39 protein-coding genes and 5 pseudogenes are annotated in these 49,039 nt (G+C 67.5%); 22 read left to right on the forward strand and 22 right to left on the reverse strand.

Annotation, left to right across the window (positions count from 1 at the left end):
- Both IF88_RS0135685 and ltrA read left to right on the forward strand, forming a co-directional pair.
- Nucleotides 1-169: pseudogene (locus tag IF88_RS0135685) on the forward strand (alpha/beta hydrolase); the annotation flags it as partial.
- A 787-nt stretch (nucleotides 170-956) separates the two neighbouring features.
- On the forward strand, nucleotides 957-2,717 hold the full coding sequence (gene ltrA, locus IF88_RS0135690; protein WP_030722421.1) for a group II intron reverse transcriptase/maturase: 1,761 nt from the start codon (nucleotides 957-959) through the stop codon (nucleotides 2,715-2,717).
- Between the two features lie 305 nt (nucleotides 2,718-3,022).
- Here ltrA and IF88_RS0135695 read toward each other — a convergent pair whose 3' ends face one another.
- The 5 genes from IF88_RS0135695 to IF88_RS0135715 form a co-directional block, all read right to left on the reverse strand.
- Nucleotides 3,023-4,417 (reverse strand): hypothetical protein, encoded by a 1,395-nt coding sequence (locus IF88_RS0135695; protein ID WP_158754781.1) that lies wholly within the window; start codon nucleotides 4,415-4,417, stop codon nucleotides 3,023-3,025.
- Nucleotides 4,417-4,761, reverse strand: a complete 345-nt coding sequence (locus IF88_RS0135700; protein ID WP_030722428.1) for a hypothetical protein — start codon at nucleotides 4,759-4,761, stop codon at nucleotides 4,417-4,419. The genes IF88_RS0135695 and IF88_RS0135700 overlap by 1 nt, the downstream gene beginning before the upstream one ends.
- 11 nt (nucleotides 4,762-4,772) lie before the next feature.
- Nucleotides 4,773-5,588 (reverse strand): hypothetical protein, encoded by an 816-nt coding sequence (locus IF88_RS0135705; RefSeq protein WP_030722431.1) that lies wholly within the window; start codon nucleotides 5,586-5,588, stop codon nucleotides 4,773-4,775.
- A gap of 122 nt (nucleotides 5,589-5,710) precedes the next feature.
- Nucleotides 5,711-8,062 carry a site-specific integrase gene (locus IF88_RS48680; protein ID WP_051838141.1) on the reverse strand — a complete coding sequence of 784 codons (2,352 nt, stop codon included), beginning with the start codon at nucleotides 8,060-8,062 and terminating at the stop codon, nucleotides 5,711-5,713.
- On the reverse strand, nucleotides 8,059-9,315 hold the full coding sequence (locus IF88_RS0135715) for a tyrosine-type recombinase/integrase (protein WP_030722436.1): 1,257 nt from the start codon (nucleotides 9,313-9,315) through the stop codon (nucleotides 8,059-8,061). Before IF88_RS0135715 ends, IF88_RS48680 begins: the two co-directional genes overlap by 4 nt.
- A 40-nt stretch (nucleotides 9,316-9,355) precedes the next feature.
- On the opposite strand from IF88_RS0135715, the gene IF88_RS0135720 reads away from it, so the two are divergent.
- Nucleotides 9,356-10,261, forward strand: coding sequence for a Ku protein (locus IF88_RS0135720; protein WP_030722439.1), 906 nt, complete (start codon nucleotides 9,356-9,358; stop codon nucleotides 10,259-10,261).
- Nucleotides 10,262-11,216: 955 nt separating this feature from the next.
- Here IF88_RS0135720 and IF88_RS0135730 read toward each other — a convergent pair.
- A pseudogene (locus IF88_RS0135730) lies at nucleotides 11,217-11,705 on the reverse strand (SDR family oxidoreductase); the annotation flags it as partial.
- On the opposite strand from IF88_RS0135730, the gene IF88_RS0135735 reads away from it, so the two are divergent.
- From IF88_RS0135735 to IF88_RS0135745, 3 genes and pseudogenes are all read left to right on the forward strand, one after another.
- Complete coding sequence (locus IF88_RS0135735) at nucleotides 11,686-11,982, forward strand: hypothetical protein (RefSeq protein ID WP_030722445.1); 297 nt, start codon at nucleotides 11,686-11,688, stop codon at nucleotides 11,980-11,982. The pseudogene IF88_RS0135730 and the gene IF88_RS0135735 overlap by 20 nt on opposite strands.
- Before the next feature lie 3 nt (nucleotides 11,983-11,985).
- Nucleotides 11,986-12,519 (forward strand): annotated as a pseudogene (tpg, locus tag IF88_RS0135740) (telomere-protecting terminal protein Tpg); the annotation flags it as partial.
- A gap of 1,173 nt (nucleotides 12,520-13,692) precedes the next feature.
- Nucleotides 13,693-16,767 (forward strand): ATP-binding protein, encoded by a 3,075-nt coding sequence (locus IF88_RS0135745; protein ID WP_030722451.1) that lies wholly within the window; start codon nucleotides 13,693-13,695, stop codon nucleotides 16,765-16,767.
- A 159-nt stretch (nucleotides 16,768-16,926) separates the two neighbouring features.
- On the opposite strand, the gene IF88_RS46950 is transcribed toward IF88_RS0135745, so the two are convergent.
- The gene (locus tag IF88_RS46950) at nucleotides 16,927-17,154 is read right to left on the reverse strand and encodes a hypothetical protein (protein ID WP_158754783.1); all 228 of its coding nucleotides are present in this window, start codon (nucleotides 17,152-17,154) and stop codon (nucleotides 16,927-16,929) included.
- A gap of 725 nt (nucleotides 17,155-17,879) precedes the next feature.
- Between IF88_RS46950 and IF88_RS0135750 the strand changes: the two genes are divergently transcribed.
- Nucleotides 17,880-18,173: a hypothetical protein gene (locus IF88_RS0135750; RefSeq protein ID WP_234323817.1), complete on the forward strand. Its 294-nt coding sequence runs from the start codon at nucleotides 17,880-17,882 to the stop codon at nucleotides 18,171-18,173.
- Here IF88_RS0135750 and IF88_RS41405 read toward each other — a convergent pair.
- Nucleotides 18,168-19,009: pseudogene (locus IF88_RS41405) on the reverse strand (IS5 family transposase). The gene IF88_RS0135750 and the pseudogene IF88_RS41405 sit on opposite strands and share 6 nt — an antisense overlap.
- Nucleotides 19,010-19,305: 296 nt before the next feature.
- Here IF88_RS41405 and IF88_RS44705 point away from each other — a divergent pair.
- Together IF88_RS44705 and IF88_RS0135765 are read left to right on the forward strand one after the other, a co-directional pair.
- Complete coding sequence (locus tag IF88_RS44705; RefSeq protein ID WP_158754785.1) at nucleotides 19,306-19,860, forward strand: LOG family protein; 555 nt, start codon at nucleotides 19,306-19,308, stop codon at nucleotides 19,858-19,860.
- 387 nt (nucleotides 19,861-20,247) lie between these two features.
- Nucleotides 20,248-21,246, forward strand: a complete 999-nt coding sequence (locus IF88_RS0135765; protein ID WP_030722460.1) for an endonuclease/exonuclease/phosphatase family protein — start codon at nucleotides 20,248-20,250, stop codon at nucleotides 21,244-21,246.
- 179 nt (nucleotides 21,247-21,425) lie between these two features.
- On the opposite strand, the gene IF88_RS0135770 is transcribed toward IF88_RS0135765, so the two are convergent.
- From IF88_RS0135770 to IF88_RS0135780, 3 genes are all read right to left on the reverse strand, one after another.
- The gene (locus tag IF88_RS0135770) at nucleotides 21,426-21,779 is read right to left on the reverse strand and encodes an ASCH domain-containing protein (protein ID WP_030722463.1); all 354 of its coding nucleotides are present in this window, start codon (nucleotides 21,777-21,779) and stop codon (nucleotides 21,426-21,428) included.
- Entirely contained in the window at nucleotides 21,776-22,879 is a 1,104-nt protein-coding gene (locus IF88_RS0135775; protein ID WP_030722466.1) for a hypothetical protein, read from the reverse strand. The genes IF88_RS0135770 and IF88_RS0135775 overlap by 4 nt, the downstream gene beginning before the upstream one ends.
- A 186-nt stretch (nucleotides 22,880-23,065) precedes the next feature.
- Nucleotides 23,066-23,287, reverse strand: a complete 222-nt coding sequence (locus tag IF88_RS0135780) for a hypothetical protein (protein WP_030722469.1) — start codon at nucleotides 23,285-23,287, stop codon at nucleotides 23,066-23,068.
- Nucleotides 23,288-23,680: 393 nt separating this feature from the next.
- On the opposite strand from IF88_RS0135780, the gene IF88_RS41410 reads away from it, so the two are divergent.
- From IF88_RS41410 to IF88_RS48685, 3 genes are all read left to right on the forward strand, one after another.
- Nucleotides 23,681-24,157, forward strand: coding sequence for a helix-turn-helix domain-containing protein (locus IF88_RS41410; protein WP_051838147.1), 477 nt, complete (start codon nucleotides 23,681-23,683; stop codon nucleotides 24,155-24,157).
- 146 nt (nucleotides 24,158-24,303) lie between these two features.
- Nucleotides 24,304-24,876, forward strand: coding sequence for a dihydrofolate reductase family protein (locus tag IF88_RS0135790; RefSeq protein ID WP_030722472.1), 573 nt, complete (start codon nucleotides 24,304-24,306; stop codon nucleotides 24,874-24,876).
- An 82-nt stretch (nucleotides 24,877-24,958) separates the two neighbouring features.
- Nucleotides 24,959-25,207, forward strand: a complete 249-nt coding sequence (locus IF88_RS48685) for a hypothetical protein (RefSeq protein WP_030722474.1) — start codon at nucleotides 24,959-24,961, stop codon at nucleotides 25,205-25,207.
- Nucleotides 25,208-25,450: 243 nt separating this feature from the next.
- Here IF88_RS48685 and IF88_RS0135800 read toward each other — a convergent pair whose 3' ends face one another.
- Both IF88_RS0135800 and IF88_RS0135805 read right to left on the reverse strand, forming a co-directional pair.
- Nucleotides 25,451-25,708 (reverse strand): hypothetical protein, encoded by a 258-nt coding sequence (locus IF88_RS0135800; protein WP_037808291.1) that lies wholly within the window; start codon nucleotides 25,706-25,708, stop codon nucleotides 25,451-25,453.
- A gap of 182 nt (nucleotides 25,709-25,890) precedes the next feature.
- Nucleotides 25,891-26,304, reverse strand: coding sequence for a DUF3052 domain-containing protein (locus IF88_RS0135805; protein WP_030722480.1), 414 nt, complete (start codon nucleotides 26,302-26,304; stop codon nucleotides 25,891-25,893).
- 848 nt (nucleotides 26,305-27,152) lie between these two features.
- On the opposite strand from IF88_RS0135805, the gene IF88_RS41415 reads away from it, so the two are divergent.
- A complete protein-coding gene (locus IF88_RS41415; RefSeq protein ID WP_324617229.1) occupies nucleotides 27,153-28,328 on the forward strand; it encodes an ATP-dependent DNA ligase in 1,176 nt (391 codons plus the stop codon).
- Between the two features lie 147 nt (nucleotides 28,329-28,475).
- On the opposite strand, the gene IF88_RS0135815 is transcribed toward IF88_RS41415, so the two are convergent.
- Nucleotides 28,476-28,706, reverse strand: a complete 231-nt coding sequence (locus IF88_RS0135815; RefSeq protein ID WP_030722483.1) for a hypothetical protein — start codon at nucleotides 28,704-28,706, stop codon at nucleotides 28,476-28,478.
- Between the two features lie 201 nt (nucleotides 28,707-28,907).
- Between IF88_RS0135815 and IF88_RS42600 the strand changes: the two genes are divergently transcribed.
- Nucleotides 28,908-31,103, forward strand: a complete 2,196-nt coding sequence (locus IF88_RS42600; RefSeq protein WP_051838149.1) for an ABC transporter substrate-binding protein — start codon at nucleotides 28,908-28,910, stop codon at nucleotides 31,101-31,103.
- Between the two features lie 624 nt (nucleotides 31,104-31,727).
- Here IF88_RS42600 and sigJ read toward each other — a convergent pair.
- Nucleotides 31,728-32,660 (reverse strand): RNA polymerase sigma factor SigJ, encoded by a 933-nt coding sequence (sigJ, locus tag IF88_RS0135825; RefSeq protein WP_030722490.1) that lies wholly within the window; start codon nucleotides 32,658-32,660, stop codon nucleotides 31,728-31,730.
- A gap of 230 nt (nucleotides 32,661-32,890) precedes the next feature.
- Here sigJ and IF88_RS0135830 point away from each other — a divergent pair, with 230 nt between their 5' ends.
- Together IF88_RS0135830 and IF88_RS0135835 are read left to right on the forward strand one after the other, a co-directional pair.
- Entirely contained in the window at nucleotides 32,891-33,364 is a 474-nt protein-coding gene (locus tag IF88_RS0135830) for a carboxymuconolactone decarboxylase family protein (RefSeq protein ID WP_030722493.1), read from the forward strand.
- Between the two features lie 68 nt (nucleotides 33,365-33,432).
- A complete protein-coding gene (locus tag IF88_RS0135835; RefSeq protein ID WP_030722496.1) occupies nucleotides 33,433-33,819 on the forward strand; it encodes a DoxX family protein in 387 nt (128 codons plus the stop codon).
- A gap of 431 nt (nucleotides 33,820-34,250) precedes the next feature.
- Here IF88_RS0135835 and IF88_RS49735 read toward each other — a convergent pair whose 3' ends face one another.
- Together IF88_RS49735 and IF88_RS49740 are read right to left on the reverse strand one after the other, a co-directional pair.
- Complete coding sequence (locus tag IF88_RS49735) at nucleotides 34,251-35,528, reverse strand: DUF4157 domain-containing protein (RefSeq protein WP_420711027.1); 1,278 nt, start codon at nucleotides 35,526-35,528, stop codon at nucleotides 34,251-34,253.
- A gap of 786 nt (nucleotides 35,529-36,314) precedes the next feature.
- Nucleotides 36,315-36,605 (reverse strand): annotated as a pseudogene (locus tag IF88_RS49740) (LuxR C-terminal-related transcriptional regulator); the annotation flags it as partial.
- A gap of 635 nt (nucleotides 36,606-37,240) precedes the next feature.
- Between IF88_RS49740 and IF88_RS0135850 the strand changes: the two are divergent.
- From IF88_RS0135850 to IF88_RS0135870, 5 genes are all read left to right on the forward strand, one after another.
- Entirely contained in the window at nucleotides 37,241-37,612 is a 372-nt protein-coding gene (locus IF88_RS0135850) for a hypothetical protein (protein ID WP_030722500.1), read from the forward strand.
- A 209-nt stretch (nucleotides 37,613-37,821) separates the two neighbouring features.
- Nucleotides 37,822-38,193 carry a hypothetical protein gene (locus IF88_RS0135855; protein WP_158754788.1) on the forward strand — a complete coding sequence of 124 codons (372 nt, stop codon included), beginning with the start codon at nucleotides 37,822-37,824 and terminating at the stop codon, nucleotides 38,191-38,193.
- Between the two features lie 387 nt (nucleotides 38,194-38,580).
- Complete coding sequence (locus IF88_RS48695) at nucleotides 38,581-39,042, forward strand: hypothetical protein (protein WP_037808296.1); 462 nt, start codon at nucleotides 38,581-38,583, stop codon at nucleotides 39,040-39,042.
- A 161-nt stretch (nucleotides 39,043-39,203) separates the two neighbouring features.
- Entirely contained in the window at nucleotides 39,204-39,983 is a 780-nt protein-coding gene (locus tag IF88_RS0135865) for a hypothetical protein (RefSeq protein ID WP_234323818.1), read from the forward strand.
- A 318-nt stretch (nucleotides 39,984-40,301) separates the two neighbouring features.
- Complete coding sequence (locus IF88_RS0135870) at nucleotides 40,302-41,381, forward strand: ATP-dependent DNA ligase (protein WP_234323819.1); 1,080 nt, start codon at nucleotides 40,302-40,304, stop codon at nucleotides 41,379-41,381.
- A gap of 535 nt (nucleotides 41,382-41,916) precedes the next feature.
- On the opposite strand, the gene IF88_RS0135875 is transcribed toward IF88_RS0135870, so the two are convergent.
- Entirely contained in the window at nucleotides 41,917-43,713 is a 1,797-nt protein-coding gene (locus tag IF88_RS0135875) for a hemopexin repeat-containing protein (RefSeq protein ID WP_158754790.1), read from the reverse strand.
- A 306-nt stretch (nucleotides 43,714-44,019) separates the two neighbouring features.
- Between IF88_RS0135875 and IF88_RS44730 the strand changes: the two genes are divergently transcribed.
- A protein-coding gene (locus IF88_RS44730) for an IS5 family transposase (protein WP_420711028.1) occupies nucleotides 44,020-44,864 on the forward strand; the annotation gives its coding sequence in 2 pieces (ribosomal slippage) (nucleotides 44,020-44,350 and nucleotides 44,350-44,864; 846 coding nt in all).
- A gap of 22 nt (nucleotides 44,865-44,886) precedes the next feature.
- On the opposite strand, the gene IF88_RS0135890 is transcribed toward IF88_RS44730, so the two are convergent.
- From IF88_RS0135890 to IF88_RS0135905, 4 genes are all read right to left on the reverse strand, one after another.
- On the reverse strand, nucleotides 44,887-46,647 hold the full coding sequence (locus IF88_RS0135890; protein WP_030722526.1) for an ABC-three component system protein: 1,761 nt from the start codon (nucleotides 46,645-46,647) through the stop codon (nucleotides 44,887-44,889).
- A complete protein-coding gene (locus tag IF88_RS0135895; protein ID WP_030722529.1) occupies nucleotides 46,625-46,891 on the reverse strand; it encodes an ABC-three component system middle component 6 in 267 nt (88 codons plus the stop codon). Before IF88_RS0135895 ends, IF88_RS0135890 begins: the two co-directional genes overlap by 23 nt.
- Complete coding sequence (locus tag IF88_RS0135900) at nucleotides 46,888-47,823, reverse strand: ABC-three component system protein (RefSeq protein ID WP_051838151.1); 936 nt, start codon at nucleotides 47,821-47,823, stop codon at nucleotides 46,888-46,890. The genes IF88_RS0135895 and IF88_RS0135900 overlap by 4 nt, the downstream gene beginning before the upstream one ends.
- A gap of 272 nt (nucleotides 47,824-48,095) precedes the next feature.
- A partial coding sequence (locus IF88_RS0135905; protein ID WP_234323820.1) for a YaaC family protein occupies nucleotides 48,096-49,039 on the reverse strand: 944 nt, incomplete at its 5' end.

The raw sequence follows: 49,039 nt of genomic DNA on the forward strand, positions 1-49,039 counted from the left end.
CCTGTGGTCGCTACGAGACGACCTGGAGGACCTGTACGGCGACCCGCGCACCATCTGGCGCGACTGGGCCGACGACGTCCGGGGCCACGGCATCGACGCTGGCCACCATGTGGCCGAGGAAGCCCCCGGCCCGCTCTCCGCCACCCTGGGTGACTTCTTCAACGGCTGACGCTGCCTCGCTCCGCCGCCGGAGAGGCGTGCGTCCCCCATGGCCGAGGAACTGTCCGAGAACGACGGTGGATTTGCGCACCACAGTTGGCGAAAGCCGCCAACTGTGGTGCTCAGTGTGCGACACGAAGTCGCTCCAGGTAAGTAAGGACAGCCACGTGAAGGAGGTATCGATCGGCTGAACTTCGGGCCAGTGTCCAAGGCCCGTCCCCGCGCTCCCATGCGTCGCTGGTAACGGCGGGGTGTGAAGCGGAGCGTTCAAGCCCAAGGGCACCTCGGCCATCGAGGAGCAACAGGCGAGGGGAAGGCTGGACGGGCGAACGTAAGTGAACCCTCGATGATGCCCCGTGATCATAAGACCGCGTCGATAGCGTGTTGGCGGCGGTCACAGGACCCGGTGCTGAAAGGCACCAAGCGACCTTCGGGTAACTGAGCCCGGAGGGAGGACACCGCTGGTCTCGGGGTAGAGGGGGCGCCCACCCCAGCCGCGTCTTACTGGTGCGGAACGTGGAAACCCCGACGGGGTCCAAGCCTCGGCTTGGTAGGCCGACCGCAAGGAAGGCTGAAGTCCCCGGCGGGAGAAGGAAGATCCAAAAAGCGAAGGCCGGCAGGCCGAAAGGCCAGAGGAAACCGGGAGATTGGGGCCTTCACCCGCTCTCGCATAACTCGCCGGATACGGGCCCTGGCGGCCCGGCCCGAAAGGGCGCCCACGTGGATCAGGTGAGCCTTTGAAGTCACCACTGCAAGGAAGCCGGAACCGAGGGACAAGTTAGACACCGGAGGCGAACATGCAGGTCACGGCACCTGTCGTGACGTCCCCGCCTGCGGTGAACGGACCCGAGGACGACTTACTCGACTGGCACGGCATCGACTGGGCCACCTGCGAGGAGAACGTACGGCGGCTGAGGCAGAGGATCTTCAAGGCGACGCAGGACGGGGACCTCAAGAAGGTCCGCAACTTGCAGAAGCTCATGCTGCGGAGCCGCAGCAACACGCTGGTCAGCGTGAAGCGGGTGACGCAGCAGAGCAGTGGTCGCATGACTGCTGGCATCGACGGGGAACGGGCCCTCATGCCGAAGGCGAGAGGGCTGTTGGCGGCTGAGATCCATCGGTCGTCGAAGCCGTGGAAGGCCAGGCCGGTCAAGCGAGTGTTCATCCCGAAGAGCAACGGGAAGCAGCGACCGCTCGGCATCCCGGTCATCCGTGACCGGGTCCTCCAGGCCCGCGTGAAGAACGCGCTGGAACCCGAGTGGGAAGCGCGGTTCGAGCCGAGGTCTTACGGATTCCGGCCCGGCCGCAGCTGCCAGGACGCAATATCCGCGATCTTCTGGACGGTGAAGGGCAAGAACCCGAAACGTCTGTGGGTCCTGGACGCGGACCTGTCGGCGGCGTTCGACCGCATCGACCACGACCACCTCATGACCATGCTCGGCCAGTTCCCCGCCAGGGATCTGGTCCGCGGCTGGCTGAAGGCGGGCGTGATCGACCGCGGCCGGTTCGCACCGACCGAGGAGGGAACTCCTCAAGGCGGTGTGATCAGCCCGCTGCTGCTGAACGTCGCTCTGCACGGACTGGAACAGGCCGCAGGGTGCCAATACACGGTGCGGGCCGGGCGCGAGCCCGGTGCGATGCCGGGCACTCCGGTGCTGGTGAGGTATGCCGATGACTTCGTCGTGCTCTGTCACGACGAAGCCCAGGTGAATCAGGTCAGGGCCCGGCTGGAGGACTGGCTGGAGCCGAGAGGTCTTCGCTTCAACGAGGAGAAGACCAAGGTCGTCCACCTCGATGAGGGGTTCGATTTCCTCGGCTTCACCGTTCGCCGCACGGGCGGCAAGCTGATCATCAAACCAAGCACGGCGGCATGCGCGAGGCTCCGGGCGCGACTGCGGACCGAGGTGAAGGCCCTGCACGGGTCGAATGCTGAGGCTGTGTTGCGCAGGCTGATCCCGATCGTTCGCGGTTGGGCGGCCTACTACCGGGCGTGGGCGTCCACGACGACGTTCTCATCGTTAGACAACTACATGTGGCGGCTGACCTTCAAATGGGCCAGACGTCGGCACCGCAACAAGTCTGGGAACTGGATCATGAACCGGTATTTCGGCCAGTTCCACCCGGCCCGGCGTGACCGATGGGTGTTCGGCGACCGCGACAGCGGCGCCTTCCTCATCAAATTCGCCTGGACCGGCATCGTCCGTCACCAGCTCATCAAGGGCGGAGCGTCCCCGGACGACCCCGACCTGACCGAGTACTGGCGGGACCGCCGCCGAAGGAAAGCGCCGCCGCCGATGGACAAGACGAGTCTTCTCCTGGCGGTCCGGCAGCAGGGGCTCTGTCCTCTCTGCAAACAGGCGCTGATCGTCGGAGCCGAGTACGAACCGGACAGCCCACGCGAGTGGATCAACTGGTTCGCGGCCTCGAAGAAGATGCTCCACAAGCATCACTTCACCTACCGGCGAGACGGCGGCACGGACGAGCGGACCAACCTTCGCCTCGTGCACTCCGAATGCCACCGCCAGCACCACGCTGGCGACGGCAAACGGACCACCTAACCCTGCTGACCTGCGAAGCCCTCGTGGCTTGCTTGAGCCGGATGCGGTGAAAGTCGCACGTCCGGTTCTGAGGGGGCCGGGTCACGGCAACGTGATCCGGCTACCCGACCACAGGAACTGAGACTGAGCACGAGGAGGCTGGCGCCCCGGGAGGCCCCGCCCGTACGGACCCGCACTTCACGCGGCCGGACCGGCGCGGTGCAACGCTGGAGGAGGGGGCCTGTACGTGGAGGTGCGTGTGCGTCCCATCTGGTCTGGTGCGATCTCCTTCGGCCTGGTCACTTCTCTGAACCAGTGATTACCTGTCAGCGGATAACACGGACCGCGCGCAGCCCCAGTTGCTGAGCGATCTCGACGCGGCCGTGGGAGCGCAGGGACTTTTCGCCCGGGAGGAAGACGGCATCAGCGAGGGAGGCCATGGCCTCCAGGTGCCACCCCGCGTCGAAGCTCACGGCAGGTGACGGCCACTCCTTTGGTGTGACGTCGGTCAGGTAGCCTCCCGTGTTCTCAGAGGCGTATTCGAGACCCACGCATGGCAACGGATAGTCCGCTTCTCGGGCTAGGTACTCGACCGGGTCGACGTAGCTGTCGGGGTCCGAGAGGAACGTCATGAGCATCCGCTCGCGTGCCGTGGCGAGGGAAGTGAATAGCTCCGCTGGCAGGTACTTCCACCCTCGTGCTTCCCGGCAGAAGGCGCTGAAGCGCGTGGTGGCGGCGCGCAGCGCTTCGAAGCTGTCTGTGTCGGTGAGAGCATCCCACTGCTTAACGAGGTCCTCGAAGGAGGAGTCCGGCGACCACCGTCCGCCAGCCGCGGCGGCTTCGATCAGTGTCCCGAGCCGCGACGCGGGGGAGGAGGCGCCATACCCTTTCTGGTACGCGCCCATCTGCGCCCATGTGATGACGGCGAGGTGGTTTCGCATGGTCGGCGGCCATTGCAGCTGCTCTAGAACCCAGTTGAGTACGTACATCCCGTGCCGGTAGACCTTCGGTCCGCTGCGGTTGGTCCAGCCGATGAACCGTTGCATGAGCGGCTCGCCCGCGTACCCTTCGATCGCGGCGAGTTGGCAAATCAACGCGGCCGCTTCCCACGCGGCGACCGCTGGGAAGACAGCTTCCTCACCATCGGTGTGCGGGCTGCGCCACAGCCGCTCGATGCGCGCATAGTCGGCCAGCGCCAGCCGGCAGGCGGTGAGCAGCACATCCTCCTCTGCCTCCAGCTCGTGGCGGCCGGGAGCGAGGTCGGTCACATCGTCCCCGGGGATCAGCGGCAGGGGCGGTGGGCGGAGTTCCTCGTTGGCGAAGGCGGACTCTGAAGCAAGGAACACCTTTCGCTCGTCCTCCGGCATCCGCAGCCACTGCTGCAGCGGTACCGGCAGGATGTTCGCGTCGCCTCGTAGCCACTTCACTGACGCCGCCGCCAGGAAACCATTGTACGAGCCGTGGATCCGCGCGCGGGTGGTGGCCGCGCCGAAAGGGAACAGCAGCGAGTCCCGGAAGTGCCGCAGCTCGTGGTCGAGCACGGTCTGTCGAGACACATCGGAGACGATCGCATCATCCCCGAGGTGCTCGAGTACGTCGGCCGGTGCACGCACAGAACGGTCGTGGTGGCTGAAGCTGTGGACATCCGACACGCTTCGGGCACGTATGAGGATGCCCGGGAAGCGCGGGTCGAACCGGCCCACATAGATCCTCGGCGTCATCAGGGCCTCGTGAGCTCCCACAGAGCCCTTCGCAGCGACTCCTCGGAGAAGTCCCCGCTCGCCGTGATCGACACCGAGCCCGTCGGAGTCTCGACCGAGATGCGGGTACCGCGGTGGCGGCGCAGGATTCCGTACAACTTCGGGATAATGGGGCCGTCGAAGAACAGCGAGCTCGCGATCCCGATGATGGTGGCCACGGTATCCAGTTCGAAGTCGGCGCCGATCCCACCGGAATCGTCCTCCTCCGTGCGCAGGTACTGCGCGTCGTCGCTTTCCCGCATCAGCGCCTCGATCTCCTTGATCACATCGGGGTCGCCCTGGATCCGGATCGGTCTTCCGTCCATGTGATGACTCCTCAGGCGTAGAAGATGCCCCGCGCCGCGGTGACCTGTTCTCCGGGGCGAAGGGGGCGACCGACGAGACGCGTTGCTGCGAGCGCCGCGGTCGCGAACGCGGCGTCCCCCTGGGAGGCGGTGAACGCGTCGGCCGACAGATCCACGAGAAGGCCGAGCGGAGGGCCAGTCTCCCGTTTGACGAGGCTCATGGAGTCGACGAGGTGCAGGCGGCCGTCGGCGGCCGGGCCCGCCGCGTCCATCTCCCGCTGGATGTCGCCGGTGAGCTCGTATCTCACGGCGACCACCCAGCCTGTGTCAAGGGAGTTGGTGCTGCGGGCGGCGATCGAGCGGTAGGTGGCCTTTCCCTCGCCGACAGGCAGCGTGATGGCGAACCCCATCAGGCGCGGGGCCATCTTCTGGAGGTGCGGCAGTCGCTCGGGCGTGGTGGAGGCGATCACTGCGGCGATTTCACCCTGGCCGACTGAGACGATTAGGCCGTCCAGGAACCCGCGTCCGACTTCGGATTCAACCAACGTGTCCACGTTGGGCAGGAACGCCCAATGGTCGGTGGTCGCGAGCTCGGTCAGCAGAGAGGTGGCACGGTCCGCACCCCCGGCGACCAGGGAAGCCAGGTCCAGCTGCAGCAGCCCGTCGATCCGCGCTGGCCGCTCGTCCCACGAGGTACCTCCGTCATGGAGGCGCAACGCGACGAGCGCGGCTGTAGCAGCCTCGCGGACGACGAGAACAAGAGGTGACGGGCTCCGGCGCAGGCCATCAAGCAGGAACAGCTGGTACTGCTCCGAGGCCGCCTCAGGGGAGAGAACGTCCAGTTCCACAAGATCAGCGTACCGCCGTGGCTGGGCCGCCGCCTTCCCACTGATCGGCCTGTCAGGCAGCGGCGAAACGTCCTGTCAGCGCTTGCTGCGAGACTTCGGCGGCGGGGTTACTGGTGAAGCGATCACGGTGAGCCCAGCCGTGGCGTTGGCATTCCCAAAGAAACTGGCTTGCTGGAAGCTGAGGAGTCGATTTGGACGATCTTGGATTCGGCGCCGGCGAGGCTGACGCGCAGCCCTTCGATCTCACCGAGCCAGTTCTCGCGCTCGGCCTCGGCGATGCGGTCGAGGAGGTTGTCGCGGATCTCGACAAGTCGGTCGCGTTGCGCCGGGTCAGGCCGCAGGAGGGAGCAGCGTACGCAGGCGTGTTCGTGGATGCAGGCGGTGCCGTAGGCGCGGGCGCAGGTGCCGACGGAGAGTTTGCGGCGTTCGAAGTGGCCGAGGAAGTCCTCCCACTCGGCGTCGGTGGGGGTGTGGTACTCCTCGGCTGGGCGCAGGGCGCGGCGGCGGGTGATGAAGGCGCGGTGGGCCTCGATGGTCTCGGTGGGGTAGACGGCGTTGTAGCCCATGGTTGTGTTGATGTTGGCGTGGCCGGCGATGACCTGGGCGATGTGGGGTGGCAGGCCGGTGCGGATGGCGTCTGTGATGAACATGCGGCGGAAGTCCTGGGGGGTGAAGTCCAGCGGATGTCCGGTGACGTTGGTCAGGCCGATGAAGGTGACGATGTCGTTCAGGGCGATGCGGATGGTCTGGGAGCTGATGGTGGAGGGCTCGCCGCCGCGGTCGTACTGAAAGAGCAGAGGCGCGGCCGGGTTCCACTGGCGTTCTTCCGGGTCGTAGGCGGCCAGCAGGGGGATGAGGCCGGTCCTGGGATCTCGGACGCGGCGGATGAGCGTGGCGAGGACGTCGGCGAGTTCGGGGCTGACCAGGAGAACACGTTCGACGTCGGTCTTGGACGGGGCGATCTGGAGGAGCGGGACGATCTCGCCGGTGCTGGGGAGGCGGTACTGGATCATCGCGTGGTGGCTGATCTCCAGCATCTCTTCGATGCGGGCTCCCGTGTGGCGGAGGAACTCGACAGTGGCCCAGCCGTAGAACGCGCGGTGCTCGGCCCGGTCCAGGTGGATGAGGTTGCCTTCCGGGTCGCGGGCGGCGGCACTGTTCGGATTGTTGCCGCGGATGAAGACGGCGCCATCGAGGGTGAACCGGCCTCCGGGCGGGGTGGTGCGGAGGATGTCCAGGTGGGCGGCGCGCATGCGGTGGTGGTCGGCGGCGGCCTGGGCGAAGGCGTCCAGCGCCGGCAGGCGCTCGCGGGTCCGCTGGTCCATGCGGGCCTTGGTCCGTGTGACGCGCTTGCGTTCGGCGGTTTCGGCGACCTTGAGCGGGCACGGTGCCACCCAGGGGCCCCAGCGGGCGGGTTCCTCCGCCGACCAGCGGGCGATGTCCAGGTAGAAGGCGCGCACCGCCATGAAGAGCGCGGTGCGGTCCGCCCGTTCCACGACCGTCTCCTCCACCGTTCCGTCGGGTCGGCGGCGCCGTTGGATGCGCGTGCGGAAGCGCTCCTTCCAGGCGGTGGAGACAGCCGAAGACAGGTGCAGGCTGTCGATGCCCGGATGGTGCGCTTCGAGATCGGACCAGAAGTTCCTCGTCAGGCTCCGGGCGAGATTGTCCAGGCTGCTGTAGTCCAGGCGGGGACGGCGTTCCTCCAGGTAGTCGATGATCAGTGCGCGGATCGCCGGGGAGACGACAGGGTGGCGGTCGACAAGCTGGGCGCAGGTGAGCTGCCCGGTGACATTTTCGAGGTATCGCAGGGTTGTCGGGGCGTCCGCCGGCAGGCTGCCCAGTTCGCGCAGCCACGCGTAGAAGAGCGTGCCGCCCGCGTGGTTGCGGTACTTGGTCTTGCGGGTCGCGTCGTCGTACTCGATCGCGTCGCCGACGGTGATGTCCTCCAGCCCGCCGCCCTTGGCCAGCATGATCCGGACCAGCGCGAGGCGAGCGCGTCCCCCCGCCGGTGAGGCCCACCGTCCCGGATCGACGCTCGCCTCCAGGCATCCGAAGCCTTCGGGGTCGCGGTACTTCTCTGCCATCGCCCGCAGCTGCACGCTGCGCAGCCCCAGCTGCCACATCGTCGGCAGCCGCACCACATCGGCCGCGGCCAACAGCAGCAGTCCGGCTTCGATGCTGGACCACCGGGCGGCGTCCGCCGTGTTCACCCACGCCTCGCCGTCCTGGCGCCACCGTTTGGGGCACGCCGCGGCCGGAGACGCCTCCCAGCGTTCCTGCCAGCTCTCGCCGTCAAAGCCCGACAGCCATCTGAGGATGGCGCGGGCACCGCTGCGGCGGTACCAGTGCGTATGGCTCTTGTCCGCGACGAACGGCGCCCGGTCCAGCAGCCCGCCCGTCGCCCTGGGAGCCGGAGGCCGAAGGGACGGTCCGGCTGCGGCCGCGCCGGTCGAATCCCGCACGCGTGCCGTCACCAGGTCCTCCCGAACAGCTCGGTCAGGGAGTCAGCCCGATAGCCAGCAGCGGGAACCGCCGGAATGCGGGCCTGACGAGCCTGCCGCTCATGATGGGCCCGAACCGCGTCGACGATCTCCTCCCGGCCCGCCGGTAGATAGATCTGGGTAGTGCTGAGGTTCGCGTGCCCCAGAACCCACTGCACGTCCGTCAACGCCAGGCCGGGATCGCGGGCCATCCGGTACGCGGCGGTGTGCCGCAGGTCGTGCAGGGTCCAGTTCGCGCCGAGCAGGGCGTTCGCCCGGTTCAGCATCGCCCGCGCCGCGTGGTAGGTCAGCGGGCGGAACGGACGGCGTAGCGTCCACCACAACCACCGGCCCGGGCCTTGCGGAACCCCAGCCCGCCGCGCCTCCTCCTGATACAGGCGCAGCCAGACGAACGCGTCCGCCGCCGACGGCAGCTGCTGATAGGCCCGCGTCCCCTTCCGGATCACACCAAGCAGCTGCTCGCCGGGCAACGCATCGCGCTGGCGGCTCGTCAGCAGCTCCTCCGCCCGTGCGCCGTTGGATACCCAGAACGCCAGCAGAGCCCGGTCCCGGTGGTGGCGCAGCGCGGCAAATAACTCGTTGAAACGGTCGTCCGGGATCCTGCGCGGAATCCGCACGGGCACCGAGGGCCGATACCGGCCTCCCGGTGACTGGCGCGCCGACCGTCCCGCCGCCACCGGCAGCTGGCGCCGCTCACGCGCAGCTGGGAACGGATTGATGATCGGCCCGGTGCCCGCGTCCAGATGGAAGTCGTAAAAGGACCTCAGCACGGTCTCGCAGTGGGCCCTCGTCGTCGGGGAGTACAGGGGCCCCGGTCCCGCGCGGCCGGTCACCGCGTTCGGCACCCCGCGCCCCGCCCGAGCCGCCGCTACGGCCGGCTTCCCATCTGGCCGGCCACGCCAGTGAGCCCGGAGCGGCTTCGGCGCGATGGCCATCCACCGGGCAAAGTCCCGTGCCTCCAACCGCGTCGCCCTGTGCCACGCAAGGCCCCACCCGTCCAGGAACCGCCACCACCGCAGCAGGTCCATCCCGTACGAGCGGATCGTCGACGGAGGACGCGAGCACGCCTGAAGCTCGGCGAAGAACCCTGCGACCGGCTCGACGACCGCCCCTGCGGCATCCAGCAGGACATACGGCTGCGCGGGGTTTGCGATCTCCACCAACGCACCCGTCCGGGGCAATACGAAACCATCCAGATCCCGAGCGGGACCACCCGTCTCAAGCATGCCCGGAAGCTAGCAGAAATGGTCTCTGACCTGCGGACATGTGCAAGTTAGTTCAGTCAACGGCACCATCCCGATCAAGGTGGTCCCGGCGACCGAGTCGCACGACATCAGCTTCCGCCAGATCCACACCGCCGACGGCGGCCGGATCCGCTACCGCAAGGTGTGCGAGATCGACGGGCAGCAGCTGCGCCAGGACGAGATCGTCCGCGGCTACGAGACCACGACGGGCACCCTCATCCCCGTCACCGACGAGGACCTCGACAACCTGCCGCTGCCCACCGCCAAGGCGATCGAGATCGTCTCCTTCGTGCCGGCCGCGAGCATCGACCCAATCCAGATCGGCGCCTCCTACTACCTGGCCGCGACCGAGACGGTGGCCGCGAAACCGTACGAGCTCCTGCGGCAGGCCCTAGAGCGCAGCAGCAAGGTGGCGGTGGCCAAGTTCGCGATGCGCGACCGCGAGCGGCTCGGCCTCCTGCGCGTCAAGGACGACGTGATCGTGCTGCACGCGCTGCGGTGGCCCGACGAGATCCGCTCCACCACCCAGGTCCCCGTCCCCGACGTGGCCGTCACAGACGACGAGGTCGACGCGGCCGTCCGCCTCGCCGAAACCCTCACCGGCACCGACGTCGGGGAACTGCGCGACGAGTACCGCGACGCACTGGAGGAGGTCATCGCCGCGAAGACCGGCACCGGCAGCATGCCCGCGCCCGCCGAGGAAGCGCCGCCCGCCTCGGCCGAGGTCGTCGACCTCATGGCCATGCTGGAGAAGTCCGTCCAAGAGGCGAAAACCACCCGCGGCGAGCCCGCCACCGTGCACCCCATGCCCGTCAAGAAGAAGTCGCCGGCCAAGACCGCCAGCACGCCAGCCGCCGCGAAGAAGACGGCCGCCAAGAAGCCGGCCGCCCAGAAGACCGCCTCGAAGAGGAAGCCTCGCAGCGCATGACCACAGCGCACAGGCCGAACGCAGGTCGCCTTGCCGGCCTGTGCGTTCACACGGGACCACCTATAAAAACGGCCTCACATGCTCCTCATACAGACGGTCGCAATCGCTCTCCTGCTCCGCTATGGGCAGGCATGATGGGGCAGCCGCTTCGACCTGATCATCTCAATCCCCCCTACGTCCCGGCGCCGGGAAACCTGCCGTCATGGGGGCCGGGACGTGCCTGGAATGCAGGCCCCGACGGCCGTGGAGTCATCGACCGGATCTGCGCGAATGCCCGCTCTCCTGTGTCCCGGCGGCAGGCTCCTCATGGTGCACTCCGGTATGTGCGGGGCTCAGCAGACGCTCGACCGACTGGGCAGGGCGGGGTTGACGCGGAGGTCGCCGCCAGGTCCACGGTGGCCTGGGGACCTGGTCGCGGTCGCGACGGGCCTGGCTGGAAGAGCAGGGCCTGGCGACCGCGGCCGAGGAACGGAGGAGCTGGTGGTCGTTCGTGCGCAGAGCCTCTGAGCGAGCCCCAGACCACGGGCGCGGCCGCGCGCCGGGTGAGCGTCGCCGCGATTCGCGGTTACCGAGACCGCCGCCCGCGATTCGGGCACGAGCCGAGCCCGCCCGGCTGGCTTTGTTCACGTCCAGCTGCAGCGTTTGTCTGCCGGTTTGGGCGTCAGTTGGTGATCACTGGGCGTCGGAATGTTCACGAGAGATAGCAGCGCATGCGGACGGCCCGCCGCCCGGAGGGCGGCAGGCCGTCGAGGCAGGTTGCGGCAGGGATCAGACCGGCCAGCGGTCCGGGAGCCCGGTCAACAGGGCGTGCCCATGGTCAGCTGGGACTGCGCGTGGAGAGCGCGCGCCATGGGAGAGGACCCGTCGGTGACGAAGGAACGGATCTGTGCCAAGTAGGCGTCGCGATCGATACGGCCGTCACCGGCTACTTCCCGGCCATCGGCCACCTCGCCGATCAGCTCTGCGCAGTTGGCCGGACCACGATCTCGTTCACGTCCACGTCCGCGGGCTGCTCGATCGCGTAGGCGACGGCCCGCGCCACCGCTGCGGGCTCGATGTCGACCTCGTCCCGCATGCGCGTGATGTCGCCGCGGACCCGGTCGTTGCTCGACGCCTCGGCGAAGTCGGTGGAGATCACGCCGGGCGAGACGGTGGTGACCCGCAGGGTCGGCCCTGCCTCTTGCCGCAGGCCTTCGCAGATGGCCCGCACGGCGACCTTCGTGCCGGCGTAGACGGCCATCGCCGGTACGACGCGGTACGTGGCCGTGGACGCCGTTGTGACGAAGTGGCCGCTGCCCTGGGCGCGGAACACAGGGAGGGCCGCGCCGATGCCGTTCAGCACGCCCTTGATGTTGACGTCGACCATGTGGTTCCACTCGTCGGTGCGTAGATCGTCGAGCGGCGAGATCGTGCCCACCCCGGCGTTGCCTACGAGGAGCCGGCCGATCCGAGCCGGCTTCACCCGCGCGGGCATCAGCGGGCGCGCCGACTGCCTCGTCTACCCCTCCACCGGGCCCTCCCCGCTGGACCTCCTCCCGTACACGCCCGACGGCAAGCCGGTCACCGGCACGTTCCGCCTCGGCGTCTCACCGGGGATGGTCAAGCACGAGGGCACCCAGACCGTGCTGTGGGCCGAGGAGCAGTTCGAGAAGAACGGGGGCCTGTTCAACATCGCCCGGAACATCAAGAACGGCCGCCCGGCCGACGACGACGGGGAGTAGACGATGGTCAGCTCGCTCGGGGACAGCCTGGACCGCGCTCTGGAGAAGGTGTTCACCCGCCCCGCCCCCAAGAGTGCCCAGGCGCAGATAAAGTACCTGGTCAAGCAGCTCAAGGGCACCAAGGCGGCCGCAGCCGCGCTCGGGGTGTCCCAGCGGACCGTGGAGCGGTACGTCAAGGGACAGCTGAAGCGGCCCCGCCACGACCTCGCCGCCCGCATAGAGCGCGAGGTCAAGAAGCGGTGGCAGCCGCAGCTGAGGGCCAAGGCCAAGAAGAAGGCCGCCTCCACCGACGGCATCGTGCTGACTACCACGGCCCGTTTCGGGTGCACCGCCGACGACAACACCACGGACGACGCCCGCGTCCGCGCCCTGCCCCCTCAGGCACTGCCCCCGCAGTACGCCGAGGCGCTCTTCACCGCCCGGGAAAACGGCGCCAGCGAGCAAGACCTCCTGAAGATCGCCGCCGAAGCCCTCGGCCAGGTCTACTTCCGCGACGGCGGCCGCCGCGCCCAGGGCCTGAAGGTGGAGTTCACCGACGGTTTGAGGTCGCGGTTGTCGTGCAGGGCCGGGTCAGCTCCCACTCTCGTCAATATCAGTCATACCGACCTGTCGGCCAGATTTGGAGCGAGAGGCGTGTCGTCCTGCTTACGAAAGCGGGCCCAGAGCCCAAATAGCAGATTCCGGGATATAACAGCGGGATAAAACGACCTCTAAAGCACTGGGCGATCTCGGCCAGGGACGGAGGTACTGATCCCGACCCGCTGACAGGTCCGGTCCCGAACCCGTGGCGCCCGCCGGGCACGACTGCCGAGGCGGCTCTCGATGGTGCTTCAGGGGAAGAATCGACGACGGGAAGCGACAGTCATGGCTGACCTGGGCGGAAAGGCGCATTTGGAGGGTCTGGGATGCCAGCGCCTTGTTGGTTGAGTACGTCTTGCATCTCTCTCGCAAGGCCCCCACCCGCCGGCTTATTGTCTCGCACCTCCGAATTCCGCTGTGATCGATTTCCCTCGGAGGGATCCGGCGGCTTCGGCGAACTCTCTCTGCGCTTCTCCGCCTCCCTTTCCGCAAGGGATCTTTTCCCTTCCGGCGTATTTTTCCATTCGTCGAATCGGCGTTGCCCCTCTGGTGTGAACCGCCCTCCCTCCCACAGGCGTTTCCCCTGTGGGGTAAGACCCTCTGGGGGTTTCGTGCCTTTGCCCTCGGCAGGAGGCTTTCCGCCCGCGCCCTCTGGGGGTTTCGTGCCTTTGCCCTCGGCAGGAGGCCGCCCGCGCCCTCTGGGGGTTTCGTGCCCTTGCCCTCGGCAGGAGGCTTCTGATCTCCCCTGCCTTCTCCATTTCGGTCAGTCACTTTCCGGTACCTTGCCGTAACTCAGACGGCCACGCACATCACATGGACGGCCAGCGAATTTGGCTCGTGGCCAAGACAAGCCCGGCCCGAATCGGTAAGATCGCTTTTCACGCACCCTTTTATATGGAAGCAAGCGTGCAGCAAGACGAAAAGTTCTACACACATCAACCTAACGCTAAACCTCAGATTCCGCGACCACGCAAACTTTGATCGATGATCACGCAGACTCCCCACGCGTTTTTGTTGGACGTCGGATAACGTTAGAAGCGAGGTGAGGAGTATGCGCCGCACTCGCGACCACACTGTCAACCGCAGCCACAACCAAGCCGCGTCAGTGGCCCATCCCGACCGGGTGTTCTGATGGTTTACGATCCAGTCACCACCGCGACTGTCGATTATCTGCAGCGCACTCAACTCGTTCCTGCTATTGCCAGCGACACGGCGACGATCGTGCCCCCGGATGTCCGGCGTATGCTGCGCGTGACAGGAGTCGGCCAGCCGACACGCACGTCTGCGCCACATGCAGAAGGCATGGCGATTGAGCCGCCAACGCTGCCGTTGCTCGTGGGCCTTTCCGGCGCAGGGGTGCCGGTCGCGTTCCTGCTCGAAGGTCAAGGCGACGGAGTGTCGGTGGGGCTAGGCACCTGGGCTCCGGAGGGCATGGGTGACGCGGCGCTCGATGCTCGGCAAGCAATGCTGTGCGGCATGCTCGACGGTTCCTATCCGGCTGTTGACGTTTCGGCCGGGAGTGCCGCGACCTCGGAATTTGGCTATGGCGCGCTAGGTCTCGGTGTGCCGGCCCCGTTGCTCGCTGACCCGCGGGACGGCGCGCTGCCGATCGACCGTCTGGTGCGATCGATGACAGGTTTGCGCTGGGCTGCGCTCGTGCTTGCGGTGCCTGTTGGTGCCACCGAGCTTGGCGCGGACCGCAATCGAGTCCTCAACGAAATGCGTGCGGTGGCCGCTGCTGTGCAAGCGTCTGGGGTACGCAGTCCCCTCGCTGAGCACTACCAGACCTTGCTACAGCGACGTCTTGACGCGTTGGCGGATGCTCAGGGGCGTGGTGGCTGGCGCACCGGTGTCTACCTTCTTGGTTCCCGCCCGCGGGATGTCGCGGCGCTGACCAGTGCCTGGCGGGCCGTATTCGCGGGCGCGCTTTCGGTGCCGGAGCCGGTACGCACGACGGCGCATCCGACGATCGCCCAACTGGCAGCCTGCTGGGCCCTGCCTGAGGGCGCGGAGCAGCCTGGCCCCAGTGGCTACCAGCATCCCTTCTCCGCACAGACGTTGTTGAGCTCGCCTCAGCTTGCCGGGTACGTGCACATGCCGGCCTTGGAAACGGCGGGCTTCGGTGTCCGCATCGTGCCGCGCTTTAATGTGTCGCCTCCACCCAGCACGGACCCAAGCGTGGCCATCGGTTCGGTGGTAGAGCGGGACCGGCCGAGTGCTACAGCGTTCACTGTTCCCATTGACTCGCTGGCTCGGCACGTGTTCGTCGCCGGTGTGACTGGCTCCGGTAAGAGCAATTCAGTTCTCCACCTGATCCGCCAGGTGGCTGCCGCCGGCATTCCGTTCCTCGTGGTCGAGCCGGCTAAGGCGGAGTACCGCGCGCTGCTGCGCGACCCGGTCGTCGGTCCGGCTCTGCGCGTGTTCACCCTAGGCCGGGAGACAGTCTCACCGCTGCGCCTCAACCCGTTCGACGTCCCCGAAGGAGCCTCTGTCGCAGCGCATGTCGACTTGCTGCGTGCCGCCTTCGAGGGCGCGTTCGGCATGTGGGCACCGCTACCACAAGTGCTGGAGCGTTGCCTTCACGAGGTGTACGAGGACCGTGGCTGGGACTTGCGGACTGACACGAACCACCGCCTGGACGAGCATGTACCGGCCTGGTCGGCCTTTCCTACCCTGAGCGATCTCGCCGCCAAGTTCCCCGCGGTCACCCGCTCGCTGGGATACGACCCGGAAGTCACCGCAAATGTCGAGGCCGCGCTGACAACCCGAATCAACAGCCTGCGCCTCGGTGGCAAGGGCGCGCTGCTTGACGTACCACGCTCCCTGTCGATGGCCGAACTGCTTGCAGCGCCGACGGTTGTAGAACTTGAGTCGATGGGGAGCGACGACGACAAAGCGTTCATCATGGGCCTTCTGCTGGTGCGGCTCGCAGAATACCGCCGCGCACAGGGGCAGCGGCCCGGGCTCACTCACCTGTTCGTCGTCGAGGAAGCACACCGCCTGCTGGGCGCCGCACAGCCAGTGCGGAGTGAGAACGTCGCCGATCCGCGGGGCAGCGCGGTCGAGACTTTCACAAATCTGCTGTCAGAGATCCGCGCGTACGGACAGGGCGTCGTCATCGCCGACCAGGTGCCGACCCGGCTGGCTCCTGAGGTGTTGAAGAACACCCTCTTGAAGCTGGCGCATCGGACGGTCGCCGCCGACGACCGTTTCGCCCTGGCCAGCACGATGAGCATGGACCAGGCGCAGTCCGACGCGCTGGTCCCGCTGGCGGTCGGCCGCGCCGCAGCCTTCGGATACGGAGCCGACGCCCCTGTGCTGGTGCAGGTGCCGCCGACGAAGGACGACAGGTTGATCCGGGAGACCGATGATGCCGCGGTGCGGAACGCCATGGCGGCCTGGCGCACGTCCGGCCGCTGGGATGATCTCTGGCTAGCCAGACACTCCTGCGTGGCAGCCTGCGTAGGTCATGCCGAGGAGTGCACTGCCGCGCGGTCGCTGCTGGACCAAGGTCTTGTGCGCCGGACGTTCACCCGCATTGTGCTGTCCCTCCTGGCGGACGCAGGCAGCCTCGAACGTACCTGGCAGGATCTCGTGCAGATCGTCCGCCCTCACCGGGCACCACCCATTGAGGAGACGATCCTATTGCGCTGCCTTGCCGCGCACGCCCCGGACTGGTACGCCGAACGCCGAGGCGCACAGGCAGGGTGGACGTATAGCGCCACACTTCACTACGCGGATCGGCTGCGGCAAGCGCTGCTCGCACCAGCGGATCGGCGCGCCTCCGCGATCGACGCCTTTCGCGCCTTTGCTATAGCTCAGCACGCCTGCGACGTCCCGCCATATCCGGCCTGCAACGAAATCTGCCCGGAACACACATGCTTGTACCGAGGAGCAGCAGCCGACCTAGTGGCCGAGGGTCAATACGACGCCTCTTGGGCGGCGGCCGATGCGACAGACAGAGGTGACAGTAGCCGGGACGCTACATGGCAAGTGTGTGATTCCGCGACGTTCGAGCTGATGGAGTATCCACCCGACGACGCATCGCCTGAACAGCGCACCCGGATCGAAGAAAGCAGAAGACGCGTAGGGCTGTGCTTCGCCCAGCAAATGCTCGCGGCCGATACTTACGAGCTTCCGCGTTCAGTGCGCAGAATTATTGGCACTCTCCTGACCCGACCCACCAGCGATGCCAGCGACGGATGAGGCATCCACCCAGTTTAAGACGCTTCAACTCTGCGTGTGTAGTGACGGCATACCGGTCCCATCGGGTTACCGGTCCCAGCAGAAGCGTCTCGGGGGCCCCGCAGCGCGGGATGCTCGCTGGCTTGTGTTGGGAAACCACATCGTTGAGGCTGGGAGGAGTCACTCGGGCTCTTCAAAGCCGGGCGGTGGACCGGAGAACATCTGATAGGCAAGCCATGCAAACACGATCAAGATTACGACGAACACGATCACTGCCAGGATGACGGCGGCTTTAGGTACACCCTTGGAACGTACGGTGGCTCCGGTGGTGAGGTTCTCCAACCGGGTCACACGAAGTGTCCCGGCGCGCATCCGCCCACTTGCCCGAACCGAGTCGCCGTCGCTCACAGAACCCTCGAATGTAAGGCCCCTCATTTCTACGGGTATGAGGGACACCCGGTTACCTGAGTCGTCGTATCGCTCGATCCGGAAGGTCCATATCGACTCTGACCCTTGATCGCCGCGCGACTCGGATCGTGCCTGCACACCGCGCACTTGACCTTCAGCGTGCCCGCTGCCAACCGGAAGGGCAGCAGAAGTGCGCCCTGGATGGGCAGCAGGTGGCGGCGGATGCGCCGCGCGCTCGTCACCATGCGTGCTTCGGTCCGGCGGAGCGCTCCATCCTTCGCCACCAGCGCGTCCCGTCCGGGGCGGGGGGTTAGGAGGCGGCGGCTCTGAGGACCTATCAACCAACGAGCTGAAGGAGTGGCCACAATAACTACAGAAGGACGAATTCGGACTGGCTTCCCCACTGCAATTGGGACAAATCCACGTATTATTCATGCGGAACACTTCCGTATTGTCCGCCTGGCTGGTACGCCTCTCTTCCAGGAGACACCCGTGGGGCGCGCAGAGCAAATCAGCGACGCGAGGGCCTGAAAGAGCGTTTTGTCCTGGCAAGGGTGTTTGGTAAGTAGCGTGGTGTCAGCGGATTGGGTCCACGCGTGGAGGCGTGTGAGGCTCCGCCCGTGGAGTGCGATGTGTGTGGACGGGCGATGTGGCGATGGCCGGCGCTGCCGGCGGTGACGCACTCGGAGATCTGGTCCTGTTGCTGGTGCTACGCCTCTACCTGTGTGGGTGGTGAGTGGTTCGAGGTCGCGCGGCCGCCGTATTTGCCCGTGGGGATGCGTTGGGAGCGGGCTGTCGCGGACGGCCTTCCCGCCGACGTCTCCCACGCCTTCGGCATTTTCGACAGGACGCTGTGCGGAATCCAGGAAGCTGGCATGTCGCCGTCCGACTACTGGTGGCTGCCGGAGCGGGAGAACGCCTGCGGCGCTTGCCGGGAAGCGGCGGGTGTCATTGATGACCGCTGGCCGCAGGCAATGAGGGACGAAAATGCGCGGGTCAGCGTGGCCCGGCGACTATGAGTCCTTCCAGTTCGGAGTCGATTCTCGTGTGAGCCTGCGGCTCATCAGGTCGATCATCGCGAGGCGGATCATGGCTTCGGAGCGGTGTGGGTGGGTTTCGTAGTCGCGAGCGAGGCGGCGGTGGTTCATCAACCAGCCGAAGGTCCGCTCGACTACCCAGCGCCGCGGGATGACCTTGAAGCCCTTCTGGCCCGGGTCACGGCGGGTGACCTCGACGTCGATGCCGAGGGTGGCGCCGTGATCGATGGCCTTGGTCCGGTAGCCAGTGTCGGCCCAGGCCTTGGTGACCCTGGGGTGTGGGCCTGGGCGATGTGCGAGAGCAGGTGGATGCCGCCGACGTTGTCGGAGACGCTGGCCGCAGTGACCCAGACGGCGAGGAGGAGGCCGAGGGTGTCGACGCCTATGTGGCGCTTGCGTCCTGCGATCTTCTTGCCCGCGTCGATGCCCTGGCCGGCGGCCGGGACGTTGGCGGAGGTCTTGACACTCTGCGCGTCCAGCACGCACGCACTCGGCTCGGCGTCCCGGCCTGCGGCCTCCCGGACCAGTCGGCGGAGCAGGCCGTTGAGCTGGTCAAATACACCGTCCTTCTGCCAGGCGGCAAAGTATCCGTAGACGGTTTCCCACGGCGCGAAGTCGTGGGGAAGGTAGCGCCAGGGGATCCCGGTCCGGTCCACATACAAGACCGCGTCCATGATCCGTCGCAGGTCGTGCTCGGGCGGCCGCCCGATGTCCAGACCCTTCCCTCGCCGCGCGCCCCGCCAGGCCGACAGAATGGGCTCGAGTAGTTCCCATCGGGCATCGGACAGGTCACTCGGATACGACCGCTGTCGAGACATGTTTCGATAGTTCCGTCGGCAGACACGCAGCCACAGGGCGCAAACAGGGGTGAGCGGGGGCGCCTTGGGATCAGACAGGAGCGAACGGGCGGAAACCCGGCCGGCAATGGCGTCAACCGTCCCTCACGTCACGGATAACGACCCCGACCTCAGCAGTCCCAGCCCACTCCGCTGCCCCAAAAGCTGCCAAACACCTCTGCCGGGACAAAACGCTCTTTAAGCCGCTGTTCGAGTCGGACGGGTCGATCAGACCGGAGCAGAAGGCCGTCCTGGAGGCGGCAAACCACTGGCTCGTTGTGGCGCTGGCCGCGCGGGACCTGTGTCCGTCACAGCGCGGCGCGAGCCTTGCCATCCCTACATGGCGCTACGGCCAGGAGCCGACCACGCCCTTTGCGACGGTGTACGCCAAGTACTTCCAGAACAGCATCCGGGAGGAGGCGCTGGTCGCGCAGTCGCTGGCGGGCATCGTGTTCGCCCGGGGCGGGGGCGGCACGCTCCGCGAGATCTTCCAGGACGTGGAGGAGAACTACTACGCGGCGAACGCGGCTCAATTCACGCCGATGATCTTTTTCGACCCCGATGCGTACTGGCAGAACGACGTGGAGGTCGACCCGGACGGCACGGTCGGACGCCGTGCTGTCAAGCTCGACCAGGTGCTCAGCCGGATCTTCGTGTTGGCCCGCGCCAAGAGCCGTGACACGCAGGAGTGCCTGGCTAAGGTCCGCTTCACCATCGACTTCGATGAGATCGTGGAGCTGCTGCGTGCCCAGGCGGACACCTCCAAGAGGCGCCTGACGCTGATGCTGGAGGGCCGCGCCGCGGAGCTGCCGGCCGCTCCCTGGAGCCGCTGAACAGCGGGGGTGGTTGATGGAAGGCCTTGTCGTTGTCCACCTCGACGTCGGAGACCCCACAGCGAGGTGCGAGAGGCCCGCCCACTGGTTCACGTAGTCCTTCGGGGAGTAGAGGTTGGTCCACTCCACCCCGGTCGGCGCGGACAGGGGCTCACCTCCCCCCCGCGGGTGAGCACTTTGCCGTGTACGCCCGACACGCCACCCCTCCCGTTCGGTGGACCGGCCCCGTCTCCGGGGTGCCCAGGGCCAAGCCCGGCGGCTCAGGGCTGCGGCAGTGGGACCGGGCGCGCCTGAGAATCGGCGAAACGCCGGGCGCGCCTCACCTGCACCATCAGCAGGCTCTGGTTACGCTGCGTGTCCCGGCCATGGAGAGCCCTGGGGGCACCTGTGACACAGATCCGGATTGCTACGTTCAACCTCGAGAACTTCGACGAGACCCTCCCGACGGAACACCCGTCGTTGGCTGAACGCATCACGCTGATGAAGCCACAGATCACGCGGCTGCGGGCGGACATCGCCTGCTTCCAGGAAGTCCACGGGCAGGAACGCCCCGGGCAGCCGCGCGACCTGCTCGCGCTGAAGGAGCTGCTCGCCGGCACCAACCTCGACAGCGCGCCCCTGGTCAGTACCAAGCCTGAGAGCGACGCGGTCTTCGACGTGCGGAACCTGGTGATCGCCACTCACCTGCCGGTTCTCAAGCACCAGCAGCTGAAGAACGACCTGGTCGCCGAGCCCCGCTATCAGCGGCTCACTGCCAACCCCCGCGACCCGGGGCCGGTCCCGATCGGTATCGAGCGGCCCATCCTGCACGCGCAGATCGACATCGATCACGCAGCCCCCGGCAGGCTGCTGCACGTCATCACCGTGCACTTGAAATCCAAGATCCCCAGCGATATCCCCGGCCAGGTGATCGACTCCCAGAAGGGCATCTGGGCCAGCGCCGACAGCTGGGCCGAAGGCAGCTTCCTGTCGTCCATGAAGCGCATGAGCCAGGCCCTGGAAGTCAGGCGCCTCATCGACCAGATCCTCGACGACGATCCAGACGCACGCATCATCGTAGCCGGTGACTTCAACGCCGAGCCCGAAGAAGTTCCCGTGCTGGCGATCTGCGGCAACGTCGAGGACACCAACAACGGAGACCTCGCCAGCCGGGTCCTGGTCCCCATTGAGCACACCATCCCCAGCGAGGCCCGCTACACCCTATTCCATCACGGCCGTGGCCAGATGATCGACCACATGCTCGTCACCCGCAACCTCCTTGCCCACTACCGCGGCTCCGAGATCCATAACGAGATCCTCCACGACGACTCCATCGCTTTCGCCACCGACAGCAAGTACCCCGAGTCCGACCACGCTCCGGTAGTCGCCACCTTCGACTTCGACTGACCCCGAACTGCTCTCCCGCCGCGTCCAAGACGGCTGGTTTCCGTGATCGAGTAGCCCCCCGGTAGCGTCGGTGCGCCTTCGTGACACCCAGCCTCCTTGGAGCAGGGCAGCACCCTACCGATGCCGGTCAGCACTCCGCCCCCTTCCTGGACGCGAAGGAGGGGGCGGCGGTGTGTGGTTCAGACGAGTTCCATCCGGATAGCGAGTACACCTAGGGCTTCCTTCTCGGGGCCGTAGATCGCGCGGATGTTGGCCAGTTGCTGCTCGCGGATGGAAGTGGGGTTGACGCGGCCCGCACCTTCGCCGTCCAGCAGGGCTTCGAAGGATGGGTACTCGGTGACGGCCAGGATGCGGACCAGGCAGCTCTCGTCGGTGCCCTTGACGGAGAACTGGATGTGGTCGCCGGCGGCCAGGTTCTCCAGTCGGGGGTACTTCACGCGGACCTCGGTTGTCTTGCGTCCGGCGGCGACCAGGTCGAAGTACTGCTTGTAGAGGTTGAGTTCGTGGATGCGGGTGTCGGGGGTTGTGCTCATGCTGCGGTACGGCTCCCTGCGGTCGTCATCAGGCGGCCCAGCTCGGCCGCCGAGTACGAGCGGAAGAAATGCCGGGGATCGGAGAACAGGCTCTCCGCCAGGGCCAGCATGCGCTCCGCGTACTCCGCTGTGGTGCCGGACCACAGCCTGGTGTCGAGCATCCACGGCTCCGCGCCCTTGGGCAATGGTGCCCGGCCTTCACGGATGAGTGATTTGGACAGCTTGGCGCCCGTGTCGGTGACGACCTGGGGGCAGAACAGCCGGGCGGGGAGCCGGCCCTGGGTGAGTCCGGCGGCCTGGAGGGCGCCGTCGACCAGGTTGGACCCGAACACCCAGTCGCCGCCCTTGACCATGACGTGCAGGGCCCTGGAGTCGGCGGACAGGGCGAGTTCCTTGACCAGGTTCCGGTAGAGGGTGGAGAGGTCCAGGTACGCGCCGTGAGGGGGCCCGATGGTCCCGCTGTAGGGCCCATGGTGGAGGCACTGCGCAGAGACGTTGACCCTTTCCTTGCCCTCGATGATGACGCGGGTCCGCTCGGCGTGCTTCTCCGCCCAGCCGCAGCCGGGTTGCGGGCAGGGCACGCGGACGTGCGGAACGCCAGTCGACGGGGCAAGCCACCACCGGCAGGCGTCCAGCCGGGGCAGCAGTCGGAGCCACGTCTGGCGATACGTCTCGGAACGCTGCTGGTCCGAGTACATCTCGACGAGGTACGGGATACCGGTCGCGCCCGACAGGGCGTCGAACATGGGTCGGTACAGGGCGTCGACCTGTGTGCTGACCTGCTGCTCTCCCAGGGCCTGGGCGTATGCACGCTGGTAGCGGTGGCCGCTGACCGGGTCGGTGACGAGTTCGTACGGCGCGTTGTCGAGGGCGCCGAACGTGACGGCGACCGGCACCCCATAGCGGTCGCGCGTCCGGGCCGCCGCCGCAAAGGTGAGGGACTGGACCAGGGAGGTGCCGATGTGGGGTGCGCCGTTGATCTGCGTGCCCACAACGAACACCATCCGGTCGGGCTTGGCGTCGTGGATGCGGGGCGCCAGGACGTCCTCGGCGTTGCCCAGGGCGTTCGCCAATACGGTGTTCGGGGAGACGGGGTACATCCTCGGTCCTTCCTCGGATGGCACTGGAAACCCCCGCATACGCCGGAGCGTGCGAGACCGGCGGGGCGGGGAGCTTGCGGGCTTATGAGCCGGGCGTGCCGACGGCGGCGAGCACGACGACCAAGGCGCAGACCAGGACGACGTAGACCAGCACGGCCAGACGCTGACGTCACCCTCGTAACGGACTCACCCGAGCACTCCGACGTTCGTCAGGGACGTCCGCAGTCGCCGCGCTCCGCACCGGGGGAGCACGCAGGCGAGTGGCACAGTCATCAGGACACCCTCGAAGTCCGGGATCTCCTCGGCGACCACAGCCATCAGCTCGCCCTCCGTGCCGCTCGCGATGCCCCGAAGGCGCCTGCCGCCGAGGGGATCCGGCCGGTAGCCGCACAGGTCCTCCGCGCTCACCGCTGCTCGGCCAGCCTTCCTGGCCGTTGTTCGGGACGGGTGCCCCGCAGGAATCGTTCCCATCCCTGCGCGGCCCGCTCCACCAGTGCCGGACTTGGGTCGGGGCTGCTGAACGCGTCCCAGGGCGCGTACTCAGGCTGATCCTGGATCTGCCGGGCCAGCGGGCGACGGCGGCAGGGGCTCGGTCATGGTGCACTCCTCGGTCGAGGGAATGCAGCCAGCCGCAGGGGACCGGGGAAGGACGTCTGCGGTCGGCTGCCGGGGGCGCGGCATCAACCTCGGCCCCACGCAAGGGGCTTGGCCGATCCCGCGAGATGAACGTACGGTCGCTCTAGGTGAGGTAGGACTGACCCTGGGTACGTGTTACCGCAAGGGCCGCACCGGGAGCGCTCGATGACCGCGAGACCAATCACCGGCACGATCGCGGGCTTTGTGCTGCGCACGGCACGGGAGTCGGTCCCGCTCACGCAGGCGGCGATGGCCGAGGCGCTGGGGGCGGACCTGGCCACAGTGCAAGGGTGGGAGTCGGGCCGGCGGCCCATCGCACATATGCGCGCGGTGGATCTGCTGGGGCTCCGGCGACGGCTGGCCGGGCTCGGCGCGGACGCGGTGATTGTCGCCCTGCTGGACGCGGCGATGGACGCGGACCGGATCATCAGCGCCACCCTCACCGGCACCGACGGGCCGCATCCTCTCGCTGAGTGGGTGCACACCCGCAACACCGCCCACATGCTCGCCTGGGCCCTCACCGGCACCCGGCCGCCCTCCCTTGCGCAGATGCCCTCCCCCCGCCGCAGGCGGTATTTCGACTGTGCGCTATTCCTCAGCTTGGGGCTGGGCTCCCGGATGTTGAGGTGCCAGTGCTCCTGACTGCTGTCAGCCGCGCGACGGCCGATGAGTTTCTCCATGATCCACAGTCATAGATCATGATGGCTGCACCGTAGCCATGGGTGTGGTCGAAGTGTGCATCGGCCGAACCTGCTGAGATCCAGACACGAGACACCGAGGAATCTGAGATGCGTACCCTGATCAGCACCGCTTTCATATCGCTCGACGGCGTCGTGGAGGGCCCGGGAGGCGAGCCCGGTTACCGCAACTCCGGGTGGACCTTCAAGGACGTCGAGTTCCTCCCCGAGGCGTTCGAGATCAAGGGCCGGGAGCAGAAGGAAGCTGCCGCGATCCTGCTGGGCCGGACCAGCTACGAGGCGTTCAGCCCGGTGTGGCCCGACATGGCGGACTTCGCCGACTACAAGGTGATGCCGAAGTACGTCGTCTCCACCACCCTCACCGAGGACGACCTGGTGTCGAACTGGGGCGAGACGACGATCCTGCGTTCGCTCGACGAGGTCGCCGCGCTGAAGGAGACCGAGGGCGGCCCGATCATCGTCCACGGCAGTGCCTCCCTGAACCAGGCCCTTTCGGACGCCGACCTGATCGACCGCTACCACCTGGTTGTCTTCCCGCTGCTGCTCGGCGCGGGCAAGCGGCTCTTCAGCGCCACCGACAAGGACACCCAGAAGCTGAAGCTCGTCGAGCACGAGGCGTACGCGAACGGGCTGCAGAAGAACGTCTTCGACGTCGTCCGCTGACAAGGCTCCCGCGCCCCCGCTATCGCGGCACTCGTCCTGGCCGGCACGCGGTGGCTCACCGCTCGACCGTGGTGCGCTGTTCGTGTACCGCACGGTCGGCTCGGACGCGGCCGAGCTCCAGGCATACGAGGTCTCGGTGATCCACGAGAAGCTCACCAAGAGCCGCCGCTTCATCACCGCCGTGGTCGCTCCGGGCAGCGGGCGCAGCTGCTCGGCGGTGACCCACGTGCCGTACTCGGCCGGCTCGACGCCGCCCCCGGCGGCCGTCTGCCAGAGGGGGACGCCGATGCGGTACATCCACAATCCGGAGTCGAGCTGCTGGCGCTCGTAGAGCCGTACCCGCTCGATGGCCTGCCCGTCGGGGAGGACCAAAGTGATCGGGGCCGACGGAGAAGCGTCGGACACGGTCAGGAGCGCGCCAGCAGCTCTTGCCGCGCCTGCTTACAGGGAACGCAGAGGGGTGACGCCGGAGCGCCGTACCGCGCGCAGGGAGATCCGCACCGGGCACAGGGGCCGGTCTGGCTGGGCGCCCAGGTGACGACCTGTGGGCGGGGCTTGGTGGTGGTCTGCTCGTTCATGCTGCTGCCTCCCCGTCCGTTGGGGCGGAGGTGTGGGTGCGGGCGGCGCGCCGCAGCTCGGCGCTGCCGGCTCGCCAGGCGGCGGGGGCCGCCCAGGAGGGGTGGGTGCACAAGGTTCCGGAGAGGGTGATCAGCCGGCGCCGCAGCGCGGTCGTACCGGCCCCGGCGGGGGCCTGCGCAAGCTCGGCGTACGTCTGCTGCCACGCCCTTTGGAGCGTGATCCGGTCCTCGGGGAAGCGGAACGGTGGTCTCACACCCCCAGTGAAACACGTGTTCGATTTCCTCCGCGAACGCCACGCTCCGGTCATCATCTAGGGCTGCTGTCCTGTCTCACCGATGGTTGACCCGCCCCAGTGCGAGACCGTCCCGCCCCGCAAGGAGCTCCCGCTCCTGCCTGGGGTGGGCCCTCCTTGCAGGGTGTCAGGCTCGCCCGTGGTTACCGCCTTGGTAGGACGAGTCGGGTGCCGGTCCAGTCCTTGGCGATGCTGACGCTCTTGGTCTGAGAAAGGCCGGCGGTCTTCGCCGCTTTGGAGATGGCGCTGGGCGCGACGTACCCGTCGCGTTCGGCCTTCGGGGTGAGGACCCAGATGACGACGCCGTCTTCGCGTTGCGCGATGGAGTTCAGCAGGGCGTCGGTGACATTGCCGTCGTTGTCACGGAACCACAGCAGTACGGCATCGACGGTGTCGGCGTAGTCCTCGTTGACGAGGTCCTGACCCGTCGCCTCTTGGATGGCCTCGCGGAGTTCATGGTCGACATCGTCATTGAAGCCGAACTCTTGAACGACCTGGCCGGGCTGGAAGCCCAGCTGGGCTGCCGGATTGATGCGCTCGCCCTGCGTTGCACTCATCGCTGCTCCCGTATGTGTGGACGCGCTGGCCGCGTTCCCAGCCTGTAGCCAATCAGACACTTAGCGTGCCGCCGGGCGGGTGGTTGCTGTGTCAAGGCGGAAGTGAGCGTGCAGTTGGCCAGACGGGCCATCTAGGGCGCTCAGTCACCCGTAGGTCTGGTGGCAGAGCGCGGCCACGGCAGGGCTGGTGACGCCGTGCGCGGCGCGGCACAGCTCCCTCATGTCCCCGGGCCCCGCCCCGGGAGCGCGTACCGGACGGTGCGGTGCGTGCGTACGGGTCGGCCGCTTCACCTTCCTGGGCTTGGGTTTGGCGGCGGGGCGCACGGCAGGCCGGGGCGGGGTTGCCCGGCGCGGCCGTACCGGGCCTTCGGCCCTGCGGTCGGGAGCCCGCCGGGCGGCCTGATTCTCGCCGGACGCCTGGCGGGCCGCGGGCGCGGGACGGGCCGGCGCGGGAGCACGACCGGCCTCCGTAGCGGCGCCGGTCGGAGGCACAGCCGCAGACTCGGGCATGGGGGAGAGGGGCAGCGCCGCTCCCGTGTCCGGCCGTGCGTGCCGGCGGTCGACGGGGTGCTTGTGGTCTTCCGAGACCGCGACGGGCGAGGCCCCGGCGGGCCGGGTAGGGACGGGGTGGACGGTGACGCATCCCGAGGCCGCGAGCAGCGCGACAAGGAGCAGGGGCAGGGACCAGCGACGCATGCCGCCACCGTGCCGCACACGCCCCGCAGGGCGCCCCTGACAGCCCCGCTGCGCCCCTCGGATGGATGACGCGACAGCCGTCCTGCAGAGCCGCCTCCGGCAGGTCTGGCGGACCCTGGAAGAAGGGGCAGGCAAGCCGTGAGGGAGGCCCTGTGACGCTGAGGCCGCCGGTTGAGCCGATGCTGGCGCAGGCCGCGGAAGCCGTGCCGGGCCCGGCCGCTGTGCGGGCGGGGTTGGCGTACGAACAGAAGCTGGACGGTCACCGGGCGCTGCTGTTCACCCCGGCCAGCCCGGGCGGCACGGTGCTGGTGCAAACCCGCCGCGGGGCGCTGGTCCAGGACCGATGGCCGGACCTGGTGGCGGCCGCCGAGGCACAGTTGCCGCACGGCCTGGTCCTCGATGGCGAACTGGTCGTCTGGGACCCCGAGGCAGGCCGCCTGTCGTTCGAGGCGTTGCAGCGCCGGGCCGCCACCCGCGCCCGCGGCGCCCTTGCCCTGGCCGCCCGGTGGCCGGCCTACCTGGTCGCCTTCGACCTCTTGCAGCAGGACGGCCAGGAGCTGTTGACGCGCCCTTACGCCGAGCGGCGCACCCTGCTGGAGAACCTGTTCTCCGAGCACGCCCTGACGGCCCCGTGGACGCTCTGCCCGCAGACGACGGACCTGGACAAGGCGCGGGAATGGCTGACGTCCTGGACCGACGTGTCCGGCGTCGAAGGCATCCTGATCAAGAGCATGTCCCAGCGCTACCTGCCCGGATACCGCGGCTGGACCAAGATCAGAAGACGGGACACCACGGAGACGATCATCGGAGCGATCACCGGCACCCTCACCCGCCCGCAGCTCCTCGTCCTGGGCCGCCACGACCAGGCCGGCCGGCTGCGCGCGGTCGGCCGGACCGTACCGCTGCGCCCGGAAGCCGCCCGACAGGTCGCCGAGCACCTCACCGCGGCCGCGCCCGGACACCCATGGGAGGGCGTGCGCTTCTCCGCGACGTGGGGGAGCCGCGACGTCCTCGACACCATCCTCGTCCACCCCCCCTGGTCGCCGAAGTCAACGCCGACCGCGCCATCGACCACGGCGGCATCTACCGCCACCCTCTCCGATTCCAGCGGCTGCGCCTGGACATGGACGCGGCGGACGTGCGCAGAGTGGGTGTCCGGGATGCTCGGCGTCCATGTCCCCCGGTCGGTGTCTGGGCTGGCCGAGGTGTCGCGGCTGGTCGGCGCGGTCGCGGACGCCGCCGAACTCACTGCGCTTCCCGGCGACGGTGCGACCGCACAGGCCCGAGCTGCACACGGCGGCTGCCCGGGCCTGTGCGGCCGCCGGTGAGCGGCCGGGGGTGGACGTGCGGGCCGAGCTGGCCGCTGTCCGCGCGGGGTGCCGGCGTGCGGCTGCCGCCGTTGGCCTGCGCGTGCCCGCGCCTTCTGACATGGATCGGAAGGCCGTGCGGCAAGGGGTCCCCTGCTCGCCTCCGCGTTAGCGGCGTGCGCGCCATGTGCCGTAGAGGGCGGCTACGGCGCTGATGACGCCGGCGAAGCCGGCTTCGCCGACGGTGAGGTAGGTGCCGGCGCAGGTGGCGAGGAGCGCGACCAGGACCACGGCGTCGGGGACGCGGTGCGTCCTGGTTTCCGGCTCCGGTCCACGGGTGGTGGGGAGCCGGTCGGGGTCGGGGTCGGGTGTCTGTGGGGTGGTGCCGGTTGTGGTCATGACTCCAGGAGAGCGGCTCTCCTGCCGGGTTCCCAGTGATTCGTACGGGCCCGCCCGGACCCGGACGGCCTTCCGTTTCGGCAGGTGGAGTTCGGGCTGGTTCCGGACGGGTCGAGGCGTTCGGAACCATTCGGAGCGTTCCGCATACGTACGGTCTCACCCCCCTCTAGCGTGGCTTTTCCGCACAGGTAGGAGGGTTTGATGGCAGCCGAAGAACGTGGGGTCGAGCCGCAGGACCGCGAGGCGATCGAGGCATACGAGCGCGCATTGGCCGCCTTCGCCGAGAAGCTGAATCTCCTCCACATATCCGGCGGCTCCCCCACCTACGCGACCATCGCCTCCGCCTCGGTGCGGCCACGCCTGACCACTACAGGCCTGAACGAGATGCTCACCGGCAAACGCCTGCCCTCCCTCGAGTCGCTCCTCGAGTTCGTCCGCATCGTCACCACCCCGCGCGGCAAGCAGGCTGCCGAGCAAGGTCGGGTCGACTCCGCGCTGATCAAGGATTGGCGCGGACACTGGGAGGGCGTCAAACTGGCTCAGCGCCGGGCCCAGTGGGCGAGCAAACGCCGGCAAATTACGGGCCAGCAGACTCCCGACGATGTCGTGGCACTCGTTGAGCCGGACGCGAACGACACCATGGCCCTATTGCAGGGCGGTGCCCAGGTAGATCCGCCTGTGAGCTCCGAGGCCCCGCTGGAGGACCGGCGCCCCGAGGCCTCCGTGCAGAAGCCTGAGGTTCCGGAGCAGGGCAGTCCTGCGACAGCCCCGGCCGGTGGTTCGCAGGACGCGGAGCCGTCCGGTCCGCAGGACCCGAAGAAGGCATTAGTGCCGGAAGGCACCGGTCAGGGCCGGCCGTCCTGGCTTACGCGTCGGCTGATCGTAGTGACCGCGCTGGTGTCGGCGAGCGCTCTGATCGCGGGCGGCGTGTGGTGGCACGTACAGGACCAGATTGCGAAGGATGACGCGGAGCGCGCACACCGGCAGGAGCTGGAGGTGCAGGAACTCAAGGCCCATTGCGGCACCAGGAATCCGGCATTGACGATCACGCCGGGCGGGTGTGCGGGGATCACCGACGGCAGTGACGGGCCGGGCATCTTCGGGGCCGGGTTCGAGCCGGCCCTGACGGTGCTCAACGCCGAGAACACGGTCGTGGAGAAGACCGACGGCTACGTCACGGTGGCGCTGATGGGGCCGCTGACCCAGGGCCCGGGCAGCCTGACCGGCGACCGCGCCGTGCACCAGGTCGAGGGAGCCCTCATCGCCGTACGCAAGGCGAACGAGGGCGACGCCTACCCGAAGGTCCGGCTGGTGCTGGCCAACATGGGCTCGGACGAAACGCACTGGCCCGGCGTCGTCGACCGGCTCAAGAAGATGACCGGCACACCCGGCACACCCGGCACACCCGGCCCTCTCGTCGCGGTGACCGGGATGGGCCTGAGCCAGCAGGAGTCGATCGATGCCGCGCGGGCACTATCGGCGGCAGCCATCCCGATGATCGGCGACGTCATCACCGCAGACGGCTTCGACACCACCGGCAGCATCGACGCCGGTGCCAGGATCGAGGGACTGGTACGCGTCGCCCCCAACTCCAGTGCCCAGCTGCAGGCGATCAGCCAGGAACTCCGTAAGCATCCCGAGCTGAAGACCGCTGCCCTCGTCAGCGCCCCGACCACCCCCGCCGGAACACCCGACTTCTACTCGAACTCCATCGAAAGGGCAGCTCGGAACCCGGCAACCGGACTCCTTCCCTACCTGCAGGCGGGAGGCATCTTCTTCAACTTCGACGTCCGGGGAGGCGCTGCGCAGACCAGTCTCGGCACCATCAGCAAGAACCTCTGCGGCAAGGTCACACCTGACGTGGTGATCTACGCAGGCCGCGCGACCTTCCTGCCCACCTTCCTGGAGAAGCTGCACCAGCGGCAGTGCCGCACCACCCCCATCACCGTCGTCACGGGATCCGACGCGGCCACCCTGGATCGCAAGCTGCCCGCCCTGAACGACCCCGGAGCACCCATCTCGGTCCTCTACGTTCCCCTCGCCGACCCGGGCCAGCTCGGAGACAAAACCAACCCCGACCACAGCCTCTACCAGGAATTCGCCGACGAATTCATCCGTGACCACCACGGTCAGAGGTTCGGCACGGGCCACCTGGACAGCGGATGGGCAGTCATGGCGCACGATGCGATCGTCACCGCCACCCTGGCCATCCGCAACGCCGTAGACCCGCCTCAGAAGCCGCCCACCGTCTACGCGGTCAGAGCACAGCTCTACCTCTTCGACACCACCAACGTCATCGAAGGAGCCAGCGGTATCTTCCGCATCGACCCGCAGACCGGCAACCGGAATAGCACCCACACCCCCCAGGTGGTACGCCTGGGCACCCCGAGCGCCTGATCGCACAGCACACGAATCCCGCTGGACGGCCCCCCGTCCAGCGGGGTTCGTATGCCCGGCATAGGAACTTCCGCCGGTCATGGCAGCGGCCGTGACCAGGCCCCGGGCCCGGTCAATGCCTGCGGGGATGATGCCCCGTCCGGCTTCCCCCGACGGGCGGGGCCTTCTTCTCTCAACCGGGCGGCGAACATCTCTCGAACCGCACGGTTTCGAACGGGTCGCCAGAGGCCGCCGTCCGATGGCGTGCCGCCCTCCGGGACTCACATGAGGCGTGCGCCGAGAAGAACTGTAAGAAGTGCGAGGGTCGGCAGCGCTCCCGCCCTGCCGCGCGGGTGAGCCGTGTGGTTCGGCCGGGCGGCCCAGTCCGGCTGCTGCGCGGTCTCGTCGTCCTGGTGAGGGAGAGGCGCGGGAGGGGCGGCCGGTGTGTGCAGGGACGGTTCGCCGTCCACCGGGGCGGGGAGAGGGCCGGCGGTCCACTCCTTGGCTACGTAGGTCACAACCGAGAACGTTTGTTGCCGATTTCCAAGAACGCTTTCTGACCGCAGCCGTGTGCGATGTCGGTCAGAAGTAGTAGCGCCAGATCGAGCCGCAAGAACGGATAGACGGTGCCGCGGGCCAGGTGGACTATTCCTCCGACAGCCGTGCCATGTCGGACACCGGTCCGAGGTGGCCAAGCTTGTCGGGGTTGGACACGGAGTGGATCGCCCGAATCACACCGTCGACGATGTCGAGCTCGACCACGTTGACCACCCGGCCCTCAGGGTCGTACGTCACGGCGCCGGGGCGGCTGTTGACCCAGGCAGGACGGAGATCGGCACCGAGGCTCCGGATCCGGCGGAACCCCCCGACGAGCAGCTGCCCAACGCGCTGCGGCTCGGCCACCGGATTCCTGGTCGCACGCGCCTTGCCACCGCCGTCCCCGTAGTACACGACATCGGGCGCGAGCATGCCGAGCAGCGCGTCCAGGTCGCCGCCCTCAGCCGCCTCGAAGAACTTGCGGGCGAGTTCCTCGCCCTCGGCCCGCTTGGCGGGGGGCGGCACGCTGTCCGCGTCCGGCCCAGCCGCGGTGATGCGCTTCTTGGCACGGGCGAAGATCTGGCGGCAGTTCGCCTCGGACTTCCCGGTGGTCCTCGCCACGTCCGTGTAGTCGTACCCGAACACCTCGCGCAGCATGAACACTGCCCGCTCCACCGGGGAGAGGGCCTCCAGCAGCACGAGGAAGGCCATGGACAGTGAGTCGGCCAGCTCGGCGTGCTCGACCGGTCCCGGCCGGTCATTGGTCACGACGACCGGTTCGGGCAGCCAGTTCCCCACGTAGGTCTCCCTCCGTACCCGTGCCGAGCTCAGGTGGTTGATCCCCAACCGCGTCACGGCTGTGGTCAGGTACGCCTTTGGTGCGGAGATCGCGGTACCCGCCTGGTGCGCCCGGGTCAGGCCAAGGAAGGCGTCCTGGACGAGGTCCTCGGCGTCGCCCACCGACCCGGTCATCCCGTAGGCGATGGAGAACATCAGCGGTCGGTAGCCGGCCTCGTCCGTCACATCCGTTGCTCCCGACATGGGACCCTCCCCCAACTCGCGGACGGCGGCGCTCAGTCCAAGCGCGCCGCCCCGCCTACCCATTCCAAGATCCACAGGATGCCCAGAGGTTATCCGAGGGGTTTCGGTCGGCCGTCGGCGGGCCATCGCAGTCCGGCGGGGAGACGCACGTCACATCAGCCCCTGTCACAGGCTGCCGGGGTGCCCTGTCTTAGAGGGCGACAACGAACAGCAGGAACAAGGAGTGCACGATGAACGCTCGACTGAACTTCATGACCAGCCCCGTCGCCGCCAAGGCCATGAAGCACATCGTCGCCGCGAGCAGGGCGCTCGCGGAGTCGACCGTCCCGGCCTCCACCCGCGAACTGATGATGCTCCGCGCCAGCCAGATCAACGGCTGCGCCGGATGCATCGACATGCACACCAAGGATGCCGCGCACGCCGGGGAGAGCGCGGTACGTCTCAACCTGGTCGTGGCCTGGCGCGAGGCCACGGTGTTCACCGACGCCGAACGCGCCGCCCTGGAGCTGACCGAAGAGGGCACCCGCATCGCCGACGCGGCCGGCGGGGTCTCGGACGCGGTCTGGGCGAATGCCGCCAAGTACTACGACGACGACCAGCTCGCGGACCTGGTGGCCCAGATCGCCATCATCAACGCCTTCAACCGCGGAAACGTCATGATCCAGCAGCCCGCGGGCGACTACCAGCCCGGCCAGCACGGCTGAGCGTCCGCCCGCCACGCGACCGTTCCGGCCCCGGCTCCCCGAGCCGACACCATGCAAGGACACATCCCATGAACCTCGCCCTGTGGATCATCACCGGACTGCTCGCCGCCGCCTACCTGCTCGGCGGCGCCTTCAAGGTGATCACGCCGAAGGAGAAGATCGCTGCCAGCGGCCCCAGCGCCCGCTGGGCCGAGGACTTCAGCGCCGGCGGTATCAAAACCATCGGAGCCCTCGAGGTGCTGGCCGCGGTGGGCCTGGTCCTGCCCGCCGTGCTCGGCACCGCACCGGTTCTGGTCCCGCTGGCAGCCCTCGGCCTGGTGCTGATGATGACCGGCGCGGCGATCACCCGCATACGGCGTCACGAGACCAAATTCATGGTGGTGGATCTGGTCTACCTCGCCCTGGCCGCCTTCGTGGTGTGGGGGCGCTTTGGCCCCGAGTCCTTCACGGGCTGACCGGGGCATTGTCCGGCTACACCCCGCTGCGTTCAGCTGGCAGCGCCTGCGCTACACGACCGTGATCAAGTGCACAGCGCCCAAGGGCTTTACCGCTGATCCTCAAGGCCGGCACACACGATGGCCACACGCAAGCACCGACGCGCTTCCGGAACTCAACAACACGCTTCCCGCCACCAGCAGGCCGTTCTCGGCACGGACCGACAAACGTTGCTGACTCTCGGCGACAAAGCCAGGGCATCGAGTGTTGACCTGCGGTGCAACAGCGGGCGGCACTCTGGACGAGCCTGAACGGGTTTTGAGAACCGGAACGGCGCTTCGCGGTCGACAGGCCATCGTGTTTGATCTTGTCGCGCAAGGGACCGGTGACCCGATTGCCGGGACTGATGAGGCGGACTGGGGGACCGGCCGGGTCCGGCTCGCAGGACCTGTCAGGTTCCGGAGGAGGACGCCGTCTGCTTGCGCCGGGTGCGTCGGCTCCTCGCCATGATGCCGTTGATGATCTCGGAGTGACGGCCCTTGAGCGCCGCGACCGGCACCTCGATGGTCTGGTAGGTCGTGTGGCCTTCAGTTCGTTCTGCCACGCTGTTCTCGTCGTGCCAGCGCAGCTCGGTGCCGCCTGCCTCGATGTACGGGATGTCCGGGACGGTCTGGAGGAGCACCCGTCCGCCCCTCGGGGCGGGGAGTTCGATCCAGAAGTGTTCGGGGACGCCGAAAGCGCCGTCCATCCGGTAGTGGCACATGATCCAGCCCGCCGGGTTCGTGGCGTCGATCCGCAGGCCGTGGGACTGTACGAAGGTCCGAACCGCCCGTTCCATGAGGGGGCGGATCGCGGCCTCGTCGTGCTGGGCGTCGAAGTTCCCCGGGTCGAAGCGCATGCCCGCGGCCGTGATGTCGTCCCGCAACCGGTCCAGATCGCTTCTGACTTCGGGCTCCACCCGGTCCAGCTCCCGTACGTCGTCCTCCTCGCTCAGGCCGATGAGGTAGCTCCAGTACTCACCCCGGTCGAGGCCGCCGGAGTCCGCGGCGGCCCGCACGGCCCACTCCCAGCAGGCGGCCTCCTCGGGCGTCTTGGGGAGCTTGCGCCCCTGCCCGCCCGCGTAGGTGTCCTCCCGCCCGTCGGAGGCGGCGATCAGGTTGACCGCGTCCTCGGAAATCTCCCCTTCCGTGTTCTCCTCGCGGGTGCGCTTCATCCGCTGGATGGCGCTGCCGTCGCCCCCGCGCGCGGAGCGGTCGGCGTCGACAATCCGCGTGACGGGAGGACCGTTCATCGCGCGCCGGGCGTTGGCCTCCGCCTCCCGTTCGAAGCGGTCACTGGGGTCGGAGACGGACAGCCCGTCGCCGTTGTCGGTCCCCGAGACGGGGCCCTGGCGCTGCTGGATGACGTGCGTGAGTTCGTGCACGAGGGTGTGCTTGTCGGCGCCGCCCTCGCCGATGACGACGTGGCTGCCCGAGGTGTAGGCGCGGGCACCTACTTCTGCCGCTGAGGCCCGTGCGGTCGTGTCCGTGTGGATGCGGACGTCTGAGAAGTCGGCGCCGAGCCGGGCTTCCATCTCGGTGCGCGTGTTGTCGTCGAGGGGGCGGCCCGACGAACGCAGGACGTCGGGGACGGTGGAGCGCTGTACGGGTTGCTCGGTCTGCTGGGGGCCGCAGTCGGCGCTGTGGCGATGTCCTTCCTGAGCCCAGGGGTGCCCGGCCCGGCGGAGCATCTGGACGACTGCCGCGTTGCCGGCGCTGCCCTGGAGGGCTAAGAGCGCAGGGAGCGGCGTCGTGGCACGGCCGGTAGGTGTGCGAGCCGATGACCCGCAGTTCTCCGCCTCGTTGCTCCTTGCGCTGCCGTTCGTATGCATGGTCTTCCTCTCGTGTCGTCCCTACCGGCGTCGATGTCTGTGCCCCCTGGTTCCGACCTTGCTGCGGATTACCGCCTTCCGCGCCGGACACGGTGCCGAGTCGGGGGATCACGTTCCAGTGACGGGGCCGGTGATACATCCCTTCTGGGACGTTAGGGCATTCCGCAAGCCCATCGCCGTGGAGCGGCTCTCCTCGGCCTGATCTCTCCCCCGCGCGACCCGCTGCACGTCGCCGGAACCGGTAGCGGACGTGGCTCTACCTTGCACCGTGGGTCAGAGATAGGAGAGCAGGCCTATCGGGTGCATAGGACGGTCCGGGCCGGTTGGTAGTCCTGGAGGCGAACAGGTCGGCGGCGGCCGTCCAGATCACACGAGGGGTCGCCTATCCGCGTGGCTACGGGATCAGGGCGAAGGATCCTTCGCAGAAGGCGTCGTCGGCGGCCCATGAGCGGTAGGCGACGCCCTTCCAGTCGTTGAGGTCGTCGTGTAGGTGGCTTGCGGCGAAGGTCTTCCAGGTGGGTTCGGAGGCCGGCCGGGGTGGTGGATCGAAGCTGTCGGGTGAGGAAGTGCCGCATGCCCCTGAGGGTCTGGTTGGCCCGGCTGCTGTACCGCATCTCGTAGGCGAGGATGACGAGCTGCACCCGGTCACGTGCGTCGAGTTTCGTGAAGAGCCGTGCGAGGTGGGGGCCTGGTCGCGCCCCCACGGTGAAGTTTGCCCGTGATCAGGCCAGCGACGGACGAGCCCCTGAACGGTCTGGACCCCGAGGGAGTGCTGTGCGTGAACAGCGCGATGTACAGGTCCGAGACGTGGTGGTAAGCGGTGCCGCCCACCGCCCCGTACCGCACGGACGTGAGTTCTTCGGCGATCTCGGTGTTGGACAGGCCGCGGCCGACGAGGGTCAGGACCTCGCGTTCCCGATCGGTGATGCCGTCGACTGGCTCTGTCCGCGAGAACGGGTTCTGGCACAGCTTCCGTGCAGCGGCCACTCTGAGTGATGAACGAGCCTTGCAGGGTGGCATCGAAGTCGCCCGAAAATGTGCCGTCGTAGAGGCAGGTGGGCTCAGAGTCCGGCCCGTGGAAGAGGCTGTGCTCCGACTGAAGGAGCTGTTGCTCCCATCGATCGTGGACAGCGCGGCAAGACCATCGGTGGGGCGCGCGTCACCGACGACTCCAGGCTGTCCATGGCTCTCCACCTACGCGACCAGGAGATGAGCCTGCGGAACATCTCCAAGCGGCTCGTCAGGCGCGAAGAAGGGACTGCACCCCTCGCCCGCCGCCGTTATGCGGATGCTGCGTAAGCATGACGAGCAGGCCGCTACGGCGGCGAGTGCGTGATCACCCCCGGTACTTTGCGGCTGGTGCCTGTCTGTCAAGTCGCGAGATGTAGGGGCATTACGGGGTTGCCTGCTCAGGGCTTACTTGAAGCACGGGTCACGCAGACTAGGTGCCCCGCCGCATTTGTCTGGAAAGGTCAGGCGGGTGCGATTTACGGGACATGTTTCCCGTTGCCGAAAGGCCCGGCAGGGGCCATTTAAGGAATCCTTGACCCTATCTCACACAGGGAGAAACAATGGCTTCATTCGTAGAAGACCCCATCATCAACGTACTTAACGAGGGCGGGGGTGCTTTCTTTTTCCGCGTCTTCTATACCATCCGTTACACCCCGGAGGAAATGAATTTCGAGTTTGCGGACAGCATGGCTCTCTTCGAAGAGGATGGCGGCCTGTCCTTGGGTGATGACTTCCTGGGCAATCAGGACATACGGACGTTCTTCCCCGAGGCGATAGAGTTCACTAGGCGCTTCGAGTTTCGGATGTTTGCTGATGATCTCGGTACAGAGATCGACGGCGAAGAGATTTACGCGGTGGTACACCATCGACGCAACATTCCCACAGCGGTCAGCGCCACACGCAGGAGCGCAGTTTTCCCCATTGCCGTGTGACAGCGGCCGGGCTGACAGCCATCAACTGCTCTCACTAGAGCTACGGAACAGAAGGTCATTGACAGGCGAGACGGCCGGCACCGCGGGTTGGGAGTCCGTCTTGCTGGGGTGATCGGTATCAGTGCACGGGATATGCGTCCCGTTGTCGAAGGCCCGACAAGGCCGCTTAAGAGATATTTGACCCTTTCTTGTACTAGGAGATGATTACAGTGGCTGAATTCATAGGAATCCCCACCATCAGTATAACCAGTGAGGGCGGGGACAATTTTATTGTCCACGTTAACTACGTCATCCGCTACACCCCGGAGGAAATGAATCTCGAGTTTGCGGACAGCATGGCTCTCTTCGAAGAGGATGACGGCCTGTCCTTGGGTGATGACTTCCTGGTCAATCACGAGATACGGACGTTCTTCCCGCTCGTGCCAGAGCAAACTCACACCTTCGAGTTCCCGATGACTGGCGATGATCTCGGTACCGAGCCCGACGGCGAAGAGATTTACGCGGTGGTACACCATCGACGCAATATTCCCACAGCGGTCAGCGCCACAAGCAGGAGCGCAGCTTTCCCCCTTGCCGTGTGATGCTGCTCTGAATGCATGATGTCGGCCTGGTCTGATCCCGCTCGGGCATGGGCGAAGAACCGCAGCCCGCTGTAGGAGATCTCCGCGTACATCGGGGGCCGGCACTCCGCGCAGCCGGTGGTGCTGCGGGTCCAGCAGACCGACGGCGCCCCGGCGCGGGACTTCCCGGGGCGAGCGGCGGGGGCGGCTTGACTTTCCACACCGCCTCCCATGCCTGCCCCCACCCGACATCGGGCAGGTGCGCGAAGACGGTTCCCCACTCGGCGTGCACGGAACGGAACGCCATCAGTCCCCCTCTGGACGAACTGACGGCCGGTGGTGCGGCGGATCTTGCGTGGCCGCACCACACAACCTGAGCCAGAACCGCTACTCGCGTACATAGCCACCGTGCTCGTGGTCCGCGGCTTCAGCTCCCAGTCCTACGCCGACGTCGTCCGCGACCGCGTCGCCCACGAGCAACGCGAAGCCTGTCTACTCGTGGTCGGTGACTTCGACTGCTCGGGCGAGGACATCGAGCGGGACAGGGTGGAGCGCACCGGCTGCTGGAGCTCGGTGACCCGGGTGCTGCTCACCTACGAGCAGGTACGCACGTACGGGCTCCCGGCGACCGAGGGCGAGAGCGGCGACCCGAGGTGGCCAGCCTTCGCCCGCCGCTACGGCTTCGACCCTCGCCACCCGGTGCAGTGGGAGGTGGAGGCATTGGAGCCGGCCGAACTCCAGCGCCTGGTCCTCGCCGCCGTCAACCCCTACATCGACCGCACCGTGCTCGCGCAGCAGATCGCCCGCGAGGAAGAGCAGCGCCGTGCCCTGGCCGACTTCCTCGGCGGCTGGAGCGCGGACGGCAGGTAGTCCCGCCGCCTGCGCGCAGTCCGCCATGGTGATTAATTACGGAGGCATATGCGCGTTGTGGCCGGTTCCGCCGCTGAGGGTCCCTACCGTGGCATGCGCAAAGCAGGCATGGCCAAGGCGCCCGTCCTGCCCTCCATGTACCGACCACGAAAGGAGTGAGCGTGAACGCTCGCTTCGGTATGAAGCGGAAAGTCGTGTTTGGGGTGACGGCGCTGATCTCGATCGCTGCCGGGGTTGTCCCGGCCTCCGCCCTGCCCGGAAGCTCGCACCACTGGGGCGTCATCACCCGCAACACGATCGGCTCTCCCGTCGCTGCTCTAAGGGACGGCCCGTACGGATCGTTCGGTGTAACGGGGACCGCCGCGAGGCCGCCCTACGGCCGAGGCAGCCTCGGAATCGAGGTTGCGGACCGCTCCACTTCCCTCACTCCGCCCAGTGAGAAGGTCAGCTTCGGCAACGAGGTCGACTTCTACGGCAAGCCGGTCCTTGGCGCCACGGGTCTGAACCAGGTCGGTTTCCACGTCTTCCAGACCGGCGAGAACGTCTCCTACGGCGGCCCGACGAACATGCCGAACGTTACGTTCGAGATCAATCCGAACCTCACCGCGGCGCCGGCCACCGCCTACTCGTCGCTGGTGTGGCTACCGGCCGCCTCCCCGGTGACGAACCGCTGGAGTGGCTACCTGGACGCCACCACGACCGGTACATGGTTCCTCACGGGCAACGCGGGCACCGTGACCGGCTGCAGCCTGGCGACCCCGTGTGCCTTTCCGCAGCTGAAGATCGCGCTCAACGACGGCGGCGCACAGCCGACCATCTACACCGCTGCGGTCGGCAAGGGCCGCGACAACATGTGGATCGGCGCTGTCGACGGCCTGCGGATCAACGGGACCATCTACGACTTCGAAGCCTCCGGAGTCAAGACGCGCCGCGCCACCTGAGCCCTGACCGGCAGGGCGTTGTCGTCCGCAGCCGTGAGGCTGCGGACGACGCCATCCTCACCTCCAATCGGGTGACCGACGCGTGGGAACCTGCGGGCTGAAGCCGAGCTGGTGCATCACCTTGCGCCACACCTCCAGCCCAGAGAACCCGCTCTGCCATGAGTGCCGCGCCCGGCTCCTGGAGTCACAGCAGAAGTCGGCCCACCCCGGAGCCTGACGTCGCGGGGCCTTCTGGCCGCATCGGGCGCGCCGGACCGCGCCCGGCCGGTGACGCTGGGGGGCCAGGCCCGGAGCGGCGGTGAAGGAGGCCAACCTCGAGTGGTCCTGACCCCTCCCTTCGAGCCGATGCTCGCCCAGGCCGCCGAGTCCGTCCCTGGACCCGGTGTCCTGGCGGGCGGCCTGGCCTTGGAGCAGAGGTTCGACGGCCACCGCGCCATCCTCTTTACCCCCGCTGGCACCGGCGGCCGGGCGCTGCTCCAGACCCGTCGTGGCTCGCTGGTCCAGGACCGCTTCCCCGACCTGGTCGCCGCCGCCGCGCAGCTGCCCGACGGCCTCGTCCTCGATGGCGAACTCGTCGTCTGGGACACCGCAGCCGGCCGGCTGTCCTTCGAAGCCCTCCAGCGCCGGGCCGCCGCCCGCGGCCGCTCCGCCACCGCGCTCGGCGCCACGAGCCCGGCGTTCTTCATCGCCTTCGACGCCCTGCAGAGCGACAACATCGAGCTGCTGGCCCTGCCCTACGCCGAGCGCCGCAGACGCCTGGAGGTCCTTTTCGCGGCCGACGCACTGACCGCCCCGTGGACCCTGTGCCCCATGACCACCGACCCGGACAAGGCCCGGGAGTGGCTGGAGGGCTGGACGGACGTCTCCGGGGTCGAGGGGATCCTCGTGGAGCACATGGGCCAGCGCTATCGGCCGGGAGTCCGTGACCGCGCCTGGACCAAGATCCGACGCAGGAACACCACCGAAGCGATCATCGGCGCGATCACCGGGACCCTCGCACGCCCCCAGCTTCTCGTCCTCGGCCGCCACGATCCGACCGGTCGCCTACGCCCTATCGGCCGCACCGTCCCACTGTGCCCCGACGCGGCCCACACGCTCGCCGAACACCTCACCCCGGCCGGCCCTGGCCATCCATGGACCGGTGCGAATTTCTCCTCGGCCTGGGGCACTCGCGAGGTCCTCGACACCACCCTGGTCCGGCCCCACCTCGTCGCGGAGATCAGCGCCGACACCTCCGTCGACCGGGGCGGCGTCTTGTGCCGTCGAGGCGGTCACGGCCCAGTCGGACATCCACGCGCCCGGCACCCGATCCGGTATGTGCGCCTGCGCCTGGACGCGACCGTCGATGACGTGCCCCGGTTCGGCGGGGCCCGGCTGCAGCTGCGGGGTGACCGATGACGGCGCTCAGATGGTGAGGCGGCCGGGGGAGTGGAGGCGACCCTGCCTCCGGGCGGTGGAGCAGGGCCCGCGGCACGTTGTGTGCCGTGACGTCCCGGCGCAGCCGCTGGAACCGTATGGGGGTGCCGGAAGACTCCGCCACGGTCCTCGGCACTAACCTCCGTCACCAGCTCCGGGAGGACCAGCGCCACGTCCAGGACGTCACGGCACTCGGATCCTCACCGACGCCCACGCGGCGGGGATCGGCGTCGACCAGGCCGTCGCCCCCGTCAACACCGCGGCCGTCGCTGCGCAACTGCTCCGCTCGGCGGACGCGGCTACCAAAACTCTGCCCTGTTGGCCCAAGCAGCCGCGCAGGCACCGCGGCGCGACGAGTGCATCAGATCCCCGCGCTGGCCGCGGCCGGCAGCCGGGCCCGGGCTGTGCTTGGCCGCCGTTTGCGATGCCCGAGCGGAACTGGCCACTCATGCCCGGCCCGGACATCGCCACCACCCCTCCACCGTCTTCCCTCGTGCCCGTGACGGCTCCGGACTGGTTAGACCTTGGTGTTGGTGTACCGATCGCCCTTGAAGAGGTAGACGTGCGTGCTGCTGTTGGGGACGGCGCAGGCGGCGTCCAAGTTGGAGGCGAAGGTGGTGCCTGCCAGCTGCGGCCAGCCGGTGGCGATGGACAGCGGACCGCGAATGATCCTGTCGTAGTGGGCGTTGTAGCGCACGTACTGATCCCCCTTGAACAGGTAGAGGTCGGTGCCGTGGCCGGGGACGGGGCAGGCTGCCTGGATGTCCCGTTCGAAGATGGTGCCGGCCAGTGGTGGGAACGCTTCAGCGATCTTCCTGGGCCCCCACTTGATCTCGTCCTCGTGGTTGTTGTAGTTGACGTACATGGCGCCGGCGAACAGATAGAAGTCCGTGGGCTTGCCGGGGACCGCGCACGTGGCGTCGACCCCGCGGGTGAAGGCAGTCGACTCCAGTCCGGGGAAGCCCTCGGCGATATCCTTGGGTCCGGAGGTGACGCCTTCCGTCCGCACGTCGTACCTCAGGTACTGCTCGCCCTTGAACAGGTAGACGTCTTTGTGGGCGTCGTTCGGCACGTTGCAGGCAGCGTCCATGTCATGGCTCACCATGGTGCCGAACAGACCGCGCCAGCCAGTGGAGATCAGGCTGCCGTCGCCCGAGGGAGCGGCGCCGGGTTCGTCCCCCGTGTAGCGGACATTGAGGGAGAAGCGGCCCATGCCATAGTCTTTGCGGTCGAACGTCCACGGCATGGTGCGGTTGGGCCTGTTGTAGAGGGTGGCCATGTCCGCCCGGCCGAAGGCGAAGCCGCGTGATTGGACCAGGTCGTCTTTGTTGCGCAGGGGCTCCCACAGGGTGGCAAGAAGGCTCAGACCCATGTGCACATAACCGTAGAGGTCCAGCTTGGGGATGATGCTGGAGAAGTTGGCAGAGATCTGCAGCAGCTCGACGACCTTTGTCAGAGCGGTACCGAGCGCGTCGTACCACTCGTCGTTGGACTGGTCTTTTTCCCACAGGGTGATCACCGTGGTCCCGCAGCCGTCCAGGCGGGTGTCGAAGAAGACGTGGCTGCCGGTTACGTAGTCCCCGTAGATCGGGTACTTATCGCGCTCCTCGACCGATCCGGTGTGCGTGGTACGCGTTTTGAACGTGTAGCCCCCGGCGTTGGAGGCGGCCGTCCAGTAGATCTCGTCCCTGCCACCGCCCTGGTCGCCAACCGCCTCGTGGCAGTAGAAGGTGTCCCATTCCAGCCTGGCCCGGAACGGTTCACGCGCTTGGAGGCCGTCGGCCTCATCATCACCCTCGCCAGTGAACGTGGTGACGCCGTAGCCGTACTCGGCCAGCGCCGCGGTGAACTCCGGCGTGTCGACGCTCCCTCCGTCGGCGAGCCTGGCCCGGTCCACCACCGCAACGTTCGGCATCTGGGCGATCCGCGGCAAGACCTCCGCTACCGCAGCCAGGTAGCTCTCCCGGTCAAAGCCCTCCGACAGGCTCCGGGTGGCGACCGCGGGCGGCACGATCGCCACCGACCGCCCCTCAGAACGCTGCTCACGGTAGATACGCCCGATCGCGCCCACCTCGTCCTCGCCCAGCACCTGCTGCAGCGGAGCCAGGATGGACCGCTCCAGCTCGGTCAGCTCCAAGCCCTGTTCCGCCCGCGCCGCAGCGTGCAACCACACTCCCGAAAGCAGATTCACCGAGCCGCTCTTGGCCACACGGCTCGCCCCAGCCCCCTCCACGCCCACTCCGGACAGCAGCGCCTGCCACCGCCCCAACCTCTGCTCCCGCGCCTCAGCGGTGATCATTGCTTCATTCGTCACGGTCTGTCCCCTGTCCGTCATACGTACACGCACCGGACCGTGCGGCCCGGCCATACGCGACCCTGGAAGCGCACGGCCACTTAGGGGGCAGCTGTGCGGATAGGCGGATATCGCCTCTGTGTAGCTGGCTGGCCACCCGTCCCAACAGGCCCTGGGGGACAACTCACCCGTGCGGGCGGCTCGATTCACCGCAGAAACGAGCCTGCGTCCTCGGCCTTGCCAGGACCCAGGTAGCCGCATTCTCCGGGGCCCTGCTGACGTCCGCCTAGGCCGTTTCCTTCGGATCATCTGATCGTTGGTTGATGTGTGTCGTTGACTGACGCGCAGTGGGCGCGGATCGAGCCGTTGCTACCGGAGCGGACACCGAGGCGGGGCGGGCGATGGCGGGATCACCGGCAGGTGATCGACGCGATCGCCTTCAAGTACCGCACCGGCACTCCGTGGACGGACCTGCCCGAGCACTTCGGCTCATGGAAGGGCGCCCACAACCGCCTGCGCATGTGGGCCGCAGACGGCACCTGGGCAAAGGTCTTCACCGCGCTGATCGCACAAGCCGACATCGAAGGGGACCTCGACTGGGTCGTCGCCGTCGATTCCACCATCGTCCGGGCTCATCAGCACGCCGCCGGGGCCCGTCAAAAGGGGCTCCGGCCGGCGAGCCCGCCGACCATGCCCTCGGACGGTCCCGCGGCGGACTGACCACGAAAATCCACCTGGCCGCCGACAGCCGTTGCCGACCGCTGGCCTTCGTCATCACACCTGGACAGGCCGGTGACGCACCCGCGTTCCCGCAGGTCATGGCCCACTTAAGGGTCCCGAGGCCGGTCGGCAGACCGAGAGTGGCCCCGGACGTGGTCTTGGCCGACAAGGCGTACTCGTCCCGCGCGATCCGCTCTCACCTGCGTCGGCGCGGGATCCGGGCGGTGATCCCACAGCCCTCCGACCAGGCCGCCAACCGCAAGCGCCTCGGCAGCCGCGGCGGCAGGCCACCGGCCTTCGACCGCGAGGCCTACAAGCAACGGAACACCATCGAACGCTGCATCAACAAGCTCAAGCAATGGCGCGGCCTGGCCACTCGCTACGACAAGACCGCCACCATCTACCTAGCCGGACTCCACCTCGCCGCCATCTTCATCTGGTCAGCGAGATGATCCAAAGGAAACGGCCTAGTCGCTACGCCTTGCCTGCGGCTTTGAAGCGGAAGCCGAAGAGGCCGCCCTCTTCCTCGTCGGTGAGGCGGGGGCTACGGATGTGAGGTTCGGGGTTGAATCCGCGCTGGGCGGCGGTGCTGAGGGTGTCGGTGTTGAGGGTGACGATGTACTGCATGTGCTCTTCCTCCGTCACTTCGGCTGCGAGCGCGAGGGCTCGTGCGACCTGCCGTTCGTCGACGCCGTCGTAGAGGTGGCTGTCGTGGATGAGGAAGTCAGGGCCGCGCTCGTGGCGGTGTGCGAGGACGGCCAGGGTGAGGTCGAAGCAGAAGATGACCATGTTGTTGATGCCGCGGCTGTCGTCGGCGTCGATCCTGGGCGTGATGCTGAGGCTTGTCCGGCCGGCCTCGATGGCGAGGTAGGCTTCGCGGCCCTCGCCGTACAGGCGCTGGGCGTACCGGGAGAACAGCAGGATCGCTTCGTCTGTCTGCTGGCGGCGCTCTCGCAGGTCGAGGTCGACGGCATGCTGCAGTTCAACGCTCTTGGCGGTGATCTGGCGGGCGCTGGCTTCGAGGGCTTGCGCTGCGTCGAAGCGGTGGCGAAGTGCACCGAGAGCGGCTTCCTCCCGGCCCAGGGCTGTCTGTAGGGCGGTCAGCGCTTCCAGCGCTCCACCGTCCGCCAGCTCGCGCAGGAGGCGAGCCTGGTCCTCGCCCAGGTCGGCACGTTCCTGACGCCGGGCGGCCAGGCGGTCGGTGAGTTCCTGGATCTCTTCCTCCAGGAACCTGCGCCGGTTGCGTACGACGGAGTGGTGAAACGCCTTGGCGTCCTCGAAGCGACGCCGGACCTGGTCGTTGAGGATGACCCCGAGCTCGCGGTAGGCCGGCTCAAGGTAGGACACCTCGACGTCGGTGGTCTCGGTGACCGCGCCCCGGAGTTCTTCGAGGTTGTGCTGGTCGATCACGTCGTCCTGGGCGAGCTGCTTGATCCGGCGGCTTACCTGATCTGCGCGCTCTTTGAGGCGCTCGTACTCAGGCACGACCTGGAAGGCGGCAACCTGCGTCCGCAGCCGTTCGACCTGTGCCTCGGCGAGAGTGATCTGGCCTCGCAGATCGGCAGTGGAACCGACAATCCGACCCCATACGGGATCGTTGACGGCCTTCCTCAGCTGGTCCCTGGTCGCCTTGCGTGCATTGAGCTCGCGGTACCCGTTGACCAGTTGCCAGTCCAGCCCCAGGAGGTAGGCCAGATTCGACGATGCCTCGGCGGCCGCCTGCCTGGAGAATGTCCGGGTGGGCTCGTTGAAGCCGTGAGCGGAGACCCGGCGGATGAGGAACGACAGGAGCGTGCGACCACTCACTCCGGGATGGTCGCCATCCAACCCGAAGAGGTCCCGCTCGATGACGCGATTCCACTGCTCCACGGACAGCTCGACGTCCTGGCCGTCCGTGAAGAGCGTGTCGGTCGGCACGCCGGCTACGTCCCGGCTCAGCGACACGACCTTGGGATTTTCTCCGCGCCGTCGTACCTCAAGCGGATCGTCCTGCCACGGCCAGTCCATAGCGAGGCTGAAGGTGATGTGGCGCAGCGCCTTGTTCGTGGCCAGCGACCCGGAGGATTTGGCCCCCAGAAGGAAGTGAACGAGTTCGATCACGCTGGACTTGCCGGCGCTGTTACGGCTGTCGGTCTCAGCCGACGACGAGGTGGTGTCCGCGACCAGCAGGTTCAGTCCGGGCGAGAACTCCACCGTTTTGAACCGCGCGTCGTCAGCGCTCAGACAGCGCAGCATCCGTACTCCTTGCGACGAGAACGTCCTGGACCAGCTCCACCGCACCCATGGCGAAGAGGATGTCCAGGGCCAGAACGAACCACTCGAACGATACCGGCGAGGTATGGGCCTGATCAGCGCGCCAGCTCTTCAGCCTCGCCCACGTCTGACTGACGGTCCGCGGTTCATCGAGCTGGAGGAGAACCTGCGCGCCGACAGCGAGCAGACAGCGGTCAGGAGCGATCCCCTTCGTCGGAGTGATCACGCGGTCAACCCGATGCCCGGCTGCCAGCCGGCGGGCGGCGTCTCGAAGATGTCGCATCGTTCGAAGAAGTGCGCCAGCACAACAAGGGCGGCGCGCAACACCTTCGGCCGCGGCTGGGCGTTCCCCAGGAAGTACATCTTGAGCTGCCAAAGAACGTCGTCGGCGTCGCTGTAGTCGCGACGCACCTGCTGGTAGTACAGGCGGAAGCCCTCCGCGACCTCATCGTGCTCCAGCTCGCTCCGGGTGCCGGCGTAGAACGCGTCTACCAGGTAGCTCTGACGCATGCCCCGGAGGAGGTCCTCCCGATCCGCTCCTTCAATCCGGTTGAAGTCCAGCTTCTCCACCGGCACGTCGGGCAAGGACATCAGAGGGTTGGACTCGGCGCGGATGTCCTGCAGCTGCTTCAGCAACGGCGCCAGGTCCTCCATCCCGATGCCGAAAGTCGTGTCCTTGATGGGGATCTCGCAGCGGAGGACGTCCTCGGCCGCCATCTGATCAAGCTGCATGCACTCGTGCCACAGCCGCCGGGTGCCCATCTGCTCGAATCGCAGCGAAGGCATGCTGTCCCGCGCGCCTGCCAGCAGAGATGTCACTTCCGGATGCACACCCCGCCTGTCGTTGTGCACGAAGACAAAGGTGTCGAACTCGCCGTTTCGCTTGGCGACCGCCCCTGAGAGGTCCCCGTCGAACTTCTTGCGGATCTTGTCCGGCTTCACGGTCTGCGGTGCGTAGCAGGCGTACAGCTTTCGCGAATGCAGGCTGAGACCATCGGCCGACCTGTCACCCAGACTGCCAGCCGTGCGCACGTCGAGGAAGTCTGGATACCGCAAACACATCAGCCGATGGAAGAAGTCCTCGAACTCGTTCTCGTAGAGCTCCGCCATCAACTCGAGGAACTTGACGTGTGCATACATCCGCTGCTCAAACAGCATGAACCCCCCTTGCGCACAGAGCTGCCAGCGTAGCTGTGTGTAACTAGACCCAACACCCTTTGATCAGATCCTGTGGTTGCTCACGCCCAGTCCGCGCCCGCCTCCCCGAGGAGCGGGTGAGCTTGCGCGCCGGCTCTTCATGTCGGAGACCCACTCGCGGACGAGGGGCTGGACTCGGGCTCCGGCCACGGCCCTCGTCTGGTAGGACGTTCTCGTGCTGTCGGGGTGCGCGAGAGTTTGCCGGTCGGTGGGGCACGGTGCGAGCTCGGCGTCTACGGCCAGGCGGCGACTTCCTCGATGGTGTCCGCGATCAGTACGGGTAGGTGTTCCATGGCCCGTTCCAGAATCTTCTCGATGGGCACCGCGTGTCGGCTGCCGTCCACGTTGATGTGGTTCGCCCACTGGGCGGGCTGGTAGCGGGCGAGCATCGACAGCGCATACAGAACCGCCCACCACGCCATCAGCGGGTGGAGTTCACGTGACAGGCCCGCGACGGCGGGAAAGAAGTAGCGATGCCCGGCGTACTTCCGGGTCAACGCGGACAGGCGTTCCAGGCGCTCCTCTTTGGTGCCTGTCTCTGCGGGCATCTTCCAGTGCATGTAGAGCCAGCCAGCGTCCGGGTGGTGACGCACGTAGTCCGGCTCGGCATCGGCTCCCGTCCGGCGACGCGCGAACCGCTCGTACCCGGCGGTGCCGGGGTAGCTCTGCAGGAATTCATCCAGTGCCGTGCGACTGCCGTCGTCCACGACGCGGTCCAGGATGTCGCCGACGTGCAGGGTGAGCAGCGGGTGAAAGTCAGTGCCGTCGATCGAGTCCGCGCTGGCGTAGAGGGGCGTGAACCGCTTCCGGCCGGTCAGCGGGTACTGCAAGTTGGCAGGGAGGGTGTCCCAGACTTCCTCCAGCCGCACGACCGTGTCATTGCCCCAGACTGGTGACCGCAGCAGCTCGCTGAGCCGTACGAAGCTGCCAGCACCAGCAGGATCCGTGCGGATCTCGATGTCGGCGAAGTCCAGGTGGTAGCCAGAGGCATGGATGCCGTGAGAGGTCAGGTTCCAGTCCTCGCCCTTGAGGTCGACGGCCGCGGCCGCGATCGCTCTGCCAGCCTGACTCAGGCCGTAGAGGGCGGTACGTAAGCTGATGTCCGGTTCGGTCGTCGCTTGATCGTGTGACTGCGGGGAATCCCGGCCAATCGACGGGCTTGGTCGTGTTGGAGTGG

Origin of the sequence: Streptomyces sp. NRRL F-2580 (assembly GCF_000720115.1) — a bacterium.
GTDB lineage: Bacteria > Actinomycetota > Actinomycetes > Streptomycetales > Streptomycetaceae > Streptomyces.

Bases quoted from the DNA above. Each gene is read 5' to 3' on its own strand.
- sigJ (WP_030722490.1), bottom strand. From the start codon at position 32,660: ATGTCGGGAGCAACGGATGTGACGGACGAGGCCGGCTACCGACCGCTG.
- IF88_RS0135805 (WP_030722480.1), bottom strand. From the start codon at position 26,304: ATGAGTGCAACGCAGGGCGAGCGCATCAATCCGGCAGCCCAGCTGGGC.
- IF88_RS0135745 (WP_030722451.1), top strand. From the start codon at position 13,693: ATGGTTTACGATCCAGTCACCACCGCGACTGTCGATTATCTGCAGCGC.
- IF88_RS0135700 (WP_030722428.1), bottom strand. From the start codon at position 4,761: ATGGACGGAAGACCGATCCGGATCCAGGGCGACCCCGATGTGATCAAG.
- IF88_RS49735 (WP_420711027.1), bottom strand. From the start codon at position 35,528: ATGCTCCGCCGGGCCGGGCACCCCTGGGCTCAGGAAGGACATCGCCAC.
- IF88_RS0135835 (WP_030722496.1), top strand. From the start codon at position 33,433: ATGAACCTCGCCCTGTGGATCATCACCGGACTGCTCGCCGCCGCCTAC.
- IF88_RS0135815 (WP_030722483.1), bottom strand. From the start codon at position 28,706: ATGACCACAACCGGCACCACCCCACAGACACCCGACCCCGACCCCGAC.
- IF88_RS0135850 (WP_030722500.1), top strand. From the start codon at position 37,241: ATGGCTTCATTCGTAGAAGACCCCATCATCAACGTACTTAACGAGGGC.
- IF88_RS0135695 (WP_158754781.1), bottom strand. From the start codon at position 4,417: ATGACGCCGAGGATCTATGTGGGCCGGTTCGACCCGCGCTTCCCGGGC.
- IF88_RS0135830 (WP_030722493.1), top strand. From the start codon at position 32,891: ATGAACGCTCGACTGAACTTCATGACCAGCCCCGTCGCCGCCAAGGCC.
- ltrA (WP_030722421.1), top strand. From the start codon at position 957: ATGCAGGTCACGGCACCTGTCGTGACGTCCCCGCCTGCGGTGAACGGA.
- IF88_RS41410 (WP_051838147.1), top strand. From the start codon at position 23,681: ATGACCGCGAGACCAATCACCGGCACGATCGCGGGCTTTGTGCTGCGC.
- IF88_RS42600 (WP_051838149.1), top strand. From the start codon at position 28,908: ATGGCAGCCGAAGAACGTGGGGTCGAGCCGCAGGACCGCGAGGCGATC.
- IF88_RS0135900 (WP_051838151.1), bottom strand. From the start codon at position 47,823: ATGCTGTTTGAGCAGCGGATGTATGCACACGTCAAGTTCCTCGAGTTG.
- IF88_RS0135770 (WP_030722463.1), bottom strand. From the start codon at position 21,779: ATGAGCACAACCCCCGACACCCGCATCCACGAACTCAACCTCTACAAG.
- IF88_RS0135890 (WP_030722526.1), bottom strand. From the start codon at position 46,647: ATGCTGCGCTGTCTGAGCGCTGACGACGCGCGGTTCAAAACGGTGGAG.
- IF88_RS0135790 (WP_030722472.1), top strand. From the start codon at position 24,304: ATGCGTACCCTGATCAGCACCGCTTTCATATCGCTCGACGGCGTCGTG.
- IF88_RS0135715 (WP_030722436.1), bottom strand. From the start codon at position 9,315: ATGCTTGAGACGGGTGGTCCCGCTCGGGATCTGGATGGTTTCGTATTG.
- IF88_RS0135775 (WP_030722466.1), bottom strand. From the start codon at position 22,879: ATGTACCCCGTCTCCCCGAACACCGTATTGGCGAACGCCCTGGGCAAC.